Origin of the sequence: Streptomyces physcomitrii (assembly GCF_012273655.1) — a bacterium.
In the GTDB taxonomy this organism is placed as follows: Bacteria; Actinomycetota; Actinomycetes; order Streptomycetales; family Streptomycetaceae; genus Streptomyces; species Streptomyces physcomitrii.
In genome coordinates this window covers 1-57,671 of sequence record NZ_JAAWWP010000019.1, presented here as the reverse complement: position 1 = coordinate 57,671, position 57,671 = coordinate 1, and the positions used below count along the sequence as shown (strand labels likewise).

General features: G+C 73.4%; 46 protein-coding genes and 1 pseudogene (1 of these 47 running past the window's edge). 33 read left to right on the top strand and 14 right to left on the bottom strand.

Translation table 11 applies throughout. From position 1 onward, the window contains the following. The 5 genes from zapE to HFV08_RS25180 all read left to right on the top strand — a co-directional run. Positions 1-279, top strand: the end of a protein-coding gene (gene zapE / locus HFV08_RS25200; protein WP_168542766.1) for a cell division protein ZapE. It extends 804 nt beyond the left edge of the window; only the last 279 of its 1,083 coding nucleotides appear in the window; the start codon falls outside the window, past its left edge; it ends in the stop codon at positions 277-279. 257 nt (positions 280-536) lie between these two features. Continuing rightward, complete coding sequence (locus HFV08_RS25195; RefSeq protein ID WP_168542759.1) at positions 537-914, top strand: hypothetical protein; 378 nt, start codon at positions 537-539, stop codon at positions 912-914. 181 nt (positions 915-1,095) lie between these two features. After that, positions 1,096-1,686 carry a carbonic anhydrase gene (locus tag HFV08_RS25190; RefSeq protein ID WP_168542757.1) on the top strand — a complete coding sequence of 197 codons (591 nt, stop codon included), beginning with the start codon at positions 1,096-1,098 and terminating at the stop codon, positions 1,684-1,686. Then, complete coding sequence (locus HFV08_RS25185; RefSeq protein WP_312885821.1) at positions 1,683-3,167, top strand: SulP family inorganic anion transporter; 1,485 nt, start codon at positions 1,683-1,685, stop codon at positions 3,165-3,167. The genes HFV08_RS25190 and HFV08_RS25185 overlap by 4 nt, the downstream gene beginning before the upstream one ends. 142 nt (positions 3,168-3,309) lie before the next feature. Further along, the gene (locus HFV08_RS25180; protein ID WP_168542755.1) at positions 3,310-3,576 is read left to right on the top strand and encodes a hypothetical protein; all 267 of its coding nucleotides are present in this window, start codon (positions 3,310-3,312) and stop codon (positions 3,574-3,576) included. A gap of 161 nt (positions 3,577-3,737) precedes the next feature. Here the strand turns inward: HFV08_RS25180 and HFV08_RS25175 are convergent, their stop codons facing one another. Both HFV08_RS25175 and HFV08_RS32590 read right to left on the bottom strand, forming a co-directional pair. Next, positions 3,738-4,406 (bottom strand): ABC transporter, encoded by a 669-nt coding sequence (locus HFV08_RS25175; protein ID WP_168542753.1) that lies wholly within the window; start codon positions 4,404-4,406, stop codon positions 3,738-3,740. Then, positions 4,403-5,758 carry an ATP-binding cassette domain-containing protein gene (locus HFV08_RS32590; RefSeq protein ID WP_210430750.1) on the bottom strand — a complete coding sequence of 452 codons (1,356 nt, stop codon included), beginning with the start codon at positions 5,756-5,758 and terminating at the stop codon, positions 4,403-4,405. Before HFV08_RS32590 ends, HFV08_RS25175 begins: the two co-directional genes overlap by 4 nt. 67 nt (positions 5,759-5,825) lie before the next feature. On the opposite strand from HFV08_RS32590, the gene HFV08_RS25165 reads away from it, so the two are divergent. The 5 genes from HFV08_RS25165 (at position 5,826) to HFV08_RS25145 (ending at position 12,201) form a co-directional block, all read left to right on the top strand. Then, positions 5,826-6,572, top strand: coding sequence for an aminoacyl-tRNA hydrolase (locus tag HFV08_RS25165; protein ID WP_312885820.1), 747 nt, complete (start codon positions 5,826-5,828; stop codon positions 6,570-6,572). Between the two features lie 122 nt (positions 6,573-6,694). Then, entirely contained in the window at positions 6,695-8,209 is a 1,515-nt protein-coding gene (locus HFV08_RS25160; protein WP_168542749.1) for an MbnB/TglH/ChrH family RiPP precursor modification enzyme, read from the top strand. Between the two features lie 4 nt (positions 8,210-8,213). Then, entirely contained in the window at positions 8,214-9,227 is a 1,014-nt protein-coding gene (locus tag HFV08_RS25155) for a TIGR04222 domain-containing membrane protein (RefSeq protein ID WP_168542747.1), read from the top strand. A gap of 454 nt (positions 9,228-9,681) precedes the next feature. Then, the gene (locus tag HFV08_RS25150) at positions 9,682-10,449 is read left to right on the top strand and encodes a TIGR04222 domain-containing membrane protein (protein ID WP_168542745.1); all 768 of its coding nucleotides are present in this window, start codon (positions 9,682-9,684) and stop codon (positions 10,447-10,449) included. A gap of 114 nt (positions 10,450-10,563) precedes the next feature. Next, positions 10,564-12,201 (top strand): alpha/beta hydrolase, encoded by a 1,638-nt coding sequence (locus HFV08_RS25145; protein WP_168542743.1) that lies wholly within the window; start codon positions 10,564-10,566, stop codon positions 12,199-12,201. A gap of 85 nt (positions 12,202-12,286) precedes the next feature. On the opposite strand, the gene hemQ is transcribed toward HFV08_RS25145, so the two are convergent. Continuing rightward, complete coding sequence (hemQ, locus tag HFV08_RS25140; protein ID WP_040246566.1) at positions 12,287-13,012, bottom strand: hydrogen peroxide-dependent heme synthase; 726 nt, start codon at positions 13,010-13,012, stop codon at positions 12,287-12,289. Positions 13,013-13,016: 4 nt separating this feature from the next. Further along, complete coding sequence (gene hemG, locus HFV08_RS25135; protein ID WP_168542741.1) at positions 13,017-14,486, bottom strand: protoporphyrinogen oxidase; 1,470 nt, start codon at positions 14,484-14,486, stop codon at positions 13,017-13,019. A gap of 127 nt (positions 14,487-14,613) precedes the next feature. Between hemG and HFV08_RS25130 the strand changes: the two genes are divergently transcribed. The 9 genes from HFV08_RS25130 to HFV08_RS25090 all read left to right on the top strand — a co-directional run bounded on the left by HFV08_RS25130 (position 14,614) and on the right by HFV08_RS25090 (position 26,431). Then, entirely contained in the window at positions 14,614-15,990 is a 1,377-nt protein-coding gene (locus tag HFV08_RS25130; RefSeq protein ID WP_168542739.1) for an FAD-dependent oxidoreductase, read from the top strand. Between the two features lie 499 nt (positions 15,991-16,489). Further along, on the top strand, positions 16,490-18,649 hold the full coding sequence (locus HFV08_RS25125; protein ID WP_168542737.1) for a hypothetical protein: 2,160 nt from the start codon (positions 16,490-16,492) through the stop codon (positions 18,647-18,649). 326 nt (positions 18,650-18,975) lie between these two features. Beyond that, positions 18,976-20,556: a GT4 family glycosyltransferase PelF gene (pelF, locus tag HFV08_RS25120; RefSeq protein ID WP_168542735.1), complete on the top strand. Its 1,581-nt coding sequence runs from the start codon at positions 18,976-18,978 to the stop codon at positions 20,554-20,556. Continuing rightward, positions 20,553-21,926 carry a hypothetical protein gene (locus HFV08_RS25115; protein WP_168542733.1) on the top strand — a complete coding sequence of 458 codons (1,374 nt, stop codon included), beginning with the start codon at positions 20,553-20,555 and terminating at the stop codon, positions 21,924-21,926. Before pelF ends, HFV08_RS25115 begins: the two co-directional genes overlap by 4 nt. Before the next feature lie 171 nt (positions 21,927-22,097). Further along, positions 22,098-23,054: a GDP-mannose 4,6-dehydratase gene (locus tag HFV08_RS25110; RefSeq protein ID WP_376770717.1), complete on the top strand. Its 957-nt coding sequence runs from the start codon at positions 22,098-22,100 to the stop codon at positions 23,052-23,054. Between the two features lie 104 nt (positions 23,055-23,158). Then, a complete protein-coding gene (locus tag HFV08_RS25105) occupies positions 23,159-23,872 on the top strand; it encodes a nucleotidyltransferase family protein (protein ID WP_040246574.1) in 714 nt (237 codons plus the stop codon). Then, positions 23,869-24,927, top strand: coding sequence for an NAD-dependent epimerase/dehydratase family protein (locus tag HFV08_RS25100; protein ID WP_376770715.1), 1,059 nt, complete (start codon positions 23,869-23,871; stop codon positions 24,925-24,927). The genes HFV08_RS25105 and HFV08_RS25100 overlap by 4 nt, the downstream gene beginning before the upstream one ends. Further along, a complete protein-coding gene (locus HFV08_RS25095) occupies positions 24,924-25,631 on the top strand; it encodes a spherulation-specific family 4 protein (protein WP_168542729.1) in 708 nt (235 codons plus the stop codon). The genes HFV08_RS25100 and HFV08_RS25095 overlap by 4 nt, the downstream gene beginning before the upstream one ends. 2 nt (positions 25,632-25,633) lie before the next feature. Further along, positions 25,634-26,431 (top strand): endo alpha-1,4 polygalactosaminidase, encoded by a 798-nt coding sequence (locus tag HFV08_RS25090; protein ID WP_168542828.1) that lies wholly within the window; start codon positions 25,634-25,636, stop codon positions 26,429-26,431. Between the two features lie 31 nt (positions 26,432-26,462). Here the strand turns inward: HFV08_RS25090 and hemE are convergent, their stop codons facing one another. Further along, positions 26,463-27,569: a uroporphyrinogen decarboxylase gene (gene hemE / locus HFV08_RS25085; RefSeq protein WP_168542727.1), complete on the bottom strand. Its 1,107-nt coding sequence runs from the start codon at positions 27,567-27,569 to the stop codon at positions 26,463-26,465. A 245-nt stretch (positions 27,570-27,814) separates the two neighbouring features. Here hemE and HFV08_RS25080 point away from each other — a divergent pair, with 245 nt between their 5' ends. The 8 genes from HFV08_RS25080 (at position 27,815) to HFV08_RS25045 (ending at position 37,193) form a co-directional block, all read left to right on the top strand. Further along, the gene (locus tag HFV08_RS25080) at positions 27,815-28,525 is read left to right on the top strand and encodes a DUF3000 domain-containing protein (protein WP_040256117.1); all 711 of its coding nucleotides are present in this window, start codon (positions 27,815-27,817) and stop codon (positions 28,523-28,525) included. A 333-nt stretch (positions 28,526-28,858) separates the two neighbouring features. Next, positions 28,859-29,521, top strand: a complete 663-nt coding sequence (locus HFV08_RS25075) for a response regulator transcription factor (protein ID WP_040246578.1) — start codon at positions 28,859-28,861, stop codon at positions 29,519-29,521. A 161-nt stretch (positions 29,522-29,682) separates the two neighbouring features. Next, positions 29,683-30,960, top strand: a complete 1,278-nt coding sequence (locus HFV08_RS25070) for an HRDC domain-containing protein (RefSeq protein WP_168542725.1) — start codon at positions 29,683-29,685, stop codon at positions 30,958-30,960. A gap of 264 nt (positions 30,961-31,224) precedes the next feature. After that, positions 31,225-32,445: a thiolase family protein gene (locus HFV08_RS25065; RefSeq protein WP_168542723.1), complete on the top strand. Its 1,221-nt coding sequence runs from the start codon at positions 31,225-31,227 to the stop codon at positions 32,443-32,445. Then, the gene (locus HFV08_RS25060; RefSeq protein ID WP_168542721.1) at positions 32,442-34,574 is read left to right on the top strand and encodes a 3-hydroxyacyl-CoA dehydrogenase NAD-binding domain-containing protein; all 2,133 of its coding nucleotides are present in this window, start codon (positions 32,442-32,444) and stop codon (positions 34,572-34,574) included. Before HFV08_RS25065 ends, HFV08_RS25060 begins: the two co-directional genes overlap by 4 nt. 150 nt (positions 34,575-34,724) lie before the next feature. After that, entirely contained in the window at positions 34,725-35,096 is a 372-nt protein-coding gene (locus tag HFV08_RS25055) for a PIN domain-containing protein (RefSeq protein WP_168542719.1), read from the top strand. Between the two features lie 155 nt (positions 35,097-35,251). Continuing rightward, positions 35,252-36,259 (top strand): DUF8814 domain-containing protein, encoded by a 1,008-nt coding sequence (locus tag HFV08_RS25050; RefSeq protein ID WP_168542717.1) that lies wholly within the window; start codon positions 35,252-35,254, stop codon positions 36,257-36,259. 124 nt (positions 36,260-36,383) lie between these two features. Next, a complete protein-coding gene (locus HFV08_RS25045; RefSeq protein ID WP_168542715.1) occupies positions 36,384-37,193 on the top strand; it encodes a peptidoglycan DD-metalloendopeptidase family protein in 810 nt (269 codons plus the stop codon). A gap of 94 nt (positions 37,194-37,287) precedes the next feature. On the opposite strand, the gene HFV08_RS25040 is transcribed toward HFV08_RS25045, so the two are convergent. The 6 genes from HFV08_RS25040 to rok7B7 all read right to left on the bottom strand — a co-directional run bounded on the left by HFV08_RS25040 (position 37,288) and on the right by rok7B7 (position 45,769). Then, on the bottom strand, positions 37,288-38,775 hold the full coding sequence (locus HFV08_RS25040; protein ID WP_168542713.1) for an amino acid permease: 1,488 nt from the start codon (positions 38,773-38,775) through the stop codon (positions 37,288-37,290). Positions 38,776-38,955: 180 nt separating this feature from the next. Then, complete coding sequence (gene dxs, locus HFV08_RS25035) at positions 38,956-40,884, bottom strand: 1-deoxy-D-xylulose-5-phosphate synthase (RefSeq protein ID WP_168542711.1); 1,929 nt, start codon at positions 40,882-40,884, stop codon at positions 38,956-38,958. A 194-nt stretch (positions 40,885-41,078) separates the two neighbouring features. Beyond that, positions 41,079-42,404, bottom strand: coding sequence for a sugar ABC transporter permease (locus HFV08_RS25030; RefSeq protein WP_168542709.1), 1,326 nt, complete (start codon positions 42,402-42,404; stop codon positions 41,079-41,081). Beyond that, positions 42,401-43,195, bottom strand: a complete 795-nt coding sequence (locus HFV08_RS25025) for an ATP-binding cassette domain-containing protein (RefSeq protein WP_078844703.1) — start codon at positions 43,193-43,195, stop codon at positions 42,401-42,403. Before HFV08_RS25025 ends, HFV08_RS25030 begins: the two co-directional genes overlap by 4 nt. 156 nt (positions 43,196-43,351) lie before the next feature. Further along, positions 43,352-44,446 carry a substrate-binding domain-containing protein gene (locus HFV08_RS25020; RefSeq protein ID WP_376770713.1) on the bottom strand — a complete coding sequence of 365 codons (1,095 nt, stop codon included), beginning with the start codon at positions 44,444-44,446 and terminating at the stop codon, positions 43,352-43,354. Between the two features lie 123 nt (positions 44,447-44,569). Further along, on the bottom strand, positions 44,570-45,769 hold the full coding sequence (gene rok7B7 / locus HFV08_RS25015; protein ID WP_168542707.1) for an ROK family transcriptional regulator: 1,200 nt from the start codon (positions 45,767-45,769) through the stop codon (positions 44,570-44,572). 469 nt (positions 45,770-46,238) lie between these two features. Here rok7B7 and HFV08_RS25010 point away from each other — a divergent pair, with 469 nt between their 5' ends. The 6 genes from HFV08_RS25010 (at position 46,239) to HFV08_RS24985 (ending at position 54,817) form a co-directional block, all read left to right on the top strand. Then, positions 46,239-46,868 carry a DUF6230 family protein gene (locus tag HFV08_RS25010; protein WP_168542705.1) on the top strand — a complete coding sequence of 210 codons (630 nt, stop codon included), beginning with the start codon at positions 46,239-46,241 and terminating at the stop codon, positions 46,866-46,868. Further along, positions 46,859-48,559, top strand: a complete 1,701-nt coding sequence (locus HFV08_RS31885) for a DUF6114 domain-containing protein (protein WP_246342042.1) — start codon at positions 46,859-46,861, stop codon at positions 48,557-48,559. The genes HFV08_RS25010 and HFV08_RS31885 overlap by 10 nt, the downstream gene beginning before the upstream one ends. 171 nt (positions 48,560-48,730) lie before the next feature. After that, positions 48,731-49,648 (top strand): SDR family oxidoreductase, encoded by a 918-nt coding sequence (locus HFV08_RS25000; RefSeq protein ID WP_168542703.1) that lies wholly within the window; start codon positions 48,731-48,733, stop codon positions 49,646-49,648. After that, positions 49,645-50,202: a carboxymuconolactone decarboxylase family protein gene (locus tag HFV08_RS24995; RefSeq protein WP_168542701.1), complete on the top strand. Its 558-nt coding sequence runs from the start codon at positions 49,645-49,647 to the stop codon at positions 50,200-50,202. Before HFV08_RS25000 ends, HFV08_RS24995 begins: the two co-directional genes overlap by 4 nt. Then, positions 50,195-50,818, top strand: a complete 624-nt coding sequence (locus HFV08_RS24990) for a TetR/AcrR family transcriptional regulator (RefSeq protein WP_205616925.1) — start codon at positions 50,195-50,197, stop codon at positions 50,816-50,818. Before HFV08_RS24995 ends, HFV08_RS24990 begins: the two co-directional genes overlap by 8 nt. Before the next feature lie 192 nt (positions 50,819-51,010). Continuing rightward, a complete protein-coding gene (locus HFV08_RS24985) occupies positions 51,011-54,817 on the top strand; it encodes a GH92 family glycosyl hydrolase (RefSeq protein WP_168542699.1) in 3,807 nt (1,268 codons plus the stop codon). Positions 54,818-54,928: 111 nt separating this feature from the next. On the opposite strand, the gene HFV08_RS24980 is transcribed toward HFV08_RS24985, so the two are convergent. The 3 genes and pseudogenes from HFV08_RS24980 to HFV08_RS24970 all read right to left on the bottom strand — a co-directional run. Further along, positions 54,929-55,999: a glycoside hydrolase family 183 protein gene (locus HFV08_RS24980; protein WP_040246596.1), complete on the bottom strand. Its 1,071-nt coding sequence runs from the start codon at positions 55,997-55,999 to the stop codon at positions 54,929-54,931. Between the two features lie 79 nt (positions 56,000-56,078). Further along, on the bottom strand, positions 56,079-56,987 hold the full coding sequence (locus HFV08_RS24975; RefSeq protein WP_168542697.1) for a PE-PPE domain-containing protein: 909 nt from the start codon (positions 56,985-56,987) through the stop codon (positions 56,079-56,081). Between the two features lie 463 nt (positions 56,988-57,450). Beyond that, positions 57,451-57,671 (bottom strand): annotated as a pseudogene (locus HFV08_RS24970) (carbohydrate ABC transporter permease); the annotation flags it as partial.

The following is a 57,671-nucleotide window of genomic DNA, read 5'->3' as shown; positions in this document are numbered from 1 at the left end:
CGGGTGCATCCGAGCCGGTACGGGGCGCTCACCGACGGGCTGCGGGCGGTGTGCCTGACCGATGTGGGGCCGGTGCCCGACCAGGCGACCGCGCTGCGGCTCGTGGTGCTCGCCGACCGGCTCTACGACCGGGAGGTCCCGGTGCTCGCCTCCGGGCTGCCCTTCGACCGGCTGTTCGGCGAGGAGATGCTCCGGGGCGGGTACCGCAAGAAGTACCTGCGCGCCCTGTCCCGGCTGACCTCGCTGGCCCGGGAGGGGAAAGTGCTGGTCAACGGCTGAGCAGCGGCAAGGCCGTTCATCTCGGCCAGATCACGGTCAAGTCTCGGTCAAAATTGTGCAATATGCGGCCTGACCTGCTCCTTGTGCCCGTGGTGGGCACCCTGCGTGATGCAATGAAGCGAAACCTCGCGTTAACCACCACAGCACTGCGGCACGCTAGCGTTTCGCTACGGGAGATCTTTCCGCCGCGTCCGCGCGGCCGGGCTCCCCGGCGCCGTGACCCGCCGCACCGACCAGGAGAGCAGGAGAGGACGACCATGCGTATGCCACGCGTCCGTGCGCTCCTGGTGCTGTTCGCCGCCTTGGTCGCCGTGCTCCAGGTGTTCGCCGCCCCGGCGGCGAACGCCGCTCCGTGCACGGCTGCGGCCATGGCGGGCGCGGGGTTCCACCAGGCGCACCCGGCTCCCGGGGAGTCCGAGGAACTCCCCGACAAGGACCCGCGGGTACGTTTCCGCAGCGACCGGCTGCGCGCCGACGAGGCGCCCGAGCCCGGTACCGGGCAGAACCCGGACCCCGGCGAGGTCATCTGGACCCTGGCCGCCGCGGACGTCCCGCCGCCTGTCCTCAGCCCGCACCGGCCGACCGCCGCGAGCAACACCGCACGCGCGGCGGCCCTGCAGGTCTTCCTCTGCTGAGCTGAAACCGGGTCAGGACCGTTCCGGTCGGCCGGGTTCCCCATCACGGACCGCCCCGCCCCCGTACGCGCCCACGAAGCGCCGTGCGCCGGGACGATCACCCATGCCCGCTTGCCAGTGCTACGCCCCCCGTACTTGTCGACGCGCCCGCGCCAGGGCGCGCCCCCAGGAGGCAACTGACATGCAGCCCCTCATCGATCACGCACGCTCCTTCCCGCGCACCGGTGCCGCGCACGGCGAGGAATTCGCACGGCTGGCCGTCGGCCAGTCACCCCAGGCCCTCTTCATCACCTGCTCGGACTCCCGGGTGGTCCCGGCCCTGATCACCGGCGCCCGCCCCGGCGAACTCTTCGAACTGCGCACGGCCGGCAACATCGTGCCGCCCTACGACCGCGGCCCCACCTCCGAGGCGGCCACCATCGAATACGCGGTGGAGGTGCTCGGCGTGCAGGACATCGTGGTCTGCGGGCACTCGCACTGCGGAGCGGTCGGCGCGCTGGTGCGCGGCGACGACCTGACCGCCGTACCGGCCGTGCGCGACTGGCTCGCGCACGCCGCCGACCAGCCCTCGGGCGAGGCCCCACGGGATCCGGCCGTGGCCGAGGCGGTGCAGCACCATGTGCTCGCCCAGCTCCTGCGGCTGCTCTCCTACCCCTGCGTCAGCAGCCGGGTGGAGAGCGGGAAACTGCGGGTGCACGCCTGGTACTACGAGGTGCACACCGGCAATGTCTTCGCCCACCAGGGCGAGACCGACTCCTTCGTGGCGCTGTGAGCGGCCCCGTGAAGCTCTCGCGCTACTTCGAATCCTCCCTCTTCCGGCAGGACTTCACCGCCTCCCTGGTCGTCTTCCTGGTCGCGCTGCCACTGTGCGTCGGCGTGGCGGTGGCCTCCGGCGTACCGGCCGAGATCGGTCTGATCACCGGCATCGTCGGCGGCATCGTCACCGGTCTGCTGCCGGGCAGCAGCCTCCAGGTCTCCGGCCCCGCGGCCGGTCTCACCGTGCTCGTCTACGAGGCCGTGCAGGAGTTCGGGCTCCCGGTGCTCGGCGTGATCGTGCTCGCCACCGGGCTGCTCCAGCTGGTGATGGGCGCCCTGCGCTGGGGCCGCTGGTTCCGGGCCATCTCGGTCGCGGTGGTCGAGGGGATGCTCGCGGGCATCGGCCTCGTCCTGATCGCCGGGCAGCTGTACTCGATGGCCGGCGCCAAGGCCCCCGAGACCGGGATCGACAAGATCACCGGGCTGCCGGAGCTGCTCGCGGACTCCGTGGGCTCCTCCGGCGCGCGCGCCTCGCTGCTGCTCGGCGCGGGCACCATCGCGGTGCTCGTGCTCTGGAAGCACCTGCCCGCCAAGGTACGGGTGGTGCCGGGGCCGCTCGCCGCGGTCGCGCTGGCCGTGGCCGTCTCGCTCGGCTTCTCGCTGCCGGTGGCGGAGGTGGAGGTCCAGGGGCTCGTCGACTCCGTACAGCCCCCGGGGCTCGGTGAGTTCGGGGAGCTGGGCAGCCTCGCGCTGCTGAGCACCATCCTCGCCTTCACGCTGATCGCCTCCGCGGAGAGCCTGTTCAGCGCGGCGGCCGTGGACCGGCTGCACGACGGTCCGCGCACCCACTACGACAAGGAGCTGATGGCCCAGGGCGTCGGCAACACGATCTGCGGGATCCTCGGCGCCCTGCCGATGACCGCGGTGATCGTGCGCAGCGCGGCCAATGTGCAGGCCGGGGCGCGTACCAAGGCCTCCCGGGTGATGCACGGCGTCTGGCTGCTGCTCTTCGCCGCGCTGCTCCCGGCGGCGCTCGGCATCATCCCGATCCCCGCGCTCGCGGGCGTCCTGGTGCACGCGGGCTTCAAGCTGATCCCGCTCCAGGGGCTGCGCACGCTGTGGCGGGAGCACCGCAGCGAGGCGGTGATCCTGGTCGTGACCGCGCTCGCGATCGTGGCGATCAACATGTTCGAGGGTGTCCTGATCGGCCTCGCCCTCGCGGTCGCCAAGACCGCCTGGGAGGCCTCGCACGTCCGGCTGGAGATCATCGACAAGGGAGCGGGCCCGGTGCAGGCGCACCTCACCGGCAACGCGACCTTCCTGCGGCTGCCGAAGATCCTGGACAGCCTGGAGTCCCTGCCGCAGGACCGGCCGGTCGAGCTGGACCTCTCCCAGGTCCACCACCTCGACCACGCCTGCCGCACCGCCCTGGAGAACTGGGCGGAACGGCACAGCGACACGGACACCGAACCCGTGAAGGTCACCGCCCGCGCCTGAGCGGGCCCAGCACCGCAGCGCGGTGGAGCAGTACGGGCGCGGCGTTCCCTCCGGGGGCGCCGCGCCCTTTCCGTCCCGGGCCCTTTCCCCGGACGGGACCACCGAGGCGAGCGCCGCGCGGCGTCCTCGTACGCTGGCGGGCATGAGCGACTACTGCGCGGGCGAGGGGCGGTTGGAGGACACGACCCCGGCCGAGAGGCCGGATACGAGCACGGGCACGGGCACGGGCGGTACGGATACGGCCGCCGACGGCACGGCGGCGGCGGGCGACGGGGCGGGCGCCCCGGAGGCCTTCGCCGAGTGCGTGCTGTGCCGGGAGCCCACCGAGTACCCGGAGTCCCGGCGCGGGATCACCCTGTGCCCCGTGTGCGAGTGGCAGGAGGCACAGCGGACCGCGTGCTCCGGCTGAGGCTTGGCGGAGGGAGTGACGCCGGGTGCGAGCCCCGGTCCGTCGCTGGGGCGAGCCCCGGTCCCGCGCGGGAGCGATCCCGGCCCCTCGTCCAGGGACAAGTCCCGGTGCGTCGCTGAAGTATGAGCCCCGATTCACCGCCGGGGCGCGAGCTCCCGGGATCAGCCGCGCCGCGCGCTCGCCCAGCAGGTGGTGGCGGCCGCGGCGCCCGTGAGGAGAAGGGCGAGCAGCAGCGGGACCACGGGCGCGGGCACGCTGCCCCGCTGGGAGCCCGTCACCATCGCGGTGATCGCGGTACGGGCCGGGGAGCCCGCGAGGACGAGGGCGAGCACCACGGCTCCGGTCAGCGCGGTGACCGCCCGCCCGGTGGACCGTACGAGCGGCCAGGAGGTCAGCGCGCCGACCGCGGTGCCGACCAGGGCGCAGACGAGCACGGCGCACAGCCCGGCGAGGGCCGCGGGCAGCCGCCCCACCGGGGTGCGGTGATCGTCGGCGGCAGCCTCGCCGATCATCGAGACGAACCCGGTGGCCAGCGCCCCGAGCAGGCAGGAGGTCAGCAGGGCGGTCAGCAGGCAGGCCAGTTGGACCCGTCGGGGACCGGCCGCCGCCGCACCGCAGGCACGCGCCGCGGCCGGTTCGCCGCTCACACAGATCCGCGCCGTCCAGGCCGCCACCGGTACCAGCGCGGCCGCCGTCCAGCCCAGCGAGTCGAGCACCGGCTCCCCGGCACGGATTCCGATGGCGAGCACGGCGGCGTAGCAGAGCAGGGGCGCGATCAGCCGCTGCGAACGCAGCAGCAGGGCGCAGTGGTAGCGCAGGAGGGCCGTCACCGTCCGTTCCTCCTCGTCGGCGCCTCGGTGGGAGCGGAGCCGGACTCGGGGGCGGGGGCAGGCGCGGGCTCGGGGGCACGCGTGGACCCGGGGGCTGATCCGGGCGCGGGCGCGGGGAGGTCCGGGGGCGCGGGCGTGCGCGCGGGGTCAAGTGCGGGCGCGTGCGCGGGGTCGGGCATAGGCGTGCGCGCCGGTTCGGGTACGGGCGTGTGCGCGGGGTCGGACGCAGGCGTGCGCGCCGGTTCGGGTACGGGCCTGCACGCGGGGGCGGGTACGGGCGTGCGTGCCGGCGCGGGTGTGGGCGTGGCCTCCCGTGCCGAGGGCCGTGGAGTGAGGCGTACGACGTGCCAGGGCGGGTCGGCGCCGAGGAGGGTGCGCAGCAGGGCGTCCGAGGCGGTGGCCGGGACCGTGAGCAACCAGCTTCCGTGGGCGCCGAGTTGAGCCCGGACCGGTACCGGCCCGTGGCCGTCCCCCGGCACTCCCGTGGCCACCCGGGGCGGCGCCACGGCACCGGGCGGACCCTGCACCTCGACCTCGACTTCAAGCTCCGCGTCGGCCTCGACTTCAAGCTCGACCTCGGCCTCAAGCCCGGCGTCGGCCTCCAGCTCGGCCTCGACAGCCGCCGGGGCGTCCGCCGCTCCTCCGGCCCCCATCGCTCCCCCGGCCCCCGTCCTCAGGGAACCCGACCGCCCCTCCGCCCCCGCCCTGGCCGGAGCAAGGCGGACGAGGCCGCCGTCCGTCCCGAGCGTGCAGCGCAGATCAACCGACTCCGCGAGGCGCTCCGGGTGGTGGTCGACGTAGACCACGGCCGAGCCCGCGGCGGTGAGTTCCCGTACCGCCAGGTCGAGTTCGGCGCGGGCGGCGGTGTCGAGGCCGGTCCAGGCCTCGTCCAGGACGAGCAGTTCGGGGGCGGCCGTCAGCGCCTGGACCACGGCGGCCTTCTGGCTGCTGCCCTTGGAGAGTTCGGCCAGCGGCGCCGCCCAGTGGGCCCCCGCGCCGAAGCGCTCCGTCCAGTCGCGCGCCCGGCGGGTGGCCTGGGCGGTGCCGAGTCCGTGCACCCGGCCCATGTGGACCAGGTAGCCGCCGAAGGTGAACGGCAGCCCGGCGGGGAAGCGTTCGGGTACGTAGGCGGTCCTGGGACGGCCGAGGGCGCGGCCCTCGGTGGGGGTGTCGAGTCCGGCGAGCAAGCGCAACAGGGTGGATTTCCCGGTGCCGTTGGCGCCCTCGACGCGGACCAGGGTGCCGGGTTCGGCGGCCAGGTCCACCCCGCGCAGCACCCAGGGGCCCCGGCGCCCGTAGCGGCGTCCGGCTCCCACCAGGCGGCGGTGCCCGCGGGCGGGTCCGTGCTTCATGGGCCCATCCTCCCCCGTGGTCCGCGGCGGCCGGCGGGTGGCCCCGGCGGGCTGGCAGACTTCTCCCGTGAGCAGCGAAGACACCGCCCCCGCGGCCCCGCAGGACTCCCACTTCGAGCCGGACGGCAACTCCCGCGACCAGGAAGAGCAGTTCGTGCTCCCGCTGGTGGTGCGCCTGGAGAAGACCGCGCCCCCGGACCGTACCGACGCCCTGGAGGCCGCCGCCCGCGCGGTCCTCGTGCTGCTCGACGACGACCGGGCGCGCGGGGCGGGCGAGTGGGCCGAGCTGGTGCGCCGCTGGCAGGACGCGCGGATCCGCAAGGTGGTGCGCCGGGCGCGCGGCGCGGGCTGGCGCAAGGCGCAGGCGCTGCCCGGCATCACGGTGGTCCAGGGCTCGGCCGAGGTGCGGGTCTTCCCGCCGGTGCCGCTGGACGGCTGGCCGAAGGAGCTGGCGGTGCTCCAGGTCTCGGGCACCGAACTGGACCCGGCCGCCACCCCGCCGGTACCGGACCCCTCTACGCCGGTGCTCTGGCTGAATCCGGGGATCACCATGTCCGCCGGGAAGGCGATGGCGCAGGCGGGGCATGCCGCGCAGCTGGCCTGGTGGGAGCTGGACGAGGCGGAGCGCGCACAGTGGCGGGAGCGGGGCTTCGCCCTGGCGGTACGGGAGGCGAGCGCGGCGCGGTGGCGTGAACTCGCCGGTGCGGGGCTGCCGTTGGTACGGGACGCCGGGTTCACCGAGGTCGCGCCCGGTTCCGCGACGGTGGTCGCCGATCTGCCGGTGCTGCGCGGGCGCGGGGAACCTCAAATGTAGCTCTGAACGTCCCTGCCTGTGGGTTCGGCTCTCGCCCACGGGGCGAGAAGAGGCTCAGGACGACCCGGGCGCGGCAGCTGCGACGCCCGGGCCTGTCGGGACACCGGGGGACGGAGAGACAGATGGAGCGACTGGGTACGGGCATCGGCTGGCGGCCGGAAATCGCCGAGGCGGTGGAGGCGATGCCCGGCATCGACTGGGTGGAGACGGTCGCGGAGAACCTCTGCCCCGGCCATCTTCCCCCGTCCCTGGTACGGCTGCGGGAGCGCGGTGTCACCGTCGTCCCGCACGGCGTCGGCCTCGGTCTCGGCGGCGCCGAACGCCCCGACGAGGAGCGCCTCGCCGCCCTCGCCGCCCGGGCCGAGAGCCTCGGCTCCCCGCTGGTGACCGAGCACATCGCCTTCGTCCGCGCCGGGGGCACGCGCACCGTCTCGCCGCCGCTGGAGGCCGGGCATCTGCTGCCGGTGCCGCGCACCCGCGAGGCGCTGGACGTGCTCTGCGAGAACGTCCGCATCGCCCAGGCCCAGCTGCCGGTACCGCTGGCCGTGGAGAACATCGCGGCGCTCTTCTCCTGGCCCGACGAGGAGTTGACGGAGGGTCAGTTCCTCTACGAGCTGGCCGAGCGCACCGGGGTGCGGCTGCTCATCGACGTGGCGAACCTGCACACCAACCACGTCAACCGCGGCGAGGACCCGGCCGAGGCGCTGGACGCCCTGCCCCTGGAGGCGCTGGCCTATGTGCATGTGGCAGGGGGCTTCGAGCGGGACGGCGTCTGGCACGACTCGCACGCCCACCCCGTGCCGCCCGCGGTGCTCGACGTCCTCGCCGCGCTCGCCTCCCGGGTCACCCCGCCCGGCGTGCTCCTGGAACGCGACGAGAACTTCCCCGAACCGGCCGCCCTGGAGCGGGAGTTGGCGGACATCACCCGAACGGTACGGGAGGCGGGGGCACCCGGGGCGAGGGACGCGGCCGACACCTCGGCGACGCCGAGGGAGGCAACTGCCGCCGGCGGCAGCGGAATCGGCACCGGGCCCCGCACTCCCGAGGCCGCCGCCCGGCCCACCACAGCCGTGGCCACCGCGCAGCCCACCACCTCCGAACCGCCCGAATCATCCGAACCGAGCGCTCAGGCCGCCGACTTCGGCACCGCGGCTGCCCCGGAAGCCCCCGCCACCTCGATCCCGGCACCGCCCGCCACCTCTCCCCCGTCCGCCGTCCCCGAAGCCGCCCGCCAGCGCCTCGCGCTCGCGCAGACCGCCCTGCTCTCCGCGCTGGTGGCGGGCACCCCCGCGCCCGAGGGCTTCGACCGGAACCGGCTCACCGTGCAGAGCCGCGCCCTGGCCGCCAAGCGGGCGGATGTGGTCGCGAAGGTGGCGCCGGAGCTGCCGGTGATCCTGGGCGCCGGATACCGCGCGGCCTTCCTCGGCTATGCCCAGGCGCGGCCGATGACCGGCGGCTACCGGCGGGACGCGCTGGACTTCGCCGAGCATCTGCTGCTGGCCGGCGGGCCCGAAGAGGCCACCGCGCGCGGGGAGTTGCGCGAGTGGTGGCTGGAGCGGGAGGGGCCGCGGCCCCGGTCCGCCCGGCCCCTGGCGAGGCTGCGCCGGGCCGCCCGCTCCGTACTCGCCGGGCGGTGAGGAGATGACGTACCTGACGGCTCTGGTCCATGTCCTGGTCCTCGGCTCGGCCGTCCGGCTCCTGACCGGTCTGCACCGGGCGCGCTCCTCGGCCGCCGCGCCCGGGGAGTTCGCCCGGGACGTCCTGGAGGTGGCCTTCCTCGCGGGCGGTCCCGGCCGGGTGGCGGACACCGTCGTGGTCGCCATGCACCTGGACGGGCGGCTCGCCGTGGCGGAGCCGGGCCTGCTCGGGGTGCGGCGCGCCGAGGTCCGGCACCCGGTCGAGCAGTCCGTGCTCGACGCCCACGCCCACGCCCCGAGCGGCGCGCTGCACTGGGTGCGTACGGGTGTGATGCGGGGCCCGCAGGTCCAGGCGCTCGGCGACGGGCTCGCCGCGCGCGGGCTCCTGGTGCCGCCCGGGGCGCTGCGCCCGCTGCGCCGCTGGGCGCTGGTGCACACGGTGGGCTGCCTGCTCGGCTTCCCGCTGGCGATCGCGCTGACGGTCCTGCAGTACGTGGAGTGGGACGCCGACTCCACGGCGCCGTTCGTCCTCACCGTGCTGCCCGCCCTCTTCTTCGGCATCGTCCTCGGCTTCGTCTCGCTGGTGCGGGCGCGGGGTTCGCTGACCACCGCCGGGCGCCGGGCGCTGCGCGCCTTCGCGGCGAGCGGGGCCCCGGCCGTGGACCTGGTGGCGCTGGTCGCGGTCCGCGGCCCGAGCGCCCTGCCCGATCCGGCGCTGCGCGCGATCCTGCTGCGGGCGCTGCGCGAGCGGGTCCGCCCGTCCGCGCTGTCCGGCAGCGCTCAGGGCGCCGCGTACGGCACGCCGCTGGTGGTCACCGGGGAGGTCAACTGGTGCGGCGGGGGCGGCTCCTCCTGCGGCGGCAGCAGTTGCGGCGGCTCCTCCTGCTCGGGCGCCTCCGGGGGCTCCTGCGGCGGCGGCTCGGGCTCCTCGTGCGGAGGGTCCTCCTGCGGCGGATCCTCGGGCTCGTCCTGCGGAGGCGGCGGGGGTGGCGGGGGCTGCGGCGGCGGATCCTCGTAGACCGGCCCGCTCGGCAGCACACCGTACGGGCGCGGAGGCGGGCGGCGGCGCGGAGGCCGGGACACCGGGGCACGCACCACGGAGAGCACCGTCGCGGAAAGCACTGTCACGGAGAGTGCGGCGAGCACCGTCACGGAGAGCGCTGTACGGCAGCCACCCGCCCCCGCCTCCCGGCACAACCGCCAATCGCCCCCACCGGCACGGCACTTCACCGAGAACCCGAGCCGTCTGCGTGCCGGTGGCCCGGATCGGGCAGTCAACCACCCCTGCTTCGGGGCGCCTCGACAAATTCGGCCGGGGCGCCTCGGCAGGTCGGCCGGCACCCCGGCCAGGGGCACCTCGGCTGCCGGACAAGGCCACCGCCACCCGACTTCCCTGTGCCAAGCGCCACATTCCGGCATCCGAGGTGAAGAAACCGTGGCGCCCGGGGGCCCGCTTCGCGTAGAACTCGGCCATGCTGTGGCTGCTCTTCCTCCTGCTCGCCTGTGTGGCGGCCCTCGTGTCCTGCATCCGGCTGTGCCTGGCGGCGGTACGCGCCGCCGCCGCGGACGCGGGGCCCGGCACCCGCCGCGAACTGACCCTGTACGAGGCCGCGTTCCTCTCCGGCGGTCCGCACCGGGCAGCCGAACTGACCCTGGTCTCGATGGCGTACGAGCGCCGGATGCTGCTCGCGCACACCGGCTGGGCCACCGTGGTCGACCAGGAGGCCAGGGACCCGATGGAGGCGGCCGTCATCGAGGCGGTGGGCCCCGGCGGCCAGTCGCCGATCGCCGAGGTCCGCACCGCCGCGGCCGCCGCGCCGCCGGTACGGGAGCTGGCGGACGCCCTGGTGCGCGCCGGGCTCGCGGTGCCCGAGTCCTCGCGAGGCACCGTCGCCGGGGCGGTGCGCCAGGTCAGGGCGGTGGCCCTCGCGGTGCCGGTCCTCGCGGCGGCCGCGGTCCTCGCGCCGGGCCGGGGCGCGCCCGGCGGTGACCTGCTGAGCTGGTTCGCGCTGCCGCTGCTGCTGAGCCTCTGCTCGCTCGGCATCGCCCGCTTCGAGACCTATCCGTACACCCGCTGGGCCTCGCAGGCGGGCCGGCGGCTCCTCGCCGAGCTGCCGTCCGGCGGCAGAGGCAGCGGGGCCGCGCTCACCGAGGTGGCGCTGCGCGGCACCGGGGCGGCGGGCGATCCACAGCTGCGGGCGGCCTTCGCGGTGCGTTCGGCGGCACCGCGCACTCTTTGAGCGGACAAGGGACCCGGGGTCCTTTACTTCCCCGGCCCCTCCCCCAAGCATCCCTTCTGTTCCCGTCCGCCCGTTTCCGGGCGTCTCACCGGACCGAAGGGATGAGGCCGAGCGATGCGCACCGCCGCCCTCGTGGCAGTCACCGGCTCCCTGCTCCTCACCGCCGCCGCGACGGCCCCCGCCCAGCCCGGCGCCGCGCCCCGGCCGAGCGCGGCCGAGCGACTGGCCGCGGGCACCGCCGAGGCCGCCCGGCAGTCCGCCGCCGCGGGCATCCGCTTCGGCCCGTGCCCGGAGCGGTACCACCTGGAGCCCCCGGTGGAGTGCGGCACGGTCTCGGTGCCGGTGGACTACGCGCGCCCCGGCGGCCAGAAACTCCCGCTCACCGTCAGCCGGGCGCGCGCCTCCGGGGCGGACGCCGAGGGCAAGCCGGTACGGCGGCAGGGCTCGCTGGTCTTCCAGACCGGCACGCCGGGCTCCTCCGGCCTCTACTTCCCGATGGCCGCGGGCCTCGGCTCCTGGCAGCGCGTGCACTCCGCCTACGACCTGGTGGGCTACACCCCGCGCGGGGTGGGCGCGGACGGCGGCCTCTCCTGCCAGGACCCCGCCGACGCGCCCACCGCGGCCCCGCAGCGGCCGGACGCCGTGTTCAAGGCGGAAGCCCGCGCCCGCGCCACCGCGTACGCGGCGGGCTGCCTCAGCTCCGCGGGCACCGGACTGGAGCAGTTCTCCACCGAGACCGGCGCCCGCGACCTGGACGTGCTGCGCGCGGCCCTCGGCGAGCGGCGGCTGACCTTCATGGGCGTCTCCTACGGCGGCTATGTCGGCGCGGTCCACGCGAGCCTCTTCCCCGGGCATGTGCGCCGGATGGTCTTCGACTCGGCGCCGGATCCCGCGCCGGGGCGGATGGGCTACCCGGACTCGCTGCGCCAGAGCGCCGCCTTCGAGCGGCGCTGGCACGACTTCCTCGACTGGGTGGCACGCCATGACGAGGCCTACGGACTCGGCACCACCGCCGCGGCCGTGCAGCGCCGCTACGACGGGGTGCGCGAGGAACTGGCGAAGAAGCCCGCGGACGGCACGGTGGGCCCGGCCCAGCTCCAGGCCGCCTTCGCCAAGACGGTCTTCTACGACGACTACTGGCCGATCCGGGCCACCGCGCTCGCGGCCTGGGTGCACGGGGAGCGGGAGTTCCTGATCCAGCAGGCCGCGCCCGTTCCGGAGGCGGCGGCGGAGCGGGAGAACGCGGCGGCGGTGACCGCGGCCGTGCGGTGCCAGGACAGCGCCTGGCCGCGCGACTGGGCCACCTGGGACCGGGACGCCACGCGGCTGGCGAGAACCGCCCCGTTCGCGGCCTGGGCGCACACCTGGGCCCATCTGCCCTGTGCGAGCTGGCCGGTGAAGGCGCGGAAGCCCGTCGACGTGGGGGCCGCCGGTGCCGCGCGGGCCGCGGGCTCCGCGCGCGGCACCCTGCCGCCGACGCTGATCCTGGCGGCCGAGCAGGACGCGGTCGCCCCGCTCGCCGGGGCGCGCGAACTGCGGCGGCGGCTGGCCGGTTCGGTGCTGGTGACCGAGCGGGACGCGGGGATGACCGGTCTCGGCGGCGGCCCGAACGACTGCGTCAACCGCCACCTCGACGACTACCTGGTGGCGGGCCACCTCCCCGCCGCCGACACCAGCTGCGCCCCGCACCCCGAGCCGCGTCCACTGGCCACCGGCGGCCGGGCCCGCTTCGACGTACGACGCGGGGAGTGAACCGGGGCGCGCACGGCGGCAGTTGCGACCTCCCGCGCCCGCCGTACCCCGGCCAGGAGGCAGCCGCCGGGACCGGTGCGGCGGATCAGGCCAGCGCGTCCACGAGTTCGGCGACGCTGCGGCGGCGCCCGGTGTAGAAGGGCACCTCCTCGCGGACGTGCATCCGGGCCTCGGAGGCCCGCAGATGGCGCATGAGGTCGACGATGCGGTGGAGCTCGTCGGCCTCGAAGGCGAGGATCCACTCGTAGTCGCCGAGCGAGAACGAGGCCACCGTGTTGGCGCGGACGTCCGGGTAGCCGCGCGCCATCTTGCCGTGGTCGGCGAGCATCCGGCGGCGGTCCTCGTCGGCCAGCAGGTACCAGTCGTAGGAGCGCACGAAGGGGTAGACGCTGACGTAGTCGCGGGCGGTCTCGTCGGCGAGGAAGGCCGGGATGTGGGAGCGGTTGAACTCGGCCGGGCGGTGCAGCGCCATGTTCGACCAGACCGGTTCCAGGGCGCGGCCGAGGCCGGTGCGGCGGAAGAGGTTGTAGGCCTCCTGGAGCTGCTCGGCGGTCTCGGCGTGCCACCAGATCATGAGATCGGCGTCGGCGCGCAGGCCCGAGACGTCGTAGGTGCCGCGGATGGTGACGTCCTTGGCGGCCAGCTGGTCGAAGAGCTCCTGGACCTCGGCGGCGAGGCGGGGGCGGTCGGTGTCGCCGGGCAGTACGTCGCGCAGCCTGAAGACGGACCACAGCGTGTACCGGATGACCTCGTTGAGGTCCTTGGCCTTCTTGCCGATGTTCGGGATCTTGGCGGATGCGTCGTCGCTCATGCCGCTATTCTCCCGCGCCGCCGTGGGTGCTCTGCACCGGGTTCCGGGCGAGCGCGGTCAGCGCCCCCGCGTCCCCGGTGAGCGCGTCCGCGGCGGCCCGGGCGCCGGCGATGCAGGCGGGCACCCCGACCCCGTCGTAGGCGGCACCGCAGACGGCGAGGCCGGGGAGCTGTGCCAGGTGGCCGCGGATCCGGGCGACCCGGGCGGCGTGCCCCACCGGGTACTGCGGCAGCCCCTCGTGCCAGCGGGTCACCCGGGAGGCGACCGGCTCGGCGTCCAGGCCGGTGGCGGCGCGCAGGTCCTGCCGGGAGATCTCGACCAGTTCCGTGTCCTCGCGGGCGAGTACCGCGCTCTCGCCGTGTCGCCCGACCGAGGTCCGCAGCACCAGCAACTCCGGGTCCTGCCGGGCGATCCAGCCCCATTTGCGGCTGGCGAAGGTGGCCGCCTTGATGGTGCGGCCCTCGACCGGCGGCACCAGGAAGCCGCTGCCCGCCGGCAGCCCGGCGGCGTCCCGTGCCCGGTAGGCGAGGGTGACAAGACCCATCGAGGCGTACTCGATCGTGCGCAGTTCGGCCGCGGCGGCGGGGGCCACCGTCTCCAGGAGCCGGGCGGCCGGGGCGGCGGGCAGCGCGAGGACCACGGCGTCCGCGGTGAGGACGCCCTCGCGGGTGCCGATCTGCCAGGGGCCGCCGGGCACCGGGCGGCGCAGCGCGGTCACGGGGGTGCCGGTGAGGATGCGGCCGCCCTGTTCGCGTACCCGCTCGGCGACGGCGAGCGGGAGGCTGCCGACCCCGCCGTCGATCCCGGCGAACACCGGCCCGGCGGCGGGGTTGCGGGCGGCCCGGCGCTGAATCTCGGTGACCGCGTCGAGCAGGGAGGTGTGCCGGCGGGCGGCCTCGAAGAGCTGGGGCACGGCCGAGCGCAGCGAGAGCAGGTAGGCGTCCCCGGCGTAGACGCCGCCGAGGAGCGGTTCCACCAGGCGGTCCACCACCTCGCGGCCCAGGCGCTCGGCGACATAGGCGCCGACCGCGATGTCCTCGCCGATCTCGGTCGGCGGCAGCTCCCGCTCCCGGGCGAGGCGGGCGAGGCCCTCCGCGGAGAGCAGCCCGGCGAGCGCCTCGGGATCGCCGGGTACGCCCATCACATGGCCCTTGGGCATCGGGCGCAGCGCACCCCCCGTCCACAGCGAGGCGCTCGCCGTCGCCGGGGCCTCGACGCGCGTGCCGAGTCCGGCGGCCCGGGCGAGTTCCACGGCCTCGGGGCGCCGGGCGAGCAGCGACTCGGCGCCGAGATCGACCCGTACGCCCGCGATCTCGCCGGGCAGGAGCTTGCCGCCGAGGCGTTCGGAGGCCTCGGCGAGGGTGACGGTGTATCCGGCGCCGAGCAGCCGGTGGGCGGCGGCGAGGCCCGTGATCCCGCCTCCGACGACGACGGCGTGCGGGGCCCCGGCCCGCGCCGGTTGCGCTGCGTCCATGGGGCCACTCTCTCAAACACCCGGCGCCGTACGGAGCGGAGGCCGGGCGCCGGGGGCGCCCCCGCTACGGTGATCACCAGTCGGGCCCCGGGCACGGGGCGGTGGACCCGGACCCGGGGAGTGTGCGATGCGCGAGCGGCTGGTCATCATCGGCGGGGACGCGGCGGGCATGTCGGCCGCCTCGCAGGCCCGGCGGCTGCGGAGCCCGGCGGAGCTGGAGATCCTCGCCTTCGAGCGCGGCCACTTCACCTCCTACTCGGCCTGCGGGATCCCGTACTGGGTGGGCGGGGTGGTCCAGGAGCGGGACGCGCTGATCGCCCGCTCGCCCGCGCAGCACCGGGAGCGGGAGATCGGGCTGCGGATGCGCACCGAGGTCACCGGGATCGACACCGGCCGCGGCCGGGTGCGCGCCCGGGACCTGGAGTCGGGCACCGAGGAGTGGACCTCGTACGACAAGCTGGTGATCGCCACCGGGGCGCGGCCGCTGCGCCCGCCGGTGCCGGGGATCGACGCCCCCGGGGTGCACGGGGTGCAGACCCTGGACGACGGGCAGGCGCTGCTCGACTCGCTCGCGCCGGAGGGGCCCCGGCGGGCCGTCGTCATCGGCGCCGGGTACATCGGGGTCGAGATGGCCGAGGCGCTGATCCAGCGCGGCTACGCGGTGACCGTGCTCAACCGCTCGGCGCAGCCGATGGCCACCCTCGATCCGGACATGGGGCGCCAGGTGCACGAGGCGATGTGCGGACTCGGCATCGAGATGGTCAACGGGACCGAGGTCACCGGGATCGAGACCGGCGAGGACGGCCGGGCCCGCGCGGTGACCACCGCCGAGGGGCGCCACCCGGCCGAGGTGGTGGTCCTCGGCACCGGGGTGCGGCCGGAGACCTCGCTCGCCGCGGCCGCCGGTCTGCCGCTCGGCGCGTACGGCGGGCTGCTCACCGACCTCGCGATGCGGGTGCGCGGGCACGAGAACATCTGGGCCGGGGGCGACTGCGTGGAGGTGCTCGACCTGGTCTCCGGTCAGGAGCGGCACATCGCGCTCGGCACCCACGCCAACAAGCACGGCCAGGTGATCGGCACCAACGCGGGCGGCGGCTACGCGACCTTCCCCGGTGTGGTCGGCACGGCGGTGAGCAAGGTCTGCGATCTGGAGATCGCGCGGACCGGTCTGCGGGAGAAGGACGCCCGCGCGGTGGGCCTGGAGTTCCACGCGGTGACCATCGAGTCGACCAGCCGGGCGGGCTACTACCCGGACGCCGGGCGGATGACGGTGAAGATGCTCGCCGAGCGCCGCACCGGACGGCTGCTCGGGGTGCAGATCGTGGGCCGCGAGGGCGCCGCCAAGCGGGTGGACATCGCGGCCGTGGCCCTGACCGCCCGGATGACGGTGGAGCAGATGACCGCCCTGGACCTCGGCTACGCCCCGCCGTTCTCGCCGGTGTGGGACCCCGTCCTGGTGGCCGCGCGCAAGGCCGCGCAGGCGGTCCGGGAGGCGGGGTACTGAGCTTCCGGTTCTCCCGGCAGCGGGGCGCGCGGCGCGTACGAGGGGCGCGGTCGCACAGGTGTCCGCGGGCGCGAAGGGGCGCGTTCAGCGGTGCGCCCCGCGCGCGGCACCGGTGTCGGCGCCGGGCAGGCGGTGATCGGCGCTGTCCGGTTCCGGTTGACCAATGGTCCAGGTCAGCGGCACCGGCGCGGATCCGGTGCAAGCGCTTCCCCAACTCGCCCTCCCCCAGGCACTGTTGACAGTTGATCAGCAGAGCTGCGCAAACGCGGCCGGGGTGCCGGGCGCCCCTCCCCGAGGAGCCCGTCCGCTGCCCGAAGTGGACCGGGATGACCTTGACGCCTTTTTTCGGTCAACGTTCACAGAATCCTCGCACCCTGCACACCCGAGCCGCACTATGTGACGCGGCAGAGCGAGCCGGACACGCACCGCGTGCTCCGGACCGCTGGGGGGGGGACGGGCCATGCCCCGGCATGGCCCGACGAAGGGAAACGAACACCGGATGAAGAACACCGCGCGAGCGGCGGCGCTGGCCGCAGGCTCCCTGCTCCTCACGCTCACGGCACCGGCCGGGGCATCCGCGGCGCCCGCGCAGCCGCAACCGCGGGTCGACCTGCGGGTCCTGCTCGTCTCGGACGGCGGCCCCGCCGTCGAGGCGGTACGGGCCGAACTCGACGCCCAGGGAACCCCGTACACCCGGGTGGACCTGAACAGTGCCGGGCGTCCGGTGCTCACCGCCGCCTTCCTCGCGGACTCCGTAGGGGGACGTCCGCGGGCGAAGTTCCAGGCCGTGGTGCTGCCGGACGCCAACCCCTTCGGCTCGGGGTCGCCCGAACTCGCCGCCCTCGCCGCCTACGAGCAGCGCTACGGGATCCCGCAGGTGGACGCCTACACCTGGGCCAACCCCGAGGCGGGCCTCGGCTATCCGGAGCCCGGGGACAGCCGCTCGCTGGACGGGGTGCGGGCCGCGGTCACCGAGGCGGGGCGCTCCGGCCCCTTCGGCTATCTGCGCGGCGCGGTGCCCTTCGAGGACAGCTCTCCCTCGGTGAGCGAGAGTTACGGCTTCCTCGCGGCACCCGCGCCGGGCGCCGACTTCACCCCGTACGTGGACGCGCCGCTGGCCGGGGGCGGGCGGGGCTCGCTGGTCGGCGAGTACCGGCACGACGGGCGGCGCGAACTCGTGGTCACCTTCGCCTACAACCAGTACCAGCAGCAGTTCCGGCTGCTGGCCCGGGGCATCGTGGACTGGATGACCCAGGGGATCCACCTCGGGGCCTCGCGCCACCACTTCACGGTGCACGTCGACGACGTCTTCGCCGCGGACGACCGCTGGGACAGCACGCTCAACTGCACGCCCGGGGACATCGACTGCGCGGACGGCGGCGGGGAACCCGACCCGATCCGGATGACCGCCGAGGACGCCGCCCACGCCCGCAGCTGGTCGCGCGAGCACGGGCTGACCCTGGACCTGGTCTACAACGGGGCGGGCAGCGACCAGTACCGCGAGCAGGAGGGCGGCGACCCGCTGGCCGACCGGCTGCTCGCCGACCGCGCGGACTACCGCTGGGTCAACCACACCTACGAACACCCCTTCCTGGGCTGCGTCCAGGACGTCTCGGCGGTGCCGTGGAAGTGCGCGACCGACGCCTCGGGCGCCGTGCGCTACGTCCCCCGCAGCGAGATCTCGCAGCAGATCTCGGAGAACCGCCGCTGGGGCCAGAAGGCCAAACTCCCGCTGAACGAGAAGGAGTTGGTCACCGGCGAGCACTCGGGCCTGAAGGTGCTGCCGCAGCAGCCCGCGGACAACCCGAACCTCGCGCCCGCGCTGGCCGAGAACGGCATCGGCTGGCTCGGCTCCGACAACTCCCGTGAGCCCGCGCAGCGTTCGGCGGGATCCGCCCGTACCGTGCCGCGCTACCCGATGAACATCTTCTACAACGTGGGCCGCGCCGAGGAGCAGGTCGACGAGTACAACTGGATCTACACCCGCCGCGCCGACGGCGGCAGCGGACTGTGCGAGACCTCCCCGGTGACCACCTGCCTGGACGCCCCGCTGGACACCGCGACCGGCTACCAGGACCGGATCGTGCCGCTGGAGTCGGCGCTCGCCCTCGGCCATGTCCTCTCCGGCGATGTGCGCCCGCACTTCATCCACCAGTCCAACCTGGCCGAGGACCGGATCGCCTACCCGGTCCTGGAGAAGGTCCTCTCCTCCTACGCCTCGCTCTTCGCCGCGAACACCCCGCTGGTGAACCCGCGGATGTCCGACACCGGCGAGGAACTGCGCAAGCGCGCCGCCTTCCAGGACGCGGTACGGGCGAACAAGGTCACCGCCTACCGCGTCGGCGAGACCGTCACCGTGCAGACCCCGGCGGGCGTGGAGACCCTCGCCACCATGCCCGCGGGCACCCGGCAGTACCTCCTCCTCGGCAGCACCCCCTTCGGCTCCGCCTACGCCGGGCGACTCAGCGGCTGGGTCTCCCCCGCCCTGCTCCAGGGGCAGGTCTCGCTGAACGTCCCGGACGCGCCCCTCGCCCCGGCGGCCACCGCGAGCCGCGCCCAACTGCCCGCCGAAGTACGGAAGTTGCCCGTACCGCAGGGCGTAAGGAAGCAGGCGGCTCCCGGCCCCGCCCGGCAGGCGCCGCCGTCCCGGGGCCGCTAGGGCCCGTCCTCACACTCCCCTCTGCGCCACGACGCCTGGCACGCACTCTCGCCGCACCGGGCGCAAGGCCGAGTACGTCCGGTACGAGGCCCTGCACCCGGCACTCCCCCGAGCTCTTCGAGCAGGGGGCACCGCCGGCGAGCAGGCACCAGACGCCGCGACGCCGCCCTCCGGGCGACGAGGGGAGTGTGACGACAGACCCCAGGCCCGCACCGCTGCACCCCGTCACCCACCCTCACCGGGACCGGCCCCGCCGCCCCGCCGCCGTGCCCCGGCGCGGCGGGCGGGCGCCCGTCCCGTGCACGGACCACCACTGGAGCGGCTCGATGCGTCCACCCGCGAGTCCCGCGCGCCCCGGCGGCGCGCCACGGGTCACGCTGCTGACCGAAGGCACCTACCCGCACAGCCACGGCGGGGTGAGCGTCTGGTGCGACCAGCTCGTCCGCGGCATGCCGGAGACCGAGTTCCACGTCCTCGCGCTGACCGGCACCGGCCGCGAGGAACCCGTCTGGGAGCTGCCCGCGCAGGTGCGCGGCACGCAGCAGATACCCCTGTGGGGCCCGCCGCCCGCGGGCCGGACCCCGCGCGGCCGGGCCGGGCGTCAACTCCGCGCGGACTACGAGCAGTTCCTGCGGGCGCTGGTCGACCCCGAGGCGGAGGACGGCTTCGCGCCCGCCCTCTACCGCCTCGCCCGGCACGCACGGCGGGGCGCGCTCACCGCCCTGCTCCGCGGCGAGCAGGCGGTGCGGGTGCTGACCCGGGTGTGGAACAGCCCCGGCCTCGCCGTGGCCGCGGCGCGCCCGAGCCTGCACGACGCGGTGACCGCCACCGGGCTGCTCGAACACGCCCTGCGCCCGCTGGCCGCGGCCCCGCCCGAGACCGGGCTGAGCCACGCGGTCAGCGGCGGGCTCGCGGCGCTGCCGGGGCTCGCCGCCCGCGAACTGCACGGTGTGCCGCTGCTGTTGACCGAGCACGGCGTCTATCTGCGCGAGCGCTACCTCGGCTACCGCACCGGCGGCTGCGGCTGGCCGGTCAAGGCGCTGCTGCTCGGCTTCTTCCGGCTGCTGGCCGAGGAGACGTACCGCAGGGCGAGCCTGATCACCCCGGGCAACCGCTACAACCGGCTCTGGGAGGAGCAGGGCGGCGCGGCCCCCGAGCGCATCCGTACCGTCTACAACGGCGTCGATCCCGCGGACTTCCCGCCCGCCGGTCCCGAGCCCGCGCAGCCCACCCTCAGCTGGGCGGGCCGGGTGGACCCGATCAAGGACCTGGAGACCCTGGTACGCGCCTTCGCCCTGGTCCGCGAGGAGATCCCCGAGGCGCGGCTGCGGCTCTTCGGCGGCACCCCGCGCGGCGGCGAGGCCTACCGCGAGCGCTGCGCACAGCTGGCCGACTCGCTCGGCCACGGCGAGGCGGTGGTCTTCGAGGGCCGGGTGGAGGACATCACCGACGCCTACGCGGCCGGGAACGTGGTCATGCTCTCCAGCATCAGCGAGGGCTTCCCCTTCACCCTGATCGAGGCGATGTCCTGCGGCCGGGCCACCGTCTCCACCGATGTCGGCGGTGTCCGGGAGGCCGTGGGCGAGACCGGTCTCGTGGTGCCGCCGAGGGACCCGCGGGCCATGGCGGACGCCGCCCTCGTGCTGCTGCGGGACCCCGGGCGCCGGGCGGCCCTCGGCGAGGCGGCCCGGCTGCGGGTGATCGAGCAGTTCACCCTCCGCCGCACGGTCGACACCTTCCGCGAGATCTACGGCCGTCTCGCCTCCGGCGCCGAGGACTTCACGCCTGCCCTGCACCTGGCCGCGGCACCGGACGAGGCGCGGCACCCGGCGGCCGGACCCCGGCGGGCGGCACGCGCCGCCGCCCCCCTGCGGATCTCCGCGCCCTCCCGGGAGGCCGCCGGATGAGCGGGCCGATGCCGCTGACCGAGGCGGCACGCACGGCCGAGCCGGTGGCCGCGGTGCTGCGGCTGCCCGGCGGGCGCGGCGCCCCCGCGGTGGCGGCCGCCGACGGCGCCGACCCGGTGGACCTGCTCGCCGCGGAACTCGCCGACCGGACCGGCCCCGCCGTGCACCCGTACGAGGTCGCCGCCCTCCTGGAGTCGCTCGGCATGACCGAGAGCCGGATCCGGCGCGAGTACGGGCACCGGGACCTGTTCCAGCTCGCCGAGGACCTGTACCGGCGGGTGCCGCGCAGCCACCCCGCGCCCCCGGCCGCGCCGGACCCCTGGCGCCCCGACACCCTCCGCTGCGCCCTGCGCGGGCTGCTGTTCGCGCTCCCCGGTCTCGGCTATCTGCTCGCCCCCGGACCGCTCGCGGACCGCGGCACCCTGCGCGGACTGGTCCTCGCGGCGCTGCTGTCCTGGGCCTGGTCCCAGGCGCTCAGCCACCGCGCCCATCTGCGCCTGGCCACCGGACGCCCGGCCGCCCGGCGCACCCTCGCCCTCGGGGCGCCGGCCGGGGCGGCGCTCGCCACCGGCGCCGGGGCGGCCTCGGCCCCCTCCGCCGAGGGCGCCGCCTTCCTCGCCGGGCAGTCGCTCTATCTGGCGGCGGCCGGGGTCCTGCTCGTGCTGGGCGGCGAACGGGTCCTCGCCTGCGCCCTGCTGCCGCTGGCGGCGGGCGCGGCGGCCCTGCCGTTCGGGGTGCTGCCGCCCTGGGCCGGGCCCTCGCTCTGCCTGGCGGCCGTGCTCCTTACGGCGGCGGCCGCGGTGCGCGCCCTGCTCCCGCTGCGCGGCCAGGAACGGCCGTCCGGACCCGCGCCCGCCTGGCACCGCTCCCTGCCCTACGGCCTGTTCGGCGTCGCGGCCGGGGTCCTCGCCCTGACGGCGGGACGGCGGGAACCGCTCTCCGTGGTGGTGCTGACCCTCAGCATGGGCCCGGCCGAATGGCTGCTCTTCCGCTTCCGGGGCCTCGCGGTCTCGGCACTGCGCGCCAGCCGCACCCCGGCCGCCTTCGCCCTGCGCGCGGCCCGGGCCCTCGCCCTGTGCCTCGGCTGCTATCTGCTTCCGGTCGCCGCCGGGGGCCTCCTGACGGGCAGCGCCCCGGCCCCGCTCGCCGCGCTGGCCGCGGTGCTCTTCACCGCCCTGCTCCTCCAGGCCTTCGGCACCGCCTGGCCCGCCGCCCTCGGCTGCGCGGCGGCCGCCCTCACCGCCGCCCTGCCGCCCGCCCTCGGCCTGCTCGACCCGGCTCCGGCCCAGCTCCTCGGCTGTACCGCGGCCGGGACCGTACTGCTCGCCCTCGCGGCGGCCCGCACGGCCCGGCCCACCGCCCACGCCTGACCCGCACCCGTACCCGCATCGCGATCCCGACCCGCCCGGACACCCGCTGCCCGTGCCCGACTCCCCGCCCAGGAGGCGAACGTGAACCGCACTCCCGCCGACCGCCCCGTCCCCGCCGACCCCGGTGACGACGGTGGCACGACCGTCGCCGTCACCGGCGCCGAGGGCTTCATCGGCTCCCATCTCACCGAGGCCCTGGTCCGCGCCGGACACCGGGTGCGCGCCATGGTCCAGTACAACTCCTTCTCCTCCTACGGCTGGCTGGAGACCCTGCCCGCCGAGGTGCGCGAGGAGGTGGACATCCAGCTCGGGGACGTCCGCGACCCGGGCTCGGTGCACGCGCTGATCGAGGGCGCCGAGGCCGTCTACCACCTGGCCGCGCTCATCGCGATCCCCTACTCCTACCGGGCGCCGCACAGCTATGTGGACACCAACATCACCGGCACCCTCAACGTCCTCGAAGCGGTCCGCCGCCTCGGCACCCCGCGGCTGGTGCACACCTCCACCAGCGAGACCTACGGCACCGCGCTGACCGTGCCGATCACCGAGGACCACCCGATCAACACCCAGTCCCCGTACGCCGCTTCGAAGGCCGGCGCGGACCGGCTCGCGGACAGCTACCACGCGAGCTTCGGCACCCCGGTGGTGACCCTGCGGCCGTTCAACACCTTCGGCCCCCGGCAGTCGATGCGCGCGGTGATCCCCACCGTGATCGGGCAGATCGCCGCGGGCGAACGCACCCTCACCCTCGGGGACCTGCGCCCCACCCGCGACTTCACCTTCGTCAAGGACACCGCGCGGGCCTTCCTCGCGGTCGGCACCGCCCCGGCCGCCGAGGTGGCCGGGCGCACCTTCAACGCGGGCACCGGCGGCGAGATCTCGGTCGGCGACCTGGTCCGCCTGATCGGCAAGCTGATGTCCGCCGACCTCGACGTACGCGAGGACTGCGCCCGCATCCGGCCCGCCAACTCCGAGGTCATGCGGCTGGTCGCGGACGCCGGGCGGCTGCGCGCGGCCACCGGCTGGCGCCCCGCGTACGACCTGGAGAGCGGACTCGCCGAGACCATCGCCTTCTTCCGCGAACCGGCCAACCTCGCGCGGTACAAGACGGACATCTACAACATCTAGCGCGGCCGGGCGCGGCCCTCGCTCGCGCCCGCCGCCGTCCCGCCACCGCACACCACCACGTACCGCCCACCACCGCCCGCAGGGCCCGACAGGGGAGGCATCCCGTGCACGCAGTCATTCTCGCCGGAGGAAAGGGTGTCCGGCTGCGGCCGTACACCACCGCGCTGCCCAAGCCGCTGGTGCCGATCGGCGACCAGCACGCGATCCTGGAGATCGTGCTGCGCCAGCTGGCCTCCGCCGGATTCACCAGCTGCACCCTCGCGATCGGCCATCTCGGCCACATCATCCGCGCCTACGTGGGCAACGGCGCCCGCTGGGGCCTGCGCGTCGGCTACTCCACCGAGGACAGCCCGCTCGGCACCATGGGCCCGCTGCTGACCATGATGGACCGGCTGCCCGAGCACTTCCTCGTGATGAACGGCGACATCCTCACCGACCTCGACTACGCCTCGGTCCTGCGCGGCCACATCGACTCCGGGGCGCCCCTGACCATCGCCACCTACGCCCGCGACGTGCACATCGACTTCGGGGTGCTGACCACCGACTCCAGCAAGGTGGTCGCCTTCACCGAGAAGCCCCGGATGAACTACCGCGTCTCGATGGGCGTCTACGGGCTCTCCCGCGAGACCCTGGCCGCCTACACCCCGGGCCTGCCCCTCGGCTTCGACGAACTCGTCCTGGACCTGCTCAAGGCGGACACCCCGCCGCACGCCCACGACTTCGACGGCTACTGGCTCGACATCGGCCGCCCGGACGACTACGACCGCGCCAACGCCGAGTTCACCACCCACCGTTCGCTGCTGCTGAAGGGAGCGTGAGCACGGGCATGCGGGTACTGGTGCTCGGTGCCACCGGCTTCCTCGGCGGGCACCTCACCCGGCTGCTCCGTGCGGAGCGCGGGATCCTCCTGCGCACCGCGGGCCGCGGGCCCGGGGCCGACCTCCACGCCGACCTGGCAACGGTCACCGTGCCCGGGCTGGCCGCCCTGCTCACGGCGGCCGCGCCGGACGCGGTGGTCAACTGCGCGGGCGCGGTCGGCGGCGGCCCCCGGGAGCTGTCCGCGCTCAACTCCCGGCTGCCCGCGGTGCTCTGCGCGGCGCTGGACCGGGCCGCCCCCGGGGCCCGCCTGGTCCACCTCGGCTCCGCCGCCGAGTACGGCAGGGTGCCGCACGGGGAGCGGGTACGGGAGGACGCGCCCGCCGCGCCCCTCGGCCACTACGGCGCGAGCAAGCTCGCGGGCACCCTGACCGTCACCGCCTCCGGGGCCGACGCGGTGGTGCTGCGGGTGACCAACCCGGTCGGCGCCGGGGCCCCGGAGGCAGGCCTGCCCGGCCGGCTCGCCGCGGCCCTGCGCCGGGCGGCGGCGAACGGCCCCGGCACGGTGGTCCGGGTGGGCGACCTCTCCGCCCACCGGGACTTCGTGGACGTACGCGATGTGGCCCGGGCGGTGCACCTCGCGCTGCGCGCGCCGGGGCCGCTGCCCGGGGTGGTGAACATCGGCAGCGGAGAGGCCGTGCGGGTACGGGAGTTGGCCACCGCGCTGCTCGCGATCGCGGGCTCCGGCGGGCACCTGCGGGAGGAGGCCGGGGGCGGCTCCGCCCGCTCCGGACAGGTGGACTGGAGCTGCGCGGACGTGACCCGCGCCGCCACCGCCCTCGGCTGGCGCCCGCGCCACTCGCTGACCGACTCGCTGACCGCGCTCTGGGAGGAGAGCGGGCAGGAGACGGCGGGGGCGGACGGGAACGACAAGGAGAGGACCGCGGGGCGGGCCGCGCGGGCGGGCGGACCGGGAGCAGGCGGACCGGCGGCCGGACCGCTCGTGCCCCGAACGCCCCTCGCCCCGCCGCCCGCCCCGGCGGAGGAGCCCGTATGACCCTGCTCGTACCGCTCTACGTCCACCCGGCCGTTGACCCGGCGGCCTGGGAGTCGGTGGCCGAAGCCCCGTCGCGGATGTACGCGGTGGTGCTCAACGCGGCCGACGGGCCCGGCAGTTCACCCGATCCCGCGTTCGCGGCCGCCGCCGGCGCGCTGCGGTCGGCGGGCGTGCGGGTGCTCGGCTACGTGGACACCGCCTACGGGCGCCGCCCGCGCCGGGAGGTGCTGCGGGACCTGGAGCGCCACCGGGACTGGTACGGCACCGAGGGCTGCTTCCTCGACCGGACGGACCCGGGGGCCTCGGGGCTGCGGGCCTGCCGGGGCCTGATCCGCGCGGCCCGCGGCCGCGGCGCCCGGACCGTCGTCCTCAACCCGGGCGTCCACCCGGCCCCCGGCTACGCCCGCGCCGCGGACCTGCTCGTCACCTTCGAGGGCCACTGGTCCACCTACCTCGGCTCCTTCACCGCCCCCGACTGGACCACCCGCCATCCCCCGGAACGCTTCTGCCACCTGGTGTACGGGGTACCGCCCGCGCTCGCCGGGCTGGCCGCGCGGACGGCCCGCGAGCGGGGCGCCGGTGTGCACTGCGCGGCGCCCGGCGCGGGACCCAACCCGTGGAACCGGCCGCCCGCCCTGCCACCGGAGGACGCCGTGAGCCCCCGGACCGCCCAGAACCCCCTGCGAACCGAGGACCCCGCGTGAACCTGCGCGCCGCCCACCCGGCCCGGCTGTGCCTGCTGCTCCTGCTCGGCCTGCTCGCCGCCTGCGCCACCGGCGGGGGCGAGGACCACCGGCCGCCGCCCGCCCGCTGGCATCCGCGGCCGGGCAGCGACTGGCAGTGGCAGCTCAGCGGCCCGCTCGACACCGGCGTGGACGTACCGGTCTACGACGTGGACGGCTTCGAGACCAGCCGCGCCCAGGTACGGCGGCTGCACCGGGACGGGCGCCGGGTGATCTGCTACGTCAACGCCGGGGCCTGGGAGTCCTTCCGGCCCGACGCGGACGACTTCCCGGCCGCGCTGCGCGGCGGGCAGAACGGCTGGCCCGGGGAGCGCTGGCTGGACATCCGGCAGCGGGAGCGGCTGCGCCCGCTGATGGCCGCCCGCTTCGACATGTGCCGGGCGAAGGGCTTCGACGCCGTCGAACCCGATCTCCTCGACGCCTACCAGGAGGACACCGGCTTCCCGCTCACCGCCGCCGACCAGCTCGGCTACAACCGGATGCTGGCCGCGCTCGCCCACGAACGCGGTCTCGCGGTGGGCCTGAAGAACGACCTCGCGCAGATCCCCGCACTCGTCGACGACTTCGACTTCGCCGTCAACGAGCAGTGCGCGCAGTTCCACGAGTGCGAGCGGCTGCGGCCCTTCCTCGACGCGGGAAAGGCGGTCTTCCACGCCGAGTACGCGGTCGCACCCGGCAGCTTCTGCCCGGGCAGCCGCCGGATCGGTCTGTCCTCGGTACGCAAACGGCTGGATCTGGGCAGCTGGCGGCAGGCCTGCTGAGCGGGCGAACAGCCGTGCGCGGCCCGGGAGTTCAGCGCTTGGTCTGGGTGTGCACGTACTCCACGAGCCTGCTCAGCGCGTCCGGGTCGGTGGTGGGCAGCACCCCGTGGCCGAGGTTGAAGACATGGCCGTCGAGACCGGCGGCCGCGTCCAGGATCTCCCGGGTCTTGGCCTCCACGGCCTCCGGACCGGCGAAGAGCACGGCGGGGTCGAGGTTGCCCTGGAGCGCCTTGCCGGGGCCGACCCGGCGCGCGGCCTCGTCCAGGGGCACCCGCCAGTCGACGCCGACGACATCCGCCCCGGCCTCGCCGAGCAGTCCGAGCAGTTCGCCGGTGCCGACGCCGAAGTGGATGCGCGGGACGCCGTACCCGGCGGTGGCCGCGAAGACCTTGGCGGAGGCGGGCAGCACCGAGCGGCGGTAGTCGGCCGGGGAGAGGGCGCCCACCCAGGAGTCGAAGAGCTGCACCGCGGAGGCGCCCGCCTCGATCTGCACCCTGAGGAAGGCCGAGGTGATGTCCGCGAGGCGGTCGAGCAGGTCGGCCCACAGCTGCGGATCGCCGTACATCATCGCCTTGGTGTGCTCGTGGTTGCGGGACGGGCCGCCCTCCACGAGATAGCTGGCCAGGGTGAAGGGCGCCCCGGCGAAGCCGATCAGCGGGGTGGCCCCGAGTTCGGCGGTGAGCAGGCCGATCGCCTCGGTGACGTAGGAGACGTCCTCGGGCGTGAGCGCGCGCAGCCGGTCGAGGTCGGCGCGGGTGCGCACCGGCCGCTCGACGACGGGGCCGACGCCCGGCTTGATGTCCAGGTCGATGCCGATGGCCTTGAGCGGGACCACGATGTCGCTGAAGTAGATCGCCGCGTCGACCTTGTGGCGGCGCACCGGCTGCAGGGTGATCTCGGCGACCAGCTCGGGCCGCATGCAGGACTCCAGCATGGGGATGCCCTCGCGCGCCTTCAGGTACTCGGGCAGCGAGCGGCCCGCCTGCCGCATGAACCAGACCGGGGTGTGCGGCACCGGCTCCCGGCGGCAGGCGCGCAGGAAGGCGGAGTCGTACGTACTCCTCGGGGCCCGGCCCGCGGCGGGGGCCTCCCCGGCCGTGACGGAGGACTGAGCTGGGGGCAGGTCGTTGGCGCTCACCGGGGAATCCTCCCATGCTCCGGACGGCCCGCCGCGCGCGGGGACGGCGCATTCCGGCCACCGGGAGCATCGCCGGTTCCGCTGCCGCGGTCCGGCGACCCCGCGGTCCGGGGCCGGGTGCGGGCGGTATCCCCGCGGGGCCGGGCGCCGGGATCGGCCAAGGTCACGACAAGATCCGGCCGGTGGGCGCGGCGCGGGGGTGTCCCTCCCTGCGTGCGGCCCCGCTTCCCCTTACCCTCCTCGGCATGGCTGCGGCTCAAGGACACGTGTCGGACGGTGCTGGCGGAACAGACACTCCCCGGGAGAGGGAAGCGGCGAAAGAGGCGGAGAAGAGTACGGCGCAGGAGGCGGAGCGGGCACCGGCGGAGCAGGTTCCGCCGGTGTTCCGTGCCGCCGTCGAGCAGCTCCACTCGGCGCGGCTGCGCCCCGGCATCGAGATCGAGACGGTCCGCGCGCCCCGGCGCCTGGCCCCGCACGCCCACGCCCTGGAGGCGGCCGTACTGGACGGCGAGGACGACCTCGCCGACGGCCGCCTCATCCTGCTCCACGACCCGGCGGGCCACGAGGCCTGGCAGGGCGGCTTCCGCCTGGTCACCCTGGTACGCGCGGAACTGGAGCCGGAGATGGCGGCGGACCCGCTGCTGCCCGAGGTCTGCTGGTCCTGGCTGACCGGCGCCCTGCAGTCGCGGGGCCTCACCGTGAAGGAGCCCGGCGGCACCGTCACCCGCGCCTCCTCGCAGCACTTCGGCGGCCTCGCCGAACGCCCGCCGGCCAGCCAGATCGAGATCCGCGCCTCCTGGACCCCGTACGAGAGCGCCGGTCAGGCCCCCGACACCGCCGGTCATCTCGCGGCCTGGTGCGAACTCCTGTGCCAACTGGCCGGGCTGCCGCCCCTCGCGCCCTCCGACGGCTCGGTGGTGACGCTGCCGCAGCGGCGGGGGCCCGAGGCGCACTGAGCGCACACCCCGGGCGGTCGGCGCCCGGGGGCCAATCGCCCGGGCGCCGCCGACCCGCGGCATGATCGTTCCGGTGCGTTTTCCACCGGGTTCTGTGATCTTTCTGCCGTCTTTCTGGCGCCTCCACCGCCCCGAGCGGGGCCGGTTCCGGACCGGTTCGCTCTGCTCCTGATCGATCGTGCGTCCGAATTGCGCGAATTGTTACTCACTAAATCGTGATCATTGCCTAAAGGCCGCCGCCCCCGCTGCCGAAGAGGTCTGTGACCTACAAAGCACGGTTCGTTACGGCTTCTCCCCCCAAGCCGACGCCGTTCCCGCACCCCAGGAGGCCTGGTGTCCGTTCTCCTCGAGCAGCCCGCAAGCCTGGTCGCCTACCGCCCGAACAAGCCGACCGCCATGGTGGTGGTGGCCGACCCCCGGGTCCGCTCCACCGTCACCCGTCACCTGTGGGCGCTCGGAGTGCGCGACGTCATCGAGGCGTCGTCGATCGCGGAGGCACGACCCCGAATCACCAATCCCCGCGACATCTGTGTCGCCGACGTCCACCTGCCCGACGGCAGCGGCCTGACGCTGCTGTCCGAGACCCGCGCCGCGGGCTGGCCCAACGGCCTTGCCCTGTCGGCCGCCGACGACATCGGAGCCGTACGCAACGCCCTCGCGGGCGGGGTGAAGGGCTACGTGGTCACCGGTACCCGTACCAACATCGGGCTCCCCACCCGTCCCGGCGCCGCCCCCATCGGCGCCGCCGCGGCCCGGATGCACCGCCGCCCCCCGGGTGCCCCGAGCCACCCGGGCGGCTACCGCGAGCTGTCGGGCCGCGAGGTCGAGGTGCTGCGCCTGGTCGCCGAGGGGCAGTCCAACAAGGCCATCGGCGTCTCGATGGGCCTGTCCGCGCTGACCGTCAAATCGCACCTGGCCCGCATCGCCCGCAAGCTGGGCACCGGTGACCGGGCCGGCATGGTCGCGGTCGCGCTGCGGACCGGCATCATCCACTGAGCCATCCGTCCTCCCCTGGCGCGCGGGGCCCTCGCCGGACCGTCCCGGCGGGGGCCCCGCGCGCTGCCGTGCGCCGGTCGCGGGCCACTCCCGCGCAGGTGAGGGGTGTTTTCGTGCGAAGGCGCAGCTCGGGCGTTCGGGCAGGCAGATACCCTTGACGGGTGACCGACGCCCAAGAGACCGCAGCAGACAGCCCACTGCGAACCACCGGAGGCGCTCCTCCGGACGACGTCGAAAAGGCGCCGACCCCCTTGCTCGAGCCCCGCGAGGGCATCCCGCCGGTCACCGCCGACGAGGAGTCGCTCGCCGCGGTGACCGCCGCCTTCGCCGCGGGCACCGGCCCCGTCGCCGTCGACGCGGAGCGCGCCTCCGGCTACCGCTACGGCCAGCGCGCCTATCTCGTGCAGCTGCGCCGCGAGGGCGCGGGCAGCGCGCTGATCGACCCCGTCGCCTGCCCCGACCTGTCCGGGCTCGGCGCCGCGATCGGCGACGCCGAGTGGGTGCTGCACGCGGCCACCCAGGACCTCCCCTGCCTGCGCGACATAGGCATGGTCCCGAGCCGCCTCTTCGACACCGAACTCGCCGGCCGCCTCGCCGGGTTCCCGCGGGTCGGCCTCGGCGCCATGGTCGAGGGCGTGCTCGGCTACGTACTGGAGAAGGGCCACTCCGCGGTCGACTGGTCGACCCGGCCGCTGCCCGAGCCCTGGCTGCGCTATGCCGCGCTCGACGTGGAACTCCTGGTGGACCTGCGCGACGCGCTGGAGAAGGAGCTCGACCGGCAGGGCAAACTCGACTGGGCCCACCAGGAGTTCGCCGCGATCGCCGCGGCGCCGCCCGCCCCGCCGCGCAAGGACCCCTGGCGCCGCACCTCCGGGATGCACAAGGTGCGCCGCCGGCGGCAGATGGCCGTGGTGCGCGAGCTGTGGCAGGCGCGCGACCGGATCGCCCAGCGCCGGGACATCTCCCCCGGCAAGGTGCTCGGCGACGCGGCCATCGTGGAGGCGGCGCTCGCCCTGCCCGCGGACGGCCAGGCCCTCGGCGCGCTGCCCGGCTTCGGCAGCCGGGTCGGCCGGCGCCAGCTCGACCAGTGGCAGTCCGCGGTGGACCGGGCGAAGGCCCTGCCCGAGTCGGCGCTGCCGCAGCCGGGCCAGCAGGTGACGGGCCCGCCGCCGCCCCGGGCCTGGGCCGACAAGGACCCGGAGGCCGCCGCCCGGCTCTCGGCCGCGCGCGCCGGGGTCTCGGCCCTTGCCGAGCGGTTGAACATGCCGCAGGAGAACCTGATCACCCCGGACACCGTGCGCCGCGTCTGCTGGGAGCCGCCCGCCGACGCCGACGAGGAGTCGGTGGCCGCCGCGCTCGCCTCGCACGGGGCGCGCGCCTGGCAGATCGAGCAGGTGACACCGCTCCTGGTGAGGGCGCTGGCCGCGAAGAGCGACTGAGGCACCGCCGCCGGATCGGGCGCCGAGAGCCTCTCAGGCACAGCGCTGACCAGCCGGTCCACCCGGGATCTCCACCCCCGGGTGGACCGGCTGTGCCGTTCCGGGGTCGGGCGGGGGCGGCAACCGGGTGTGACCTTCGCCGCTCATGCCCGCAGGACTGGGCAGCCTGGTTACTCGTAAGTAGCATGGCGGTATTCGCAGCACGCCGGTCAGTTGGGGCGTGCCGCGCGGCAGTGCCATCCCGCATTCTGGAGGAGAGCCATCGTGCCTCGTACCGTGAGGGACGTCGTCTTCGTCGACGGCGTCCGTACCCCGTTCGGCAAGGCGGGCCCGAAGGGCATCTACCACGAGACCCGCGCCGACGACCTGGTCGTCAAGTCGATCCGGGAGCTGCTGCGCCGCAACCCCGGCCTCGACCCGGCCAAGATCGACGAGGTCGCCATCGCCGCGACCACCCAGATCGGCGACCAGGGCCTGACCCTCGGCCGTACGGCCGGCATCCTCGCGGGACTGCCGCAGTCGGTGCCCGGCTACTCGATCGACCGGATGTGCGCCGGTGCGCTCACCGCGGTGACCACCACCGCGGGCTCCATCGCCTTCGGCGCCTACGACGCCGTCATCGCGGGCGGTGTCGAGCACATGGGCCGCCACCCGATGGGCGAGGGCGTCGACCCGAACCCGCGCTTCGTCAGCGAGAAGCTGGTCGACCAGTCCGCCATGTTCATGGGCATGACCGCGGAGAACCTGCACGACCGCTTCCCGCAGCTGACCAAGCAGCGCGCCGACGAGTACGCGGTGCTCTCCCAGGAGAAGGCCGCCAAGGCGTACGCCAACGGCAGGATCCAGCAGGACCTGGTGCCGATCGCGATCCGCCGCACCAGCCCCGAGGGCGGGGAGACCGGCTGGGGCCTGGCCACCGCCGACGAGCCGATGCGCCCGGGCACCACTCTGGAGAACCTCGCCGGCCTGAAGACCCCCTTCCGTCCGCACGGCCGGGTCACCGCGGGCAACGCCGCCGGTCTCAACGACGGCGCCACCGCCTCGATCATCGCCGCCGAGGACTTCGCGCGCGAGCACGAGCTGCCGGTCAAGATGCGCCTGGTCTCCTACGCCTTCGCCGGGGTGGAGCCCGAGGTCATGGGCTACGGCCCGGTCCCGGCCACCGAGAAGGCGCTCGCCAAGGCGGGCCTGTCCATCTCGGACATCGGCCTCTTCGAGCTGAACGAGGCCTTCGCCGTCCAGGTGATCGCCCTGCTCGACCACTACGGCATCGCCGACGACGACCCGCGCGTCAACCAGTACGGCGGCGCGATCGCCTTCGGTCACCCGCTGGCCTCCTCCGGGGTGCGCCTGCTGACCCAGCTGGCCCGCCAGTTCGAGGAGCAGCCGCACGTCCGCTACGGCCTGACCAGCATGTGCGTCGGATTCGGCATGGGTGCGACCACCATCTGGGAGAACCCCCACTTCGACGGAGGCACCAAGTGAGCACCACCACCGCCGAGCTGCTGAAGGGCGCAGCCGAGCTCTTCCCGGACGAGGTCGTGACCTCGGCGCACGTGCGCCACCTCGACCTGCCGCTGGGGGCCGGCCGCTTCGCGCTGATCACCCTCGACAACGGCTTCGACCACACCAAGCCGACCACCTTCGGTCCCGGCTCGCTGGCGAATCTGAACGCCGCCCTCGACCAGGTCGAGAAGGAGGCCGCGGACGGCTCCATCGTCGCCGTGGGCCTGACCGGCAAGCCTTTCATCTTCGCGGTCGGCGCCGACCTCAAGGGCGTCGAGATCCTGAAGAACCACGAGGACGCGCTCGCCATCGGCAGGAGCGGCCACGAGGTCTTCAAGCGCCTGTCCTCACTCGCCGTGCCGACCTTCGCGTACTACAACGGTGCCGCGATGGGCGGCGGCGTCGAGGTCGGACTGCACTGCACGTACCGCACGGTCGTGAAGTCGCTGCCCGCCTTCGCGCTGCCCGAGGTCTTCCTCGGCCTGGTGCCGGGCTGGGGCGGCTGCGCGCTGCTGCCGAACCTGATCGGCCCGGAGAAGGCCGTCTCGGTCATCATCGAGAACTCGCTCAACCAGAACAAGCAGCTCAAGGGCCCCCAGGTCTTCGAACTGGGCATCGCCGACGCCCTCTTCGAGGGCGCGGACTTCCTGGAGCAGTCGCTGCTGTGGACCGCCTCCGTCCTCAAGGGCGAGACCACGGTCGAGCGCCCCGAGGTCGACCGCGGTGCCTCCTGGGACGCGGCGGTGGCCAAGGGCCGCGAGATCGCCGACTCCAAGGTGCACGGCGCGGCCCCGGCCGCCTACCGCGCGCTGGACATCATCGCGGCGGTCAAGAACGGCGACCTCCAGTCGGCCTACGACGCCGAGGACAAGGCGCTCGCCGACCTGATCATGGGCGGCGAACTCCGCAGCGGCATCTACGCCTTCAACCTGGTGCAGAAGCGCGCCAAGCGCCCGGCCGGTGCCCCGGACAAGAACCTGGCGCGCCCGGTCACCAAGGTCGGTGTGGTCGGCGCGGGCCTGATGGCCTCGCAGCTGGCGCTGCTCTTCCTGCGCCGCCTCGAGGTGCCGGTCGTGCTGACCGACATCGACCAGGAGCGCATCGACAAGGGCGTGGGCTACGTCCACGCGGAGATCGACAAGCTGCTGCTCAAGGGCCGCGTCAACCAGGACACCGCCAACCGCTACAAGGCGCTGGTCACCGGTGTCCTGGACAAGGCCGAGGGCTTCTCGGACGCGGACTTCGTCATCGAGGCCGTCTTCGAGGAGATCGGCGTCAAGCAGACGGTGTTCGCCGAGGTCGAGGCGGTCGCTCCGGCGCACGCCATCCTCGCCACCAACACCTCCTCGCTCTCGGTCTCCGAGATGGCCTCGAAGCTGAAGAACCCCGAGCGGGTCGTCGGCTTCCACTTCTTCAACCCGGTCGCGGTCCTGCCGCTCCTGGAGATCGTGCGCGGCGAGCAGACCGACGACGCCTCGCTGGCCACGGCCTTCGCCGTCGCCAAGAAGCTGAAGAAGACCGCGGTGCTCACCAAGGACGCCCCGGCGTTCGTGGTCAACCGCATCCTGACCCGCTTCATGGGCGAGATCCAGAACGTCATCGACGAGGGCACCCCGATCGACGTCGCCGAGCGCTCCATCGAGCCGCTCGGGCTGCCGATGTCGCCGCTGGTGCTCCTGGAGCTGGTCGGCCCGGCGATCGGTCTGCATGTCTCCGAGACCCTGAACCGCGCCTTCCCGGACCGCTTCACGGTCTCCCCCAACCTGAAGGCGGTCGTGGAGGCGGGCAAGCGCGGCTTCTACGTCTACGACTCGGGCAAGCCGGAGATCGACCCGGAGGTCGCGGCGCTGCTCAAGCAGGGCGATGTGGCACTCACCGAGGAGCAGGCCCGCGACCGGGTCCTGGACGCGGTGGCCGAGGAGATCGGCCTGATGCTCGACGAGGGCGTGGTGGCCGAGGCGCAGGACATCGACCTCTGCCTGATCACCGGCGCGGGCTGGCCCTTCCACCTGGGCGGCATCACGCCGTACCTGGACCGCGCGGGCGTCAGCGAGCGCGTCAACGGCAAGCCCTTCCTCGCGCAGGGCGTGGCGAGCGTCCCGGCGTAACGCGCACCAGCACGCGGAACGGGCCGTACCGGAGCCTCCGGTGCGGCCCGTTGCGCTGTCCGGAAGCCGCGGGCGGGTCCCGGACACCCCCGAAGTCCGTACGGTGGGGGCGCACCCCGCTCCCGCAGCCCCAGGAAGGCCGTGACCGGCATGACGACGCTACTGATCGTGGACGCGGCGAATGTCGTCGGTTCGGTGCCGGACGGCTGGTGGCGGGATCGTGAGGGGGCCGCCCGGCGGCTGCGGGACGCCCTGGTGCCGTACGCCGGGGCGGGCCTCGCCGAACGGCCGGGACCGCTGGACATCGTCCTCGTGGTGGAGGGCTCGGCGCGCGGGGTGGAGCCGGTGCCGGGGGTACGGGTGGATCCGGCGCCCGGCAGCGGCGACGACCGCATCGTGGCGCTGGTCGCCGAGGCCGGGGCGCCCTGTGTGGTGGTCACCGCGGACCGCGAACTGCGGCGCCGGGTGGCGGCGCTGGGCGCCGAGACGGTCGGGCCGCGGGCGGTGTACGGCGGCCGGTGAGCGGGCGGGTTGCCGGCCCTGCGGTGCCCCCGCGTGATATCTGTGCGGAATGCAACAACCCCTGAGGCTTTCTTGTCGCGGACATGCCAACTGATTAGCGTGAGCGTGCCGCGCCGATCCGAGGCGCCTCACTGAACCGATCGGGGAGCGTACACATGTCCGTACATCCGACGCGACGGCGCACGACCACCGCCGTCCTTTCCGCCCTCGCCGTCCTCGGCCTCGCCGCCGCCGCGCCCTCGGCGCTCGCCGACGACTCGGCGAGATCGACGCGCGTAGCTGCCGGACCCGTCTCCTGGTCCGCCGCGCTGGACGAGGTGGACGCCGACGACGCCAACGTCCGCTGGACGGACGGCGCCCTGCGGCTGCGCGGCACCACCCTGCGCGCCGCCTCGGCCGAGGGGACGCGGGGCCACGGAACCCAGGTGCTCGCGGCGGAGAAGCTCGACAAGCAGGTCAACCGGGTCCGGGCCGAGCTGTCCGGCACCGTCCCCGAGGGCACCGTCCTCGTCGACGTCCGCGGCCGGGCCGCCGACGGCAGCTGGACCGAGTGGCGCGAGGCGACCGGCGCCGAGGCCGTGCTGCCGCGCACGGTCCGCACCGTGCAGGCGCGCCTGACCTTCCAGGACCCGAAGGGCGAGGCGCGGGTGAGCGGACTGCGGCTGACCGCCTCGCGCGGCGCCGAGCAGCCGGGCCGCGAGCGCGCCGGAGCGGCCGCCTTCTCCGCCCAGGTCTTCGCCACCCGGGAGGGCCTGGTCGGCGGCACCACCGCCAACGGCCATGTCATCCAGCCCAACGACCACTTCGTCGCGCTGCCCTCCCGGCGCGGCCTGTCGCCCAACGGCTCGGGCGACTTCTCGGTGGAGGTCTGCGGCCCGGTCCGCTGCGAGACGGCGCCGGTGTGGGACGTCGGCCCCTGGAACACCCGCGACGACTACTGGAACCCCTCCGCCGAGCGCGAGTCCTTCCAGGACCTGGCGCAGGGCATGCCGGAGTCGCAGGCCGCCTACGAGACCGGCTACAACGGCGGCAAGGACGGCTCCGGGCGCACGGTGCTCAACCCGGCGGGCATCGACCTCGCGGACGGCACCTTCTACAACATCGGCCTCAACGACAACGGCTGGGTGACCGTCACCTACCTCTGGACCGGCGCCGCCAAGTAGGCCCGTCCCGGAACGGTTGAGAACAACCGGGAGCGAGCACAACCGAGATCAGTGGGGCGCCGGCCGCACCTGCGCGGCCGGCGCCTCTTCCCTGCCCCGCCCTCCCCAAGGAGCTGATATCCCCATGCCTCTCAGACGCCTGCTGTCCGTCCTCGCCGTGACGCTGCTCGGCTTCCTCGGTCTGACCCTGCCCGCGCAGGCGCAGCAGGCCCCGGAACCGGGCTCCCGCGCCGCGCTCGCCGCGCCGAACTTCCGGGCGCCCTTCCCCTGCGGCCAGAAGTGGACCTACAGCCACCACTCGGCCGAGGTGCGGCGCGCGCTGGACTTCGTCCGCGCCGACGGCGGAACCACCGCGGGCACCCCGGTCCTCGCCTCCGCCCCCGGCCGGGCCACCCGGCACTCGCAGCCGAGCGGCGCCGGCAACTACATCGTCATCGACCACGGCGGCGGCTGGACGACCTACTACTTCCACCTGTCCGCGTACTCGGTGGCGGACGGGGCCCAGGTCGCCCAGGGCCAGCAGATCGGGGTCACCGGCTCCACCGGCAACTCCAGCGGGGCGCACATCCACTACGAGCAGCTGCTCAACGGCGTCGGCCAGAACATCGTGATCAACGGCCAGGGTCTGCCCTACCCGGGCTCGTACAACCAGGCCTTCCTCACCAGCGACAACTGCGGTGGCGGGCCGACCAACTTCACCACCTGGGGCTCGGGCGTGAACGTGCGCGCGGACGCCAAGCTGAACGCCGCCGTGGTGACCACGCTCAGCGGTCCGACCGCGGTCTTCGTGGAGTGCCAGAAGCAGGGCGACACCGTGACGGCGGAGGGCTACACCAACAACTGGTGGAGCAGGCTGCGCGACCAGCGCGGCTTCATCTCCAACATCTTCATCAACCACCCGGCCTCCCAGCTGCCGGGCGTGCCGCTCTGCTGAACTCCCGCTCCGTACCAGGGCTCCCGGTCCCCCGCGCGGTGCGGGCGGCCGGGAGCCTTTCGTACGGGGCCGGGCGGGGCCGGGTGCGGCGAGGTCAGCCGCGCCCGGCCTTCTCCCTGAGGCCGAGGCGGCTGTGACCGCGTCCGTAGAGGAAGTAGACGACCACCCCGATCACCATCCAGACGCCGAAGCGCACCCAGGTCTCGGCGGGCAGGTTGAGCATCAGCCACAGCGAGGCGAGCACCGAGGCGATCGGCACCAGCGGGACCAGCGGGGTACGGAAGGCGCGGTGCAGGTCGGGGCGCCTGCGGCGCAGGATGACGACCCCGACGGCGACCACCACGAAGGCGAACAGGGTGCCGATGTTGACCAGTTCGGCGAGTTCGTCGATGGAGGTGAACCCGGCGAGGGCCGCCACGATCACGCCGAGCAGGACGGTTGAGCGGTAGGGCGTCTTGAAGGTCGGGTGGACGTGGGAGAAGGTCCGCGGCAGCAGTCCGTCGCGGCTCATCGCGAAGAAGACCCGGGTCTGGCCGAGCAGCAGGATCATGCAGACCGAGGTCAGACCGACCGCCGCGCCGAAGCTGATCAGTCCGGACCAGAAGGGGTGCCCGGTGGCCTTGAAGGCATCCGCGAGCGGGGCGTCCACGCTGAGCTTGTCGTACTTCTGCATCCCGGTGACGACGATCGAGACCAGGACGTAGAGGGTGGTGCAGATCAGCAGCGAGCCGAGGATGCCGCGTGGGACGTCGCGCTGCGGGTTGCGGGTCTCCTCGGCGGCGGTGGCGACGATGTCGAAGCCGATGAAGGCGAAGAAGACCACGGCCGCGCCGGTGAAGATGCCCATCACGCCGAAGCTGGCCGGGTTGTAGCCGAACATCAGCTGGACCAGCGGGGCGGTGATGCCGCCGCCGCCCTCGACGCTCTCGGCGGGCGGGATGAAGGGATCGTAGTTGGCGCCGGTGACCAGGAAGGCGCCGACCACGATCACCAGGAGGACGACGGTCACCTTGACGGCCACCACCAGGCTGGTCACCCGGGAGGAGAACTTCACGCCGGCGACCAGGATCCCGGTCAGCACCAGGACGAGGACCGCGGCGAGCAGGTCGAAGCCGAAGGTGCCGTCATGGGTGCCGCTCAGCTCCTGCGGCAGGTGCCAGCCCGCGTTGTCGAGCAGCGAGCGGATGTAGCCGGACCAGCCGACCGCCACCACCGCGCAGCCCAGGGCGAGTTCGAGGACCAGGTCCCAGCCGATGATCCAGGCGGGGAACTCCCCGAGCGAGGCGTAGGAGAAGGTGTACGCGGAGCCCGCCACCGGCACCGTGGAGGCGAACTCGGCGTAGCACAGGCCGGCCAGGGCGCAGACCACGCCCGCGACCACGAAGGCGAGCGCGACCGAGGGGCCCGCCGTCTCCTTGGCGATCTTCCCGGTGAGGACGAAGATGCCGGTGCCGATGATGACGCCGACGCCGAAGACGGTGAGGTCCAGGGCCGACAGCGACCTGTTCAGCGCGTGCTCGGGTTCCTGAGTGTCCTCGATGGACTGCTCGACACTCTTCGTCCTGAAGAGGTTGCTGCTCACGGGTACCTCCCACGCTCGTCGTCCTCGACATGATCGAGAGGGCAGGGAGAGTACGTATGCCCCGAACGGCCCGATTCACGCGAATGGGCCGGTCCCAACCACCCGTACAGGGTGCGGGGACCGGCCCGGGACCTGTCCGGGCCGGACCGGCGGGAAGCGCCCTCCGGTCCGGTCCGAGGCTCAGTCGCGGGCGGACTCGACCGTCTGCGAGGCGTTGTCCGGGGCGTCGTAGCGGCCGTCGAGCCTGGCCACCAGGCCGGTGACCTGGCGGGCGACGGCGGGCGCGGTGAGGCCGATCTCGGTCAGGATCTCGCCGCGGCTCGCGTGGTCGAGGAAGCGCGGCGGGATGCCGAAGTCGCGCAGCGGTACGTCCACCCCGGCATCGCGCAGCGCCTGCGAGACGGCCGAACCGACACCGCCCGCACGGGAGTTGTCCTCGACGGTGACGACGACCCGGTGCTGCTCGGCGAGCGGGGCGAGCGCCTCGTCGACGGGCTTGACCCAGCGCGGGTCGACCACCGTGGTGGAGATGCCCTGCTTGTCCAGGAGGGCGGCGATCTCCAGGCACATCGGGGCGAGCGCGCCGACGGAGACCAGGAGCACGTCCGGCTTGCCGCCCGCGGGTTTGCGCAGCACGTCCATGCCGCCGACCCTGCCGACCGCCTCGACGGAGGGCCCCACGGCGCCCTTGGAGTAGCGCACCACGGTCGGCGCGTCGTCCACCGCGACGGCCTCGCGCAGCTGCTTGCGCACCTGCTCGGCGTCGCGTGGGGCGGCGATCCGCACCCCGGGCACGCACTGCAGGATCGACATGTCCCACATGCCGTTGTGCGAGGCGCCGTCGCTGCCGGTGACCCCGGCCCGGTCCAGGACGAAGGTGACGCCGCACCTGTGCAGGGCCACGTCCATCAGGAGCTGGTCGAAGGCGCGGTTGAGGAAGGTGGCGTAGACGGCGAAGACCGGGTGCAGTCCGCCGGTGGCCAGGCCCGCGGCGGAGACCGCGGCGTGCTGCTCGGCGATGCCCACGTCGTAGATGCGGTCCGGGAAGGCCTCGGCGAACTTCTTCAGGCCGACCGGCTGGAGCATCGCGGCGGTGATGGCGACGATGTCCTCGCGCTCGTGGCCGAGCTTGACCATCTCCTCGCCGAAGACGGAGGTCCAGTCGAGACCGGCGGCCTTGGTGGGCAGCCCGGTGTCGGGGTGGATCGGACCGATGCCGTGGAAGCGGTCGGCCTCGTCCTGCTCGGCGTGCTTGTAGCCGCGGCCCTTCTCGGTGATGCAGTGCACGATGACCGGGCCGCCGAAGCCCTTGGCGCGGGTGAGCGCCGACTCCAGGGCCTCGATGTCGTGGCCGTCGATGGGGCCGACGTACTTCAGGCCGAGGTCCTCGAACATGCCCTGCGGGGCGATGAAGTCCTTCAGGCCCTTCTTCGCGCCGTGCAGGGTGTCGTAGAGCGGGCGGCCGAGGACCGGGGTGCGCTCCAGGAGGTCCTTGCCGCGGGCGAGGAAGCGCTCGTAGCCGTCGGTGGTGCGCAGGGTGGCCAGGTGGGTCGCGAGGCCGCCGATGGTGGGGGCGTAGGAGCGCTCGTTGTCGTTGACGACGATGACCAGCGGGCGGTCCTTGGCGGCGGCGATGTTGTTCAGCGCCTCCCAGGCCATGCCGCCGGTGAGGGCGCCGTCCCCGATGACCGCGACCACGTGGTCGTCCTTGCCGCGCACCTGGTTGGCCTTGGCGAGCCCGTCGGCCCAGCCGAGCACGGTGGAGGCGTGCGAGTTCTCGATGACGTCGTGCGCGGACTCGGCGCGCGAGGGGTAGCCGGACAGGCCGCCCTTGGCGCGCAGCCCCGCGAAGTCCTGGCGGCCGGTGAGCAGCTTGTGCACGTACGACTGGTGGCCGGTGTCGAAGAGGACCTTGTCCCGGGGCGAGTCGAAGGTGCGGTGCAGGGCGAGGGTCAGCTCGACCACACCGAGGTTGGGGCCGAGGTGGCCGCCGGTCTTCGACACCGCCTCGACCAGGAAGGTCCGGATCTCTGCGGCCAGCTGGTCGAGCTGCTCCTGGCTGAGCCGGTCCAGATCGCGCGGTCCCGTGATGCGGGTCAGCAGCGGCACCCGTGCCTCCTTGCGCTTAGGGCTCTTCGAGCGTTTTCCGGATCCTCACGTCTTCCGGATCCAAGGAGTCTAATCTTTCGTGTTCGTCCGTGAGGGGCGGGCGGTCGATTCGGGCCGCGCGGTGCCCGCGCACGGCGGTGCCCCGCGCCGGTGCGGCGCGGGGCACTGCCGGATTCGGGCCTCGGGCCCCGGGGTCAGGCGCGTCCCGCGGTCTTCTGCGTGCGGCGGGAGACCGAGTCGATGACCACGGCGGCGAGCAGCACCGCGCCGGTGATCATGTACTGGATCTCGCTCGCCATGCCGAGCAGGTTCAGGCCCTGCTGGATGGACTGCAGCACGAGCATGCCGAGCAGGGCCGACCAGACCTTGCCCCGGCCGCCGAAGAGGCTGGTGCCGCCGATCACGGCCGCCGCGATGACCAGCATCAGGGTGTTGCCGGAGCCGAGGTTCTTGGTGGCGCCGCCGGCGGTGCTGGCGATGAACAGGCCGCCGAAGGCGGCGAGCATCCCGGAGATGCCGAAGACGGCGATCCGGATCAGGTCGACGTTGATACCGGCGCGGCGGGCCGCCTCGGCGTTGCCGCCGACCGCGAAGACCTTGCGGCCGAAGGTGGTGCGCCGGGCGACGAAGTCGGCGATCACCAGGACCGCGAGGAAGAGCACCAGGGCGAGCGGCAGGCCGCGGGCGCCCTCCGGCTCGTTCAGCTCGTAGGCGACGACGAAGGAGATCACCGCGACGACGGCGGTGCGCAGCACGATCTCGCTGATCGGGCGGGAGGGCAGGTCGGCCGCGCGGCGGCGCCGGGTCTCCCACAGCAGCGAGGCCGCGTAGGCGAGGACGGCGACGAGGGCGACCCCGTAGCCGACGGCCTTGTCGGCGAAGTAGTGGCTGGTGAGGTTCTCGACGATGCTGCCCTCGGGCGTGTTGATGCTGCCCTCGGAGCCCATCAGCCAGATCTGCAGTCCGCTCCAGCCGAGGAAGCCCGCGAGGGTGACCACGAAGGCGGGCACGCCGACCTTGGCGAAGAAGACGCCGTGCAGGGCGCCGATGACCAGTCCGCAGACGACCGCGAAGAGCACCGCGGTCCAGTCGCTCCAGCCGTGGTTGACGCTGAGCACCGCCCATATCGCGGCGCCGAGTCCGGCCACCGAGCCGACCGAGAGGTCGATCTCGCCGAGCAGCAGGACGAAGACGATGCCGACGGCCATGATGCCGAGGCCGGAGGTGAAGACGGCGATGTTGGCGAGGCTGCTCGCCGACAGGAAGCTGTCGTTCTTCGCCTGGAAGATGATCGCGATGACGATCAGGCCCACCACCACGGGCAGCGAGCCGAGTTCACCGCCGCGGATCTTGCGGACGAACTCGGTCCCGTAGCCCTTGAGGCCCTGCTCGCGCACGAGCAGGCGCGGGTCCACGGCGGGGATGGGCGCCGCCGATCCCCCGGCGGCCGGGTCGGCCGGGTCCTTCACCGCGGTGGCGGTCTCCTGCGGCTGCGCGGAGTTCTTGGCGAGGTCGCTCATCGCGCGTCCTCCTTCGTGAGCGTCCGCGCCTTGCGACGGGTGACGGCGTTGTCCGTGGCGCCGGTGATCGCGGCGATGATCTCTTCGTGGGAGGTGTCGCGGACGCTGAAGACACCGTTGTTGCGGCCGAGGCGCAGCACCGCGACCCGGTCGGCGACGGCGCGCACGTCCTCCATGTTGTGGCTGATGAGGATCACGCCGTGGCCGCGCTCGCGCAGCCGCTCCACCAGGTCGAGCACCTGGGCGGTCTGCTCGACGCCGAGGGCGGCGGTCGGCTCGTCGAGGATGACCACCTTCGGGTCGCCGATCAGGGCGCGGGCGATCGCCACCACCTGGCGCTGGCCGCCGGAGAGCGAGGCGACCGGGATGCGCACGCTCGGGATGCGGATCGAGAGGGTGTGCAGGAGCTCCTTGGCGCGCTTCTCCATGCCGATCTCGTCGAGCACCTGGACCTGGCGCAGCTCGTTGCCGAGGAAGAGGTTGGCGACCACGTCGAGGTTGTCGCAGAGCGCGAGGTCCTGGTAGACGGTGGCGACGCCGAGGTGCTGGGCATCCTGCGGGCGGCCGATGCGTACCGGCCTGCCCTCCCACTCGATACCGCCCTCGTCGATCGGGTGGACGCCCGAGATCGTCTTGACGAGGGTCGACTTGCCTGCGCCGTTGTCGCCGACGAGGGCGACCACCTCGCCGGCGTGGATCTCCAGGTCTACGTCGGTGAGTGCCTGGACGGCACCGAACCGCTTGGAGACTCCGCGCAACGCCAGCACGGGCGTAGCGGACACGTGAATCATCTCCTTCACCGCCTCACCGGCGGGACGGGAGCGCCCCGGCCGGAGCGCTTGATGCTGTGCGGGGGACGGTGCCCGTCCCGCTCCGCGCGCGGCGGAGGGGACGGGCACCGGGAGCCGGGCGGCCCGGCCGTCGAACGGCCTTGCCCGGTGGGGTGGTTACTTGATGCCGGCCTCGTCGCAGTACTTCTTGTACTTCGGCGTGCAGATCTCAGAGGCCTTGTAGACCTTGTCCCGGACGATGGTGTCGGCGATGTCGTCCTTGGTGATGACCTGGGCGTCGTACAGCTTGGCCGGGATGCCCTTGAACTCGCCGCTCAGGCTGTCGACCTTGGTGTCGGTGAGCGCGCCCAGCTTCTCGCCCTTGAGCAGGCGCACCGCGATCTCCGCGGTGGTCTCCGCCTCGGGCTTGATCTGCTTGTAGATGGTGAAGGTCTGGTCGCCCTTCAACAGGCGCTGCAGGCCCGCGAGTTCGGCGTCCTGGCCGCCGACCGGGACCTTGATGCCGCGCTGCTTGAGGGCGGTGATGATGCCGCCCGCCATGCCGTCGTTGGCGGAGTAGACGGCCTGGAAGCCGTCCTTGCCCTTGCTGTCGATCGCGCTGGCCATCTTCCGGTTGGCCTCGTCCGGGGACCAGTCCGGGATGTCCTGCTCGTAGACGATCTTCTTGACCTTGCTGTCCAGCACCGAGTGCGCGCCGCGCTTGAAGAAGGGGGCGTTCGGGTCGGTCGGCGAGCCGTTGATCATCACGACATCGCTGTTCTTGGCGTCGTCGCCGAGCGCCTTGACCAGACCCTCGCCCTGGAGGCGGCCGATCTTCTCGTTGTCGTAGGAGACGTAGGCGGCGAGGGGGCCCTCGGCGAGGCGGTCGTACGCCACCACCTTGACGCCCTGGTCCTCGGCCTTCTTCACCCAGGACTTGGTGGCCTTGTAGTCGACCGAGTCGAGGATGATCACCTTGACGCCCTGCGTGAGCAGCGCCTCGAACTGCTTCTTCTGGGTCTCGGTGTCCTGCGAGGCGTTGTTGTACTTGACCTCGCAGTCCGAACAGAGCGACTTGATCTTCGCTTCCATGATCGGACGGTCGAAGGTCTCGTACCGCGTGGTCTTGTTCTCCGGCAGGAGCAGACCGATGGTCTTACCGTCACCACCGTCGGCCTTGTCACCGTCGCCGGCCTTGCCGCACGCGGCCGTCGCCAGTGCCATGGAAACCGCGACCGTGCCTATGACGGCGCGACGCGCCATTGCGTTCATCTGGGGTGCCTCCCTGACACGAGGCCGCGTCGTCGCGGCCGAGGTGGCTGGAAGTCAACTCGGCCGCGAGGTCGTCGTCAAGGAGTAAATCCTTAACGAGATGACAACGGTGCCATACGTGAACTAAGTGAAGGCTGGCAGCGAAGCCTGGAGAGAGCCGTCGAGCAGGGCGGAATCGCCCATCTCGCTCAGCGCCAGAGCAAGCGCGCCCAGCACCTCCGCACGGCCGCCAAGTGCCCCCGGGAGCACGGAAAGCTGCCGTGCCGCGCTCGGGATCGCATAGCGCCCGACGGACTCCCGGATGGGCCCGAGGACGAGCTCCCCGGCCTCCGCGAGGTCACCCCCGAGCACTACCCGGCTGGGGTTCAGGAGATTGCAAAGATTTGCCACACCGCTGCCGATGTGACGGCCGACGTCGGCGACCACCCGGCGGCAGCCCGGATCGCCGTCCCTGGCGAGCCGCACCACCCGCCCCATGGTCAGCCCGGTGCCGTGGCTCGCCTGGAGCAGCGGCAGCACGTACCGGGCGGCGGTGAAGGTCTCCAGGCAGCCGCGGTTGCCGCAGCGGCACACCGGCCCCGCCTCGTCCAGCGTGATGTGCCCGATCTCGCCCGCGGTGCCGCCCGGCCCCCGGTAGATCTTGCCGCTGATCACGAGCCCGGCGCCGACACCGCTGGCCACCTTGATGTACGCGAGGTCGCGCACCCCGCGGCCGCTGCCCCAGACCAGTTCGCCGAGGGCGCCGAGGTTCGCGTCGTTGTCCACGTGCACCGGCACCCCGAGCCGCCCGCGCATCTCCTCGGCGGGCCGGGTGCCGGACCAGCCCGGCAGGATCGAGGTGGAGCCGAGGGTGCCGGACTCCACGTCGATGGGCCCGGGGACGCCGAGGCCCACCCCGGCGATCTTGGCGCGGTCCACCCCGGTCTCGCCGATCAGCCGGGAGACCAGTTCCTCGGCGCGGTCGAAGCCCTGCGCGGCGGAGGCGTCCACGTCGAGCGGCTCGGACTCCTCGGCGAGCACCTGGTGCGCGAGGTTGCCGATGGCCACCCGCAGGTGCTCGTGGCCGAAGTCGACGCCGATGACGATGCCCGCGTCGCCGCTGAGCGAGACGCTGCGGGCCCGGCGGCCGCCCGCCGAGGTCGGGGTGACCTCGACCGTGCCGCCGTCCTTCAGCTCCCGGACGATATTGGAGACGGTCGCGGCGGACAGGCCTGTCGTACGCGCGATCTCGGCCTGCGTGAGCGAACCCGCGAGGCGTACGGCGCGTACGACCCGCTCCAGATTTGCCCGGTGCAGCGACGACTGCGACCCCGGAGTCTCCATCGACTCATCCACTCCTGCCCGTTCCCGGCGGCACCGGTGCCGCCCGTGACCGGGGTCCGAGGCGCAGGAACGCGCAGGGGCCCGCGGCGCTTACAAGTTGTGAAGACCAAGCTCCGCTCTTCTGGTATTGGGCGTCAAGTCCTTGAGGCGATCCAGTACCTGGACTCTTGTTCACCTTTCACCTGGACTTCTGCCGCCCGCGAGGTGCCGGAACACCTCGATCCGCCGCCCTGACGAGGGGCGGAGGACTCCGCGGCCGGGCGCCCCGGCGAGCGCTTTCCGCCGCGGGCCCGCCGAGCGCCTTGTGTTCAGGGTCCCAAGACAAGGCGGCCCGCGGCCGGTTCCCCCGAAGAACCCGGCGGAGGGCGCCGCTCGCAGGAACGGGGATTCATGTACGTCGACGGTCTTCCATGTACATGACTGTTCGCCAATACTGTCCGGCAACCTGCAACGGCTTCGGGAGGCAGTTGTGCGCGATGAATCCAGCGGTGGGCCCACCCCCCGCAGACCACAGGGCCGTACCTCGTGGCGCAGGACGGCCGCCCTCGCGATACCCGGCTTCCTCGCCGTGGGCGCGCTGGCGGTGATGATGTCCGAGGGCGCGCTGGCCGCGAACTTCGCGGTCTCGGGAACCAACTTCCAGGTCAGCTCCGGAAAACTGACCAGCGACGGACTCGCCTCGTACGTGGACGTGGACCGCTCGGTGGACGGCACCGGGCACCCGGTGTCCCTGCTGGCCCTCAACGACGTGAAGCTCTCCGACATCTGCCAGTCGACCCGGGTGAAGACCCCGGTCGGCACGGTGGTCTTCCGGCTCCGCGCCGGGGGCAAGGCCGGCGAGGTCACCGCGGACAAGCTGGTCATCGACGCCGACGACCTCTCCGGCGACTCGCGCTTCCGCAGCGCCCAGATCGGCCGGGACGCCTCCACCCTGGACGCCGTACCGGGGGTGAAGGGCAAGCGCGGCAGCTTCGGTCTGCAGGTGGAGGGGGTCGAGGTGTCCGGGGTGCGCTCGCGCGCCTGGTCGGCCGTGGGCGGCAACTTCAAGCTCAACGGCATGAAGATCAACGTCGGCCTGGGCGGCAAGGGATGCTACTGAGGACCGGGCGCCGCACGGCGGGCGAGGGCACGCGCGGCTCCGCCCGCCGCCGCCGGGGCGAGTGGCTGGACGCCCGTCTGCCGCTGCCCCGGGCGCGGGCCGCCTTCCGCGACTGGCGCGGACGGCGGCCCTTCTGGGGCGGGCTGCTGCTGATGGCCGCGGGCGCCGAGCTGCTGCTCGTGCCGCTCTCCCCCATCGGCGTCCTGGTCAGCCTGGGCCTCGGCGGGATCGCCGCCATCGGGCTCGGGCTCGCCCTGATCCTGGCGGGCTCCTTCCTCTGGGCGGCCCCGCACGCCCGCGCCTACGTCAGCCTCAACGCCCTGCTCCTGTCCGTCCTGTCCTTCGTGGCGACCAACCTCGGCGGCTTCCTGCTCGGCACCGCGCTCGGCATCGCGGGCAGCGCGCTGGGCTTCGGCTGGAACCCGCCCGCCGACCCGGCCGGCCCCGCCGGGAGCGAGGGCGGAGCCGGGGAGAGGAGCACCCCCGCCGGCGCCCGGGAGGACCGCAAGGTCCGCGGCACCCTCGCGGTACTGCTGCCCTTCGCCCTGCTCGCGGCGCTGCTCGGCTCCGGGGCGCCCGAGGCGCGGGCGGCGGACCCGGGCGGACGGGCAGACTCCGGTGAGCCTGCGGACTCCGGTGGACGCGCGGACTCCGGTGGACGCGCGAAGGCCGCCGGTCGTGTGGAGGCCCGGCTCGCGGCGGGGGCGCCGCAGGCCGGTGCGGTGCCCGCCGCCATCACCACCACCCGGTTCGCCCCGAAGGGCTTCGCGCTCTCCGGGATCACCGAACTGCCCACCGCCCAGGGCCCGATGAAGGTGATCGTGCTGCGGATGGCGGCCGCCTCGCTGGAGAACTACCGGATGACCACCCGCGATCCGGGGGCCGCGCACGAGGAACTGACCGCGGACGACCTGGAGATGCGCGGGCACGTCACCCTCTACATGAAGAAGTTCTCCGGCTGCATCGAGGGCATCCTCTGCCTCAGCTTCTCGCCCGAGACGCTGCCCACGCCCCCGATCATCCCGCCCTTCGTCTTCATGACCGAGGTGAAGGCCGAGCAGGCCCTGGTCACCACGGACGAACTCCTCGTGGACGGGCTCGGCATCACCTCGGGACCCGGGCCGGGCGCCGCCGTCGACCCGGAGAAGGGCCGCCCCCCGGCCACCGGCGACGAGAAGCCGCCCTCGCCCTCGAAGCCCGGCCGGCAGCCGGACGGCTCCGGTCAGCAGCCGGACGATCCGGGGCAGAAGCCGGGCACCCCGGCCGACCCGCCCTCCGGACAGCCGGATCCGGACCCGCCCTCGGACGGCCCCGGCACCGAGCCGCCCTCAAAGCCGGACCCCGACGAGGTGCTGAAGATCCGCTCGCCGGAGCGGGAGCGGGGCGAGCGGCCCTGGTGCGAGAAGGTGAGCCTGACCCTGGCCAACACCGGCAAGGGCACCGTGAAGGACGCCGAACTCTCCTTCCGTACCCATACCTTCGGCGCGCTCGGGCACGACTGGGGCGCCACCGAGGCGAAGCCGGTACGGCTCGATCCGCTGAAGGGCGGCCGGAGCGTGACCCTGAAGCAGACGGTCTGCGTCTCCCCCGCCCTCGGTCTGGTCCTGCTCACCGGCGGCCACCTGGAGCACCAGGTGCGCATCGAGCGGCCGGGCGGGAAACCGCTCACCGCCGAGGTGCCGCGGCGCTGAACTCCGGTGCGGGGGACCGGAACCGCTGGCCCGTGGCCCGCTCCCGACAGGGGCGGGCCGCGGGTCCGGCCGTGCGCCGGCACGGCCGCCGGGGCGGCACCGGATCGACCGCCGCGGACAGCTGAACACCTTTCATGTACACCATCGTTCGTCAACGTTAGGGTGCCCCGCATGAAACGACCCGAACTGCACGACCTCAGTGGCCGACGGGTTCTCCTCACCGGCGCGGCGGGCGGCATCGGCCGGGCCACCGCGCTGCTCGCCGCCGCCGAGGGCGCCGAACTCTTCCTCACCGACCTGGACGAGGCCGGGCTCATCCGTACGGTCAAGGAGATCCGGGAGCAGGGCCGCGCGACGGGCTGCCACGCGCTGGCCGCGGACCTCACCGACCCGGCACAGGTCGAGGCGCTGGCCGCCCACTTCCACGCCGAGGCGGGTCCGATGGACATCGTCATGAACATCGCCGGGATCTCCACCTGGGGCACCGTGCAGGACCTCGGGCCCGCCGACTGGCGCGCGATGGTCGAGGTCAACCTGATGGGCCCGATCCATGTCATCGACCAGTTCCTGCCGCCGATGATCGCGGCAGGGCACGGCGGCCACCTGGTCAACGTCTCCTCGGCGGCCGGACTCCTCGGCCTGCCCCGGCATGCCGCGTACAGCGCCGGGAAGTTCGGGCTCCGGGGGGTCTCCGAGGTGCTCCGCTTCGACCTGCGGAAGCACGGGATCGGGGTGAGCCTGGTCTGCCCGGGCGCCGTGGACACCCCGCTGACCGAGACGGTGCGGATCGTGGGCGCGGACACCCAGAGCCCCTCGTACCGCAGGTTCCACCGCCTCTTCCGGCGGGTGGCGGCGAGCCCCGAGGCGGTGGCGGCCGCGATCCGGGACGGGGTGCGCGAGAACCGGTACCTGGTGCACACCTCCCCCGCGGTACGCGCCCTGCACCACGCGGAACGCTGGGCGCCGCCGCTGTACCGGGCGGCGATGCGGGGCCTCGGCGCCCTCGCCGACCGGGTGCTCGTCGCCCCGGACGAGAGCGCGAGGAGACGGCCGGGGCAGGGCGGCGGACTCACCGGCGGTGTCCGGTGAGCGGGCCCCGTATCCGCCCCGGCTCGCGCGCCGAGGTCGGCCGGGTCATCTGGGGCTTCAGCCGGATCGCCGGCCTGGTGAGCGGCACCCGGCCGCCCGCGCTCTTCCTGGTGCTCGGCCGCCACCGGCGGCTGTTCTGGGGCTGGCTGCGCTTCGCCGGGCGGCTGATGCCCGGCGGCAGACTGCCGCGCCGCGAGTCGGAGCTGGTCATCCTGCGCACCGCCCATCTGCGCGACTGCGCCTACGAGTTCACGCACCACGTCCGGCTCGGGCGCAGGGCGGGCCTCGGCCGCGAGGACATCCGGCGGATCCAGGAGGGCCCGGACGCCCCGGGCTGGGGCCCGCGGGAGCGCGCCCTGCTCGCGGCCGTCGACCAGCTGGAGGACAAGCGGGATCTGGACGAGGCGGCCTGGAAGCGGCTGCGGGAGCATCTGGACGAGCCCGCTACGATCGAATTCCTGCTGCTCGTCGGCCACTACCAGATGCTGGCCACCACGATCGGCACGCTCCGGCTGGAGCCCGACCCCCGACGCGGAGGCAGACCCCGTGGCTGAGACCTCTCAGGACCAGGTGAGTTCCGGACCGCTGCCCAGTGGCCGGCACCGCCTGTCCCGGGAGCAGGTCGTCGCCTCGCAGCGCGGCCGGATGCTGGCCGCGATGGCCGAGACCATGATGCAGAAGGGGTACGTGGGCACCTCCGTGGCCGAGATCATCCGGCGCGCGGGGGTGTCCCGGGAGACCTTCTACCAGCAGTTCCGCTCCAAGCAGGACTGCTTTCTGCAGGGCCTGGACACCGCCCTGGAGATCTTCAACCAGCTGCGGATGACGGTCCCCGACTCCGGCCGCGCCCCCGAGGAGGTCTTCCGCGACCTGCTGCGCGGCTACCTCGGCACCCTCGCCGCGCAGCCCGCCCTCGCCCGCCTGTTCCTGGTGGAGGTGTACGCGGCCGGGCCCGAGGTCCTGGAGCATCGCAGGCAGGCCCAGTCGCTCTTCGTGGCGGCGATGGCCGAGGTCTTCGGCGTCGAGTCCGAGGAGGACCGCTTCGCCTGCGAGGCCGTGGTGGCGGCCGTCGCCCAGCTGGTGACCGCCCACCTCGTCGCGGACGACATCGAGGGGCTCAAGGCCCTGGAGGGCCCCATGACGCGGCTCGCGGTACGCCTGCTCACCTGAACCGCCCCTCCGGGCATGGGAGTTCGGCAGGCGCCCGCTCGGCGCGGCGCACCGGCACCCGGAAGCCCGCCGCCCTCCCCTTCTGTGACCAGCGGCGTCAACATCCTTGACAGCACGGGCCCCTTGGCGACCTACTGGACCCTGCACCACCATTTGACAACGTTGTCTGCACTCCTGGGAGGGCGCGCCCGCATGCTGTTCAGACCGAGACCCGCCGTCAGGTACCAGGCCGCGCTTGGCGCGGCCGCCGTACTGCTCCTGGCCACCGCCCAGGGCGCCGCCGTCGCGCAGCCCGCCGGGCAGAAGGCCGCCACCGACCGGGAGTTCAGCTCCTCCTTCGAGGAGGGCGAGCCGGCGCCGGACTGGGTCTCCACCGTGGAGCGGGGCCCCGACGGCACCCCGCGCGCCTCCGGTGTCAACGGCGGCTACGCGGGCGGCCTGCCCGGCAGCGTCAACGGCCGGGTCTCCGAGGTCCGCGCCAGCGACGAGAACGCCGAGGGCGGCGAGACCAAGGAGAACCTGCTCGACGCCGAGCCCGGCACCAAGTGGCTGAGCCTGAAGCCCACCGGCTGGATCGAGTACGCGCTCGACGAGCCCGCGAAGATCGCCGCCTACGCGCTCACCTCGGCCAACGACCACGAGGAGCGCGACCCCAAGGACTGGACCCTGAAGGGCTCCACCGACGGCAAGGAGTGGAAGACCCTCGACACGCAGTCCGGCCAGAGCTTCGGCAAGCGCTTCGAGACGAAGACCTACGAGCTGAAGGAACCGGCCGCGTACACGCGGCTGCGGATCGACTTCACCGCGAACAACGGCGCGGACGACGCCATCCAGCTGGCCGACCTCCAGGTGGGCACCGGCGACGGCGACCAGCCGCCGCCGGAGGACATGCTCTCGCTGGTGGACCGGGGCCCCTCCGGCTCCCCCACGGCCAAGGCCCGCGCGGGCTTCACCGGCACCCACGCGCTGCGCTACACCGGTACCCATGAGGCCAAGGGCCGGGCGTACTCGTACAACAAGGTCTTCGACGTCGATGTGGCGATCGGGCGGCGCACCGAGCTGTCCTACAAGGTCTTCCCGGCGATGGCCGACGGGGACCGCGACTACGACGCCACCAATGTCTCGGTGGACATCGCCTTCACCGACGGCAGCTACCTCAGCGAGCTGAAGGCCCGCGACAGCCACGGCGGACTGCTCACCCCGCAGGGGCAGGGCGCGGCCAAGCGGCTGTATGTGAACCAGTGGAACGCGGTCGCCGCCGACCTCGGCTCGGTGGCCCGCGGCAAGACCGCCGACCGGATCCTGGTGGCGTACGACTCGCCCGAGGGCCCGGCGAAGTTCCGCGGCTGGCTCGACGACGTCAGCCTCAAGGAGAAGGCCCCGGCGAAGCCCAAGGCGCATCTGGCCGACTACGCGGACACCCGGCGCGGCACCAACTCCAGCAACGGCTTCTCGCGCGGCAACACCTTCCCGGCCACCGCGGTGCCCCATGGCTTCAACTTCTGGACGCCGGTGACCAACGCGAGCTCGCTCAGCTGGCTCTACGACTACTCGCGGGACAACAACGAGGACAATCTGCCGACCATGGAGGCGCTCAGCGCCAGCCATGAGCCGAGCCCCTGGATGGGCGACCGGCAGACCTTCCAGATGATGCCGTCCACCGAGGCGGGCGATCCGGCCACCGCGCGCGCCGCGCGGGCGCTGCCCTTCCGCCACGAGAACGAGACCGCGCGCCCCTACTACTACGGGGTGCGCTTCGAGAACGGCCTCAAGGCGGAGGTGGCGCCCACCGACCACGCGGCGATGATGCGGTTCACCTACCCCGGTGACAACGCCAGCGTGACCTTCGACAACGTCTCGGAGCAGGGCGGGCTCAGCCTCGACAAGGACAAGGGCATCGTCACCGGCTACTCGGACGTCAAGTCCGGCCTGTCCACCGGCGCCACCCGCCTGTTCGTCTACGGGGTCTTCGACAAGGAGGTCACCGACGGCGGCAGCGAGGGCGTCAAGGGCTATCTGCGCTTCAAGGCCGGCGAGGACCGCACCGTGCAGCTGCGCCTGGCCACCTCGCTGATCTCCACCGAGCAGGCGAAGGCCAATCTCGCCCAGGAGCTGCCCGAGGACTCCGCCTTCGAGGCGGTGCGCGACAGCGCCCGCGGCCAGTGGGACAAGCTGCTCGGCAAGGTCGAGGTGGAGGGCGCCACCGAGGACCAGCGCACCACGCTGTACTCCTCGCTGTACCGGCTGTACCTGTACCCCAACTCCGGCTTCGAGAAGGTCGGTTCGACGTACAAGTACGCCTCGCCCTTCTCCCCGATGGAGAAGCCGGACACCCCGGAGCACACCGGCGCGAAGATCGTCGAGGGCAAGCCGTACGTGAACAACGGCTTCTGGGACACCTACCGGACCACCTGGCCCGCGTACTCGCTGCTCACTCCCAAGAAGGCGGGTGAGCTGGTGGACGGCTTCGTGCAGCAGTACAAGGACGGCGGCTGGATCTCGCGCTGGTCCTCGCCGGGCTACGCGGACCTGATGACCGGCACCTCCTCGGATGTCGCCTTCGCGGACGCCTACGTCAAGGGCGTGGACTTCGACGCCGAGGCCGCGTACAAGGCGGCGGTGAAGAACGCCACCGTGGTGCCGCCCGCCCCGGGCGTGGGACGCAAGGGCATGGAGACCTCGCCCTTCCTCGGCTACACCAGCACCGAGACCCACGAGGGCCTGTCCTGGGCGCTCGAGGGCTACCTCAACGACTACGGCATCGCCCGGATGGGCAAGGCGCTCTACAAGAAGACCGGCAAGAAGCAGTACCGCGAGGAGTCGGCGTACTTCCTCAACCGGGCCCGCGACTACGTCAAGCTCTTCGACGGCAAGGCCGGCTTCTTCCAGGGCCGCGACAAGAAGGGCGACTGGCGCCTGGACTCGGACAAGTTCGACCCCCGGGTGTGGGGCTACGACTACACCGAGACCAACGGCTGGGGCTACGCCTTCACCGCGGTCCAGGACAGCCGGGGCCTCGCCAACCTCTACGGCGGCAAGGCCGGACTCGGCAAGAAGCTCGACACCTACTTCCGCACCCCGGAGACCGCGGCACCGGAGTTCGCCGGTTCCTACGGCGGCATCATCCACGAGATGACCGAGGCCCGCGATGTGCGGATGGGCATGTACGGGCACTCCAACCAGGTCGCCCACCACGCCACGTACATGTACGACGCGGCCGGGCAGCCCTGGAAGACCCAGGAGAAGGTCCGCGAGGTCCTCTCCCGCCTCTACACCGGCAGCGAGATCGGCCAGGGCTACCACGGCGACGAGGACAACGGCGAGCAGTCCGCCTGGTACCTCTTCTCCTCGCTCGGCTTCTACCCGCTGGTCATGGGCAGCGGTGAATACGCGGTGGGCTCCCCGCAGTTCACCAAGGCCACCGTGCACCTGGAGAACGGCCGCGACCTGGTCGTGAAGGCGCCGCGGAACAGCGAGCGGAACATCTACGTCCAGGGCCTCAAGGTCGACGGCAAGAAGTGGAAGTCCACCGCGCTGCCGCACGACCTGCTCGCCGAGGGCGCGGTGCTCGACTTCGACATGGGCCCGAAGCCCTCGGCCTGGGGCACCGGCAAGAAGGCCGCCCCCGTCTCGATCACCGAGGGCGCCGAGATCCCCGCACCCCGCGAGGACGCCCTGGCGAGTGAGGGCCCGCTGACCGACAACTCCTCGGCCACCACCGCCCGGACGGACACGGTGGAGCTGGCGCCCGGCAGACGGACCAAGGCGGTGCAGTACACGCTGACCTCCGCCGACAAGGGCGCGGCGCCCACGGGCTGGCGTCTGGAGGGCTCCCGCGACGGGGAGCACTGGCGGACCCTGGACCGGCGCGGCGGCGAGGAGTTCGCCTGGGACAAGCAGACCCGGGTCTTCTCGGTCGCGGCCCCGGGGAAGTACCGCTCCTACCGGCTGGTGCTGGACGATCCGGCGACCCTGGCGGAGGTGGAACTGCTGTCCTGAGGACCCGCGGCTGAGTGGGCCGTGCGCGAGAAAGGGGGCCGGACGGGAGTTCTCCACTCCCGTCCGGCCCCTTCGCCCTCGGCACCTACCGGTGCGGCTCGGGCACCCGGCTCAGGCGGCGAAGCCCCGGATACGGTGCTGCATCACCCGGTAGGGCCATCCCGCGCCGGTGTTCCACTGGCTGACCGACAGATGCAGGTCGTTCAGTGTCGAACCCGGGATGATGTAGCCCCCGTAGAGCTGCGCGACGTGCGCGTCGTCCTCCTGGCCCCAGGCGCCGCCCCAGATCAGGGTCTGGCGGTGCGCGGTGTAGAGGTTGGAGGTGGGGGTGTCCATGATGATGCCGTCGATCCGGTAGTCCCCGGCGTTGAACCAGGTGAGCACCCACTTGCCGTCCAGCGGCCGCAGGCACAGCTCGCCGAACTTGCCCTCCAGGATCGGAGTGGCGGGCTGGCCCCAGGCCCACTGGCCGTCGCGGTAGCCCCAGGGCTCGTAGGCCCCGGGGTCCGCGATCCGGTCGGCGCGCACCCGCTTGAGGATGATCGGTCTGCTGCGGGTGAACGAGGTCGAGTAGACGTACACCCAGCCGTCGTCGCCGAGGCCCCAGCTGAGGCACTGGAAGAGCCCGCCGTCGAGGTCCGGGGCGAACTTCGCGCCGGTGTGGTACCAGTTGGCGCCCGAGTTGTCGGAGCGCCAGATCTCGGTCCACACCACGTTGCCCAGGCCCTTGTTGACCATCACGTGCAGATACATGCTGCCGCCGATGGTGATCACGTCCGAGGGCAGCACGGTGGAGAACTGCGGGTTGTCGTGCTCGTAGGCCCACAGCTGCTGCGCGGCCGCCCCGCCGACGGCGCCGTCGAAGCGCACTCCGGCGTTCAGGTCGGTTGTCCCCGACCAGAGCGCGACCGGCGAGCGCCACCATCCGGCGCCGACCGCGGCCCCCTCGAAGGTGTCGCCGAAGACGAACAGCAGGCGTCCGTCGGGCGTACGGGCCGGGATACCGAGATCGGTGGCCTCCATCCGGAAGGCCGTGGTCAGGCCCGGTCCGGTGAGGTCGGCGATCTTGGTGACCTGCGGGGCCGCCGCCCCGGCTGCCCGTGCGCTGCCCGCGGCGCCGATCAGCGCGGGCGCGCCGACCACGGCTCCCGCGGCGGCCCTGAGGAAGGTCGAACGTTTCATGGCTGGCTCTCCTCAACTCGTCCTGATTCTGGGGGGTGTTCGGCTCTGATCGGCCGAACACCCCTGGCAGGGCGGCTGCTTACGCGGGTACGGAGAGCCAGGGGAACTCGGCTATCCGGTTGCGCATGTCCGGGGGCAGCAGCGGGAGAAGCTTGTCACGGATCTCCTTCACCTTGCCCTGCGCTCCGGGAAGATTCCCGTTGAACATCTCCCAGGGGGTGGGGATCGGCACCGGCAGCGGGGCGCCGTGCGGGACCCGCGGCGGCTGGTCGATCAGGCGGTCGCCGTTGCCGTTCTCCACGTTCGGGTTGATGTCGTAGCCGTGGTCACCGAGGAAGTATCCGGCGACGCCGTTGGCGAACCCGAGCAGGTTGGTGATCGGGTTCTCGGAGTGGCAGATGCCGTCGTTCTTGTTGCAGATCTCCTGGACCGTGAGGTCCCCGAAGCCGCGCGGGCCCTTCATGCTCAGGCCCGGGATGATGGTCGGGATGTTGCCCTCGATGCCGCCGGGGCCGTTCACCCCGGGGCGCCGGGGGTCCCCGTACAGGACGCCGTTGATCTGGTGGTGCGGGATGTCACCGGTCTTGGAGAGCGCGTTCAGCTCGTCGCCCGCGACGATGGCGCCCTGCGAGTAGCCGGAGATGGTGATGTGGCTGCCACCGCAGGCGGCGTGGAAGTCGCGCACCGCGCGGTCGAGGTTGCCGATGCCCTCGGCGACCGAGTCGTCCATGGAGACGGTGTCCCCGGGGAACGGCGCGATCGAGGCGGAGTAGTGGATCTTGGTGAACGCGACCCCGGCGGGCAGCCCCGCGTTGGTGCGGTCGTAGGCGGTGGCGTCCTTGTCGAGGTGGCCGCCGACCTCGAAGATCATCTTGTCGGGACAGGCCGCCTTGGGCTTCTCGGCGGGCGCCGCGGCGGCGACCGAGGCCCCGGTGACCACCAGGACGGACGGGACGGCGAGCGCCGCCAGGACCTTCTTTGTGCGCATCACACTCTCAACTCCCCCGTCGGAGCGACGGATTCGGGCAGCCGGGACCGGCCGCACGGCGGCGGGCGGCTGCGTTTTTGTCCAGGAAGCGCAAGAACACTGCGCGCAGGCGCCGCGGACATCGATGTCGACCGCGACACCTGTGGAGTACATGACAGAGAATAGGAGCGGCCCACGGGCAGTGAACAGCACTGTTCGCGAAAGCGCGCACCCACCGCCGCTCCCCCGCGCCAACCGCCCTGTTCAGAGCGTGCACCGGGCCCGCCACGCGCTCCGCGCCGTAAGTCAGGCCTTACGGATCACGCCTGCCGGACGGCTCTCCCGGCGCGCCCCGTGTGTGCGCGGGTACGGCGAGGGGGCGTGGCGGGCGGTTCCGCACGTGGGTACGGACAACGCGCGGCACCCCCCACAAGGGTGCCGCGCGTTGGGGTCCTGCTGTCCGGGGTTGGTGTGTCGGGGGTGGTTATTTGACGGCGCCGGCGGTGAGGCCTTGGACGACTTGGCGTTGGAAGATGATGTAGGCGGCCAGGACGGGGAGCATGGCCATGACGAGGCCGGCGAAGAGTCCGGACCAGTCGCCTTTGTAGCCCTGGGAGACGGCGAGTTCGACCAGGCCTTGGGAGAGGACTTTCTTCTCGGGCTGGGTGTTGAGCACGGTGGGGAGCATGTACTGGTTCCACTGGC

Excerpts from the sequence above, each read along its gene's own strand:
- HFV08_RS25195 (WP_168542759.1), top strand. The coding sequence starts at position 537 with ATGCGTATGCCACGCGTCCGTGCGCTCCTGGTGCTGTTCGCCGCCTTG.
- HFV08_RS25190 (WP_168542757.1), top strand. The coding sequence starts at position 1,096 with ATGCAGCCCCTCATCGATCACGCACGCTCCTTCCCGCGCACCGGTGCC.
- HFV08_RS25180 (WP_168542755.1), top strand. The coding sequence starts at position 3,310 with ATGAGCGACTACTGCGCGGGCGAGGGGCGGTTGGAGGACACGACCCCG.
- HFV08_RS32590 (WP_210430750.1), bottom strand. The coding sequence starts at position 5,758 with ATGAAGCACGGACCCGCCCGCGGGCACCGCCGCCTGGTGGGAGCCGGA.
- HFV08_RS25160 (WP_168542749.1), top strand. The coding sequence starts at position 6,695 with ATGGAGCGACTGGGTACGGGCATCGGCTGGCGGCCGGAAATCGCCGAG.
- HFV08_RS25155 (WP_168542747.1), top strand. The coding sequence starts at position 8,214 with ATGACGTACCTGACGGCTCTGGTCCATGTCCTGGTCCTCGGCTCGGCC.
- HFV08_RS25150 (WP_168542745.1), top strand. The coding sequence starts at position 9,682 with ATGCTGTGGCTGCTCTTCCTCCTGCTCGCCTGTGTGGCGGCCCTCGTG.
- HFV08_RS25145 (WP_168542743.1), top strand. The coding sequence starts at position 10,564 with ATGCGCACCGCCGCCCTCGTGGCAGTCACCGGCTCCCTGCTCCTCACC.
- hemQ (WP_040246566.1), bottom strand. The coding sequence starts at position 13,012 with ATGAGCGACGACGCATCCGCCAAGATCCCGAACATCGGCAAGAAGGCC.
- hemG (WP_168542741.1), bottom strand. The coding sequence starts at position 14,486 with ATGGACGCAGCGCAACCGGCGCGGGCCGGGGCCCCGCACGCCGTCGTC.
- HFV08_RS25130 (WP_168542739.1), top strand. The coding sequence starts at position 14,614 with ATGCGCGAGCGGCTGGTCATCATCGGCGGGGACGCGGCGGGCATGTCG.
- HFV08_RS25125 (WP_168542737.1), top strand. The coding sequence starts at position 16,490 with ATGAAGAACACCGCGCGAGCGGCGGCGCTGGCCGCAGGCTCCCTGCTC.
- pelF (WP_168542735.1), top strand. The coding sequence starts at position 18,976 with ATGCGTCCACCCGCGAGTCCCGCGCGCCCCGGCGGCGCGCCACGGGTC.
- HFV08_RS25115 (WP_168542733.1), top strand. The coding sequence starts at position 20,553 with ATGAGCGGGCCGATGCCGCTGACCGAGGCGGCACGCACGGCCGAGCCG.
- HFV08_RS25095 (WP_168542729.1), top strand. The coding sequence starts at position 24,924 with ATGACCCTGCTCGTACCGCTCTACGTCCACCCGGCCGTTGACCCGGCG.
- HFV08_RS25080 (WP_040256117.1), top strand. The coding sequence starts at position 27,815 with ATGGCTGCGGCTCAAGGACACGTGTCGGACGGTGCTGGCGGAACAGAC.
- HFV08_RS25055 (WP_168542719.1), top strand. The coding sequence starts at position 34,725 with ATGACGACGCTACTGATCGTGGACGCGGCGAATGTCGTCGGTTCGGTG.
- HFV08_RS25050 (WP_168542717.1), top strand. The coding sequence starts at position 35,252 with ATGTCCGTACATCCGACGCGACGGCGCACGACCACCGCCGTCCTTTCC.
- HFV08_RS25045 (WP_168542715.1), top strand. The coding sequence starts at position 36,384 with ATGCCTCTCAGACGCCTGCTGTCCGTCCTCGCCGTGACGCTGCTCGGC.
- HFV08_RS25030 (WP_168542709.1), bottom strand. The coding sequence starts at position 42,404 with ATGAGCGACCTCGCCAAGAACTCCGCGCAGCCGCAGGAGACCGCCACC.
- HFV08_RS25025 (WP_078844703.1), bottom strand. The coding sequence starts at position 43,195 with ATGATTCACGTGTCCGCTACGCCCGTGCTGGCGTTGCGCGGAGTCTCC.
- HFV08_RS25020 (WP_376770713.1), bottom strand. The coding sequence starts at position 44,446 with ATGAACGCAATGGCGCGTCGCGCCGTCATAGGCACGGTCGCGGTTTCC.
- rok7B7 (WP_168542707.1), bottom strand. The coding sequence starts at position 45,769 with ATGGAGACTCCGGGGTCGCAGTCGTCGCTGCACCGGGCAAATCTGGAG.
- HFV08_RS31885 (WP_246342042.1), top strand. The coding sequence starts at position 46,859 with ATGCTACTGAGGACCGGGCGCCGCACGGCGGGCGAGGGCACGCGCGGC.
- HFV08_RS25000 (WP_168542703.1), top strand. The coding sequence starts at position 48,731 with ATGAAACGACCCGAACTGCACGACCTCAGTGGCCGACGGGTTCTCCTC.
- HFV08_RS24985 (WP_168542699.1), top strand. The coding sequence starts at position 51,011 with ATGCTGTTCAGACCGAGACCCGCCGTCAGGTACCAGGCCGCGCTTGGC.
- HFV08_RS24980 (WP_040246596.1), bottom strand. The coding sequence starts at position 55,999 with ATGAAACGTTCGACCTTCCTCAGGGCCGCCGCGGGAGCCGTGGTCGGC.
- HFV08_RS24975 (WP_168542697.1), bottom strand. The coding sequence starts at position 56,987 with ATGCGCACAAAGAAGGTCCTGGCGGCGCTCGCCGTCCCGTCCGTCCTG.